General features: G+C 36.9%; 58 protein-coding genes (2 of these 58 running past the window's edge). 20 read left to right on the forward strand and 38 right to left on the reverse strand.

The window, feature by feature from the left end; genetic code table 11:
• Positions 1-1,046: the 3' portion of a tetratricopeptide repeat protein gene (locus KFE94_17370; GenBank protein ID UTW66397.1), read on the forward strand. 646 nt of this gene lie to the left of the window's left edge; only the last 1,046 of its 1,692 coding nucleotides appear in the window; its start codon lies beyond the left edge, outside the window; the stop codon is at positions 1,044-1,046.
• 383 nt (positions 1,047-1,429) lie between these two features.
• Here the strand turns inward: KFE94_17370 and KFE94_17375 are convergent, their stop codons facing one another.
• The gene (locus KFE94_17375; protein ID UTW66398.1) at positions 1,430-2,488 is read right to left on the reverse strand and encodes a hypothetical protein; all 1,059 of its coding nucleotides are present in this window, start codon (positions 2,486-2,488) and stop codon (positions 1,430-1,432) included.
• A 122-nt stretch (positions 2,489-2,610) separates the two neighbouring features.
• Here KFE94_17375 and KFE94_17380 point away from each other — a divergent pair, with 122 nt between their 5' ends.
• Positions 2,611-2,940: a hypothetical protein gene (locus KFE94_17380; protein UTW66399.1), complete on the forward strand. Its 330-nt coding sequence runs from the start codon at positions 2,611-2,613 to the stop codon at positions 2,938-2,940.
• Between the two features lie 3 nt (positions 2,941-2,943).
• Here the strand turns inward: KFE94_17380 and KFE94_17385 are convergent, their stop codons facing one another.
• On the reverse strand, positions 2,944-3,120 hold the full coding sequence (locus tag KFE94_17385; GenBank protein UTW66400.1) for a hypothetical protein: 177 nt from the start codon (positions 3,118-3,120) through the stop codon (positions 2,944-2,946).
• Positions 3,121-3,320: 200 nt separating this feature from the next.
• Here KFE94_17385 and KFE94_17390 point away from each other — a divergent pair, with 200 nt between their 5' ends.
• Positions 3,321-4,268, forward strand: a complete 948-nt coding sequence (locus tag KFE94_17390; protein UTW66401.1) for a hypothetical protein — start codon at positions 3,321-3,323, stop codon at positions 4,266-4,268.
• A gap of 49 nt (positions 4,269-4,317) precedes the next feature.
• On the opposite strand, the gene KFE94_17395 is transcribed toward KFE94_17390, so the two are convergent.
• Together KFE94_17395 and KFE94_17400 are read right to left on the reverse strand one after the other, a co-directional pair.
• Positions 4,318-4,890 carry a TetR/AcrR family transcriptional regulator gene (locus KFE94_17395; protein UTW68308.1) on the reverse strand — a complete coding sequence of 191 codons (573 nt, stop codon included), beginning with the start codon at positions 4,888-4,890 and terminating at the stop codon, positions 4,318-4,320.
• Between the two features lie 717 nt (positions 4,891-5,607).
• Positions 5,608-6,555, reverse strand: a complete 948-nt coding sequence (locus KFE94_17400) for a hypothetical protein (GenBank protein UTW66402.1) — start codon at positions 6,553-6,555, stop codon at positions 5,608-5,610.
• A gap of 138 nt (positions 6,556-6,693) precedes the next feature.
• Between KFE94_17400 and KFE94_17405 the strand changes: the two genes are divergently transcribed.
• A complete protein-coding gene (locus KFE94_17405) occupies positions 6,694-7,035 on the forward strand; it encodes an alkylphosphonate utilization protein (GenBank protein UTW68309.1) in 342 nt (113 codons plus the stop codon).
• 33 nt (positions 7,036-7,068) lie between these two features.
• On the opposite strand, the gene KFE94_17410 is transcribed toward KFE94_17405, so the two are convergent.
• The 3 genes from KFE94_17410 to KFE94_17420 form a co-directional block, all read right to left on the reverse strand.
• Entirely contained in the window at positions 7,069-8,130 is a 1,062-nt protein-coding gene (locus KFE94_17410) for a hypothetical protein (protein ID UTW66403.1), read from the reverse strand.
• Between the two features lie 45 nt (positions 8,131-8,175).
• On the reverse strand, positions 8,176-9,573 hold the full coding sequence (locus KFE94_17415; protein ID UTW66404.1) for a T9SS type A sorting domain-containing protein: 1,398 nt from the start codon (positions 9,571-9,573) through the stop codon (positions 8,176-8,178).
• A 141-nt stretch (positions 9,574-9,714) separates the two neighbouring features.
• Positions 9,715-10,458 (reverse strand): response regulator transcription factor, encoded by a 744-nt coding sequence (locus tag KFE94_17420; GenBank protein ID UTW66405.1) that lies wholly within the window; start codon positions 10,456-10,458, stop codon positions 9,715-9,717.
• A gap of 367 nt (positions 10,459-10,825) precedes the next feature.
• Here KFE94_17420 and KFE94_17425 point away from each other — a divergent pair, with 367 nt between their 5' ends.
• Positions 10,826-12,559: a T9SS type A sorting domain-containing protein gene (locus KFE94_17425; GenBank protein UTW66406.1), complete on the forward strand. Its 1,734-nt coding sequence runs from the start codon at positions 10,826-10,828 to the stop codon at positions 12,557-12,559.
• Positions 12,560-12,628: 69 nt separating this feature from the next.
• Here KFE94_17425 and KFE94_17430 read toward each other — a convergent pair whose 3' ends face one another.
• Genes KFE94_17430 through KFE94_17445 form a run of 4 tightly spaced genes read right to left on the reverse strand, consistent with a single transcriptional unit; the run spans position 12,629 to position 16,198 of the window.
• On the reverse strand, positions 12,629-13,255 hold the full coding sequence (locus tag KFE94_17430; protein UTW66407.1) for a murein L,D-transpeptidase catalytic domain family protein: 627 nt from the start codon (positions 13,253-13,255) through the stop codon (positions 12,629-12,631).
• The gene (locus KFE94_17435) at positions 13,252-14,364 is read right to left on the reverse strand and encodes a hypothetical protein (GenBank protein UTW66408.1); all 1,113 of its coding nucleotides are present in this window, start codon (positions 14,362-14,364) and stop codon (positions 13,252-13,254) included. The genes KFE94_17430 and KFE94_17435 overlap by 4 nt, the downstream gene beginning before the upstream one ends.
• A gap of 18 nt (positions 14,365-14,382) precedes the next feature.
• Positions 14,383-15,030, reverse strand: coding sequence for a hypothetical protein (locus KFE94_17440; GenBank protein UTW66409.1), 648 nt, complete (start codon positions 15,028-15,030; stop codon positions 14,383-14,385).
• A complete protein-coding gene (locus KFE94_17445; GenBank protein UTW66410.1) occupies positions 15,020-16,198 on the reverse strand; it encodes a VWA domain-containing protein in 1,179 nt (392 codons plus the stop codon). The genes KFE94_17440 and KFE94_17445 overlap by 11 nt, the downstream gene beginning before the upstream one ends.
• 207 nt (positions 16,199-16,405) lie before the next feature.
• Here KFE94_17445 and KFE94_17450 point away from each other — a divergent pair, with 207 nt between their 5' ends.
• Together KFE94_17450 and KFE94_17455 are read left to right on the forward strand one after the other, a co-directional pair.
• Entirely contained in the window at positions 16,406-18,364 is a 1,959-nt protein-coding gene (locus KFE94_17450) for a histidine kinase (protein ID UTW66411.1), read from the forward strand.
• Complete coding sequence (locus tag KFE94_17455; GenBank protein UTW66412.1) at positions 18,357-19,106, forward strand: response regulator transcription factor; 750 nt, start codon at positions 18,357-18,359, stop codon at positions 19,104-19,106. Before KFE94_17450 ends, KFE94_17455 begins: the two co-directional genes overlap by 8 nt.
• A gap of 288 nt (positions 19,107-19,394) precedes the next feature.
• Here the strand turns inward: KFE94_17455 and KFE94_17460 are convergent, their stop codons facing one another.
• Positions 19,395-20,024 (reverse strand): outer membrane beta-barrel protein, encoded by a 630-nt coding sequence (locus KFE94_17460; protein UTW66413.1) that lies wholly within the window; start codon positions 20,022-20,024, stop codon positions 19,395-19,397.
• A 397-nt stretch (positions 20,025-20,421) separates the two neighbouring features.
• Between KFE94_17460 and KFE94_17465 the strand changes: the two genes are divergently transcribed.
• Complete coding sequence (locus KFE94_17465; protein ID UTW66414.1) at positions 20,422-22,521, forward strand: endonuclease; 2,100 nt, start codon at positions 20,422-20,424, stop codon at positions 22,519-22,521.
• 74 nt (positions 22,522-22,595) lie between these two features.
• On the opposite strand, the gene KFE94_17470 is transcribed toward KFE94_17465, so the two are convergent.
• The 8 genes from KFE94_17470 to KFE94_17505 all read right to left on the reverse strand — a co-directional run bounded on the left by KFE94_17470 (position 22,596) and on the right by KFE94_17505 (position 27,772).
• Positions 22,596-23,243: a PorT family protein gene (locus KFE94_17470; protein ID UTW66415.1), complete on the reverse strand. Its 648-nt coding sequence runs from the start codon at positions 23,241-23,243 to the stop codon at positions 22,596-22,598.
• Between the two features lie 91 nt (positions 23,244-23,334).
• The gene (locus KFE94_17475; protein UTW66416.1) at positions 23,335-23,904 is read right to left on the reverse strand and encodes a hypothetical protein; all 570 of its coding nucleotides are present in this window, start codon (positions 23,902-23,904) and stop codon (positions 23,335-23,337) included.
• A gap of 1 nt (position 23,905) precedes the next feature.
• Positions 23,906-24,544 carry an outer membrane beta-barrel protein gene (locus tag KFE94_17480; GenBank protein ID UTW66417.1) on the reverse strand — a complete coding sequence of 213 codons (639 nt, stop codon included), beginning with the start codon at positions 24,542-24,544 and terminating at the stop codon, positions 23,906-23,908.
• 12 nt (positions 24,545-24,556) lie between these two features.
• On the reverse strand, positions 24,557-25,201 hold the full coding sequence (locus KFE94_17485) for a PorT family protein (protein ID UTW66418.1): 645 nt from the start codon (positions 25,199-25,201) through the stop codon (positions 24,557-24,559).
• 117 nt (positions 25,202-25,318) lie between these two features.
• The gene (locus KFE94_17490) at positions 25,319-25,906 is read right to left on the reverse strand and encodes an outer membrane beta-barrel protein (protein ID UTW66419.1); all 588 of its coding nucleotides are present in this window, start codon (positions 25,904-25,906) and stop codon (positions 25,319-25,321) included.
• 10 nt (positions 25,907-25,916) lie between these two features.
• On the reverse strand, positions 25,917-26,519 hold the full coding sequence (locus KFE94_17495) for an outer membrane beta-barrel protein (GenBank protein UTW66420.1): 603 nt from the start codon (positions 26,517-26,519) through the stop codon (positions 25,917-25,919).
• A 10-nt stretch (positions 26,520-26,529) separates the two neighbouring features.
• A complete protein-coding gene (locus KFE94_17500) occupies positions 26,530-27,171 on the reverse strand; it encodes an outer membrane beta-barrel protein (GenBank protein UTW66421.1) in 642 nt (213 codons plus the stop codon).
• Between the two features lie 10 nt (positions 27,172-27,181).
• Positions 27,182-27,772 carry an outer membrane beta-barrel protein gene (locus KFE94_17505; GenBank protein UTW66422.1) on the reverse strand — a complete coding sequence of 197 codons (591 nt, stop codon included), beginning with the start codon at positions 27,770-27,772 and terminating at the stop codon, positions 27,182-27,184.
• A gap of 185 nt (positions 27,773-27,957) precedes the next feature.
• On the opposite strand from KFE94_17505, the gene KFE94_17510 reads away from it, so the two are divergent.
• Together KFE94_17510 and KFE94_17515 are read left to right on the forward strand one after the other, a co-directional pair.
• Positions 27,958-29,016 (forward strand): AraC family transcriptional regulator, encoded by a 1,059-nt coding sequence (locus KFE94_17510; GenBank protein UTW66423.1) that lies wholly within the window; start codon positions 27,958-27,960, stop codon positions 29,014-29,016.
• A gap of 105 nt (positions 29,017-29,121) precedes the next feature.
• A complete protein-coding gene (locus KFE94_17515) occupies positions 29,122-29,742 on the forward strand; it encodes a JAB domain-containing protein (protein UTW66424.1) in 621 nt (206 codons plus the stop codon).
• A 23-nt stretch (positions 29,743-29,765) separates the two neighbouring features.
• Here the strand turns inward: KFE94_17515 and KFE94_17520 are convergent, their stop codons facing one another.
• From KFE94_17520 to KFE94_17545, 6 genes are all read right to left on the reverse strand, one after another.
• A complete protein-coding gene (locus tag KFE94_17520) occupies positions 29,766-30,803 on the reverse strand; it encodes a hypothetical protein (GenBank protein ID UTW66425.1) in 1,038 nt (345 codons plus the stop codon).
• A 37-nt stretch (positions 30,804-30,840) separates the two neighbouring features.
• Entirely contained in the window at positions 30,841-32,646 is a 1,806-nt protein-coding gene (locus KFE94_17525) for an ATP-binding protein (GenBank protein UTW66426.1), read from the reverse strand.
• A 35-nt stretch (positions 32,647-32,681) separates the two neighbouring features.
• A complete protein-coding gene (locus tag KFE94_17530) occupies positions 32,682-32,921 on the reverse strand; it encodes a hypothetical protein (GenBank protein ID UTW66427.1) in 240 nt (79 codons plus the stop codon).
• 35 nt (positions 32,922-32,956) lie between these two features.
• Positions 32,957-33,184, reverse strand: a complete 228-nt coding sequence (locus KFE94_17535; GenBank protein UTW66428.1) for a hypothetical protein — start codon at positions 33,182-33,184, stop codon at positions 32,957-32,959.
• Positions 33,185-33,979: 795 nt separating this feature from the next.
• Positions 33,980-35,407: a T9SS type A sorting domain-containing protein gene (locus tag KFE94_17540; GenBank protein UTW66429.1), complete on the reverse strand. Its 1,428-nt coding sequence runs from the start codon at positions 35,405-35,407 to the stop codon at positions 33,980-33,982.
• Positions 35,382-38,144, reverse strand: coding sequence for a T9SS type A sorting domain-containing protein (locus KFE94_17545; GenBank protein UTW66430.1), 2,763 nt, complete (start codon positions 38,142-38,144; stop codon positions 35,382-35,384). The genes KFE94_17540 and KFE94_17545 overlap by 26 nt, the downstream gene beginning before the upstream one ends.
• A 973-nt stretch (positions 38,145-39,117) precedes the next feature.
• Here KFE94_17545 and KFE94_17550 point away from each other — a divergent pair.
• The 7 genes from KFE94_17550 to KFE94_17580 all read left to right on the forward strand — a co-directional run bounded on the left by KFE94_17550 (position 39,118) and on the right by KFE94_17580 (position 43,559).
• Complete coding sequence (locus KFE94_17550) at positions 39,118-39,804, forward strand: DUF2589 domain-containing protein (protein ID UTW66431.1); 687 nt, start codon at positions 39,118-39,120, stop codon at positions 39,802-39,804.
• A 63-nt stretch (positions 39,805-39,867) separates the two neighbouring features.
• Positions 39,868-40,488 carry a DUF2589 domain-containing protein gene (locus tag KFE94_17555; protein UTW66432.1) on the forward strand — a complete coding sequence of 207 codons (621 nt, stop codon included), beginning with the start codon at positions 39,868-39,870 and terminating at the stop codon, positions 40,486-40,488.
• 5 nt (positions 40,489-40,493) lie between these two features.
• Entirely contained in the window at positions 40,494-40,709 is a 216-nt protein-coding gene (locus KFE94_17560; GenBank protein ID UTW66433.1) for a hypothetical protein, read from the forward strand.
• A gap of 71 nt (positions 40,710-40,780) precedes the next feature.
• Positions 40,781-41,329, forward strand: a complete 549-nt coding sequence (locus tag KFE94_17565) for a DUF2589 domain-containing protein (protein ID UTW68310.1) — start codon at positions 40,781-40,783, stop codon at positions 41,327-41,329.
• Positions 41,330-41,334: 5 nt separating this feature from the next.
• Positions 41,335-41,673, forward strand: coding sequence for a hypothetical protein (locus tag KFE94_17570; GenBank protein ID UTW66434.1), 339 nt, complete (start codon positions 41,335-41,337; stop codon positions 41,671-41,673).
• Entirely contained in the window at positions 41,670-42,671 is a 1,002-nt protein-coding gene (locus KFE94_17575; protein UTW66435.1) for a hypothetical protein, read from the forward strand. Before KFE94_17570 ends, KFE94_17575 begins: the two co-directional genes overlap by 4 nt.
• A gap of 21 nt (positions 42,672-42,692) precedes the next feature.
• Positions 42,693-43,559: a hypothetical protein gene (locus KFE94_17580; protein ID UTW66436.1), complete on the forward strand. Its 867-nt coding sequence runs from the start codon at positions 42,693-42,695 to the stop codon at positions 43,557-43,559.
• 71 nt (positions 43,560-43,630) lie between these two features.
• Here KFE94_17580 and KFE94_17585 read toward each other — a convergent pair whose 3' ends face one another.
• Both KFE94_17585 and KFE94_17590 read right to left on the reverse strand, forming a co-directional pair.
• On the reverse strand, positions 43,631-44,101 hold the full coding sequence (locus KFE94_17585) for a GNAT family N-acetyltransferase (GenBank protein ID UTW66437.1): 471 nt from the start codon (positions 44,099-44,101) through the stop codon (positions 43,631-43,633).
• 5 nt (positions 44,102-44,106) lie between these two features.
• Positions 44,107-44,586 carry a MarR family transcriptional regulator gene (locus KFE94_17590; GenBank protein ID UTW66438.1) on the reverse strand — a complete coding sequence of 160 codons (480 nt, stop codon included), beginning with the start codon at positions 44,584-44,586 and terminating at the stop codon, positions 44,107-44,109.
• Positions 44,587-44,766: 180 nt separating this feature from the next.
• Between KFE94_17590 and KFE94_17595 the strand changes: the two genes are divergently transcribed.
• Complete coding sequence (locus KFE94_17595) at positions 44,767-44,952, forward strand: hypothetical protein (GenBank protein ID UTW66439.1); 186 nt, start codon at positions 44,767-44,769, stop codon at positions 44,950-44,952.
• A 331-nt stretch (positions 44,953-45,283) separates the two neighbouring features.
• On the forward strand, positions 45,284-45,478 hold the full coding sequence (locus tag KFE94_17600) for a hypothetical protein (protein ID UTW66440.1): 195 nt from the start codon (positions 45,284-45,286) through the stop codon (positions 45,476-45,478).
• 61 nt (positions 45,479-45,539) lie between these two features.
• Here the strand turns inward: KFE94_17600 and KFE94_17605 are convergent, their stop codons facing one another.
• From KFE94_17605 to KFE94_17650, 10 genes are all read right to left on the reverse strand, one after another.
• Positions 45,540-47,009, reverse strand: coding sequence for a sterol desaturase family protein (locus tag KFE94_17605; GenBank protein UTW66441.1), 1,470 nt, complete (start codon positions 47,007-47,009; stop codon positions 45,540-45,542).
• A gap of 111 nt (positions 47,010-47,120) precedes the next feature.
• The gene (locus tag KFE94_17610) at positions 47,121-47,885 is read right to left on the reverse strand and encodes a response regulator transcription factor (GenBank protein UTW66442.1); all 765 of its coding nucleotides are present in this window, start codon (positions 47,883-47,885) and stop codon (positions 47,121-47,123) included.
• Positions 47,882-48,811, reverse strand: a complete 930-nt coding sequence (locus KFE94_17615) for a DUF3972 domain-containing protein (GenBank protein UTW66443.1) — start codon at positions 48,809-48,811, stop codon at positions 47,882-47,884. Before KFE94_17615 ends, KFE94_17610 begins: the two co-directional genes overlap by 4 nt.
• 107 nt (positions 48,812-48,918) lie before the next feature.
• Complete coding sequence (locus KFE94_17620; GenBank protein ID UTW66444.1) at positions 48,919-49,299, reverse strand: hypothetical protein; 381 nt, start codon at positions 49,297-49,299, stop codon at positions 48,919-48,921.
• 118 nt (positions 49,300-49,417) lie between these two features.
• A complete protein-coding gene (locus tag KFE94_17625; protein UTW66445.1) occupies positions 49,418-50,014 on the reverse strand; it encodes a hypothetical protein in 597 nt (198 codons plus the stop codon).
• A 14-nt stretch (positions 50,015-50,028) separates the two neighbouring features.
• Entirely contained in the window at positions 50,029-50,538 is a 510-nt protein-coding gene (locus KFE94_17630; protein ID UTW66446.1) for a hypothetical protein, read from the reverse strand.
• A gap of 5 nt (positions 50,539-50,543) precedes the next feature.
• On the reverse strand, positions 50,544-51,248 hold the full coding sequence (locus tag KFE94_17635) for a peptide chain release factor H (protein UTW66447.1): 705 nt from the start codon (positions 51,246-51,248) through the stop codon (positions 50,544-50,546).
• 4 nt (positions 51,249-51,252) lie between these two features.
• Positions 51,253-52,665, reverse strand: coding sequence for an RtcB family protein (locus KFE94_17640; protein ID UTW66448.1), 1,413 nt, complete (start codon positions 52,663-52,665; stop codon positions 51,253-51,255).
• Between the two features lie 323 nt (positions 52,666-52,988).
• Positions 52,989-54,272, reverse strand: a complete 1,284-nt coding sequence (locus KFE94_17645; protein UTW66449.1) for a hypothetical protein — start codon at positions 54,270-54,272, stop codon at positions 52,989-52,991.
• A 77-nt stretch (positions 54,273-54,349) separates the two neighbouring features.
• Complete coding sequence (locus KFE94_17650; protein UTW66450.1) at positions 54,350-56,728, reverse strand: TonB-dependent receptor; 2,379 nt, start codon at positions 56,726-56,728, stop codon at positions 54,350-54,352.
• 184 nt (positions 56,729-56,912) lie between these two features.
• Between KFE94_17650 and KFE94_17655 the strand changes: the two genes are divergently transcribed.
• Positions 56,913-57,671, forward strand: partial view of a histidine kinase gene (locus tag KFE94_17655; GenBank protein ID UTW66451.1) — the 5' portion only. Its footprint extends 243 nt past the window's final position; 759 of the gene's 1,002 nt are visible here — the first part of the coding sequence; it begins with the start codon at positions 56,913-56,915; its stop codon lies off the right edge, out of view.

The raw sequence follows: 57,671 nt of genomic DNA on the forward strand, positions 1-57,671 counted from the left end.
AATCGTTAACCATTGCTCATGAAATGAATAACGAATTATTGGCAGGAATTATCTATTCAAATCTCAGCAAAGTATATTCTAACCTTAATGATTTAGATTCGTCATACTACTACCTAAATCAAGCAATGACTATTTTTAAAACCATTCAAAATCATAAGCGTATTGCTCAATCTTATATTCTATTAGCCATTTACTATCAAAAATTACAACAATATGACCTTGCATTTGAAAACGCACAAATTGCATTAGAAATTAGTAAGTCCTATGATTTAGATATTACAATAGCCCACTCTGCACAGTTATTACGAGAGCTATATGAAAAAACTGGCGACATAGAAAATGCTTATAAAAATTCCCAGATTTATCACGATATTAAGGATAGCATAAATTCTCATACTATAGATTCACGTATAGAACAGATCGAAATGAAGTATGCCTTTGAGCACACGCTTTTAGAAAAAGAATCTGAGCAAAAGCATACACGTTTGATTTATATCACCGTTTTCACTATCGTGATCACATTGATGAGTTTAGCCTTGATTATTACGTACTTTAGAAGTAAAATTAGAATAGCCCATTCAATTCAAGAAAAAATCAAACTGGAATCCGAATTGGAAATTAAACACAAAGAGTTAGCAACCAACACTATGCATCTAATTAAAACCAATAAGACATTGAATGAAATCACCACCCATCTAATCGAAGTACTTGACTATGATAACTTACATGACACACAATCGGCTGTCAACACCGTAATCAATGGTATTAAACAAGCTTCCAGATCTAAAGTTTGGAAAGAATTCGAAATACGATTTCAACAAGTGCACAACAATTTTTATGATAACCTATTGACCAGGTTCCCCAAACTAACGGCATTGGACCTTAGACTATGCGCACTACTTCGACTTAATTTGACCACCAAAGAAATATGTGAACTTACCGGTCAAAGAACTTCATCATTAGAAATTGCTCGTTCTCGCTTAAGAAAAAAACTGGGTATTACTGACCGAAGTATAAATTTAGTGGTATTTCTTTCTGCATTCTAAAGGACTTACTCATTTTTTAAAACAAAAAGCACTTACAACTAAATTGCTGTAAGTGCCTTTAAAATACCTATCTAATTAATGATGCTTAATAATGTTTAGGGCATTAATGCACCAATTAGTTAGATAACCACATTATCTCAATTTTAGTTTAAGTGAGCGTACATAAAACTAAAAACTCACTACAAAAATCGCTTTAACACTTTATACATTTGATTTAAAACGCCTTAAAACAACCTTAACGAATCTGTAAAATCCCCATACTCCAACTATACTTTAAGCTCAAATAATGAATCACACGCGTACAGTTTAATTAAACACTTCAAAAATCTAATGTTTTCATTAAACAAATACACCTTCTAAGCTGATAGGTAAGTTCTCAAACACTACTTCTTTCGAATCGTATAAAACTCCGTGTTATTTAAACCATAACCAATATAGTCCTCAGGGAAATGATATCGAACTATGGATATATCGGAAAACAACTTTGAATGCGCCCAATGACTCCCTTCATCAACGGTTTGAGCTCCTGTACTCCCTATAAATTCCAACAATCCACCATTAGATGTATCATAAGTCCGCTCTATAGCTATCCACTCCATATCATTTGCGCAGTGAAACATATCCAACGTGTTCAATGGCATAGAGGTAATTTCCCAATGCAAACCACCATCTTCAGTTTTGTAAAAACTACTACCACCATCCATAAAACCCAATAGGTTGCCATAGAAATGCATGCTTCTTACATAACTCCATGGAATATGTGGTTTGACAACCGTTTTCCATGTAACTCCCATATCATCACTTCTGTAAAGCTCTTGATTTTCACCAGGAACAAAAACCAGTTCACCAGTCGTATAAAATTTATCATCATAATTTTTCACATCCAGATTCATCAATGTCCAACTCTTACCTCCATCAGTAGTTCGCCCCATATGAAAGCTACGCGCCCCCATCTGGTAAGGCGTACGAATAATTGCTAATCCATTCATTTCATCAAAAAAATGCAATGATTTAATGCTTTCATACTGAGAAAAAAAGCTTTTCACCCATGTACGACCACCGTTTATTGTCTTAAGTAAAACCGCACCTTTATCACAATCATCATCTAAACACCCGTGCATGGCATCTCCGGATGCAAAGCCAATATTGGGGTCAATAAAATTCACAGAAAAGAGATGTAGAGTTGTTCCGGAGTTTTGCTTTTGCCAAATCTGTCCAGCATTCGAGGTTTTATAGATTTCTCCATTATACCCAACAATAAACCCTGTACTGGAATTCACAAAAAATAAATCCCGGTGGTTAATCGTCAAATTATGGATTCGTTTGGTAACTGTCCAGTTCTCTAAAATTTCAATTTTAGAAGCTGAATTTGTTGTCTCCTTTTCGCAGCTACTCCAGAACAAAGAAGTTGCGATAATTGCTAAGGTGAAGTATCTTTTCATAGTATCTAACCTGGTTATTTAAACTTAGGACGTGGTAAATATAGGTGATATCCTCTATTCAATAAAATAAATCATGGCATTATCCTTGTGCTTTTCTGCTACAAAATAAAAACATTCATCATATGAAAATATTCATACTCATAATCGGAATTTTAACCCTATCCTTTTCTACCAAAGCCCAGTATATTGGAAAAACGCTGGACATTACTCACAATTACGATCATTCATATATAGAAGCTGAATTCGAACCAAACACTTCCTATATCATGATTTATTGGGGCAACCAAAACGGACTTTTAAAAAATCAGGATCGCAAAAACATGAAGTTTAGATCATATGCCGCTTTCTTTGAATATCTGGAACAGTTTGGATGGATATACATGGAAAGGTTTCCGATTGTTAACTCTAGCGTTGTTAAGATCATTTTTAAGCGTGAACCCCATCAACATTGAGCCTTAGCCCCATTTGATAGAATCTAATTCTGTAGTATTTGATGGTCCGGGTTCAACACCTCTCTTCTTATCTCTTTTAGCGAGACTCATTGAATTCAATTCGTTTGACGATTTCGATTTTAATAGGTTAAAAACACGTGTTTTATTAAAACCAGTACAATTACCTGTTTTTAAATTCAACTGATTTCATTCCTTTTTTCCTTCTCCTTTTATATCTAGTTTCGTCTACATAACAAAAAAACAACCATTGAAAAGCACCTGAGTTAATCACATTATGCCCCTAAGTTTATACTAGCGTACAATCTATCTCGATTTTATGAGTTAAAAAAGTGTTTAACCGATAAAACACCTGGTCAAGTAATTTTTAACTATCTATAATTATGAAAAATCAAGTAGCCATAGCCGCACTTGCGCTCTCCATGCTTGGAGTCAGCTGTCAGAAAGACGAAATGTCTAACCTACAACAAACATCATCAGCATCCACGATGAATAAAACCATCCTGGTATTTGATGACGCCAACGATCTACGAAAAGGACTGGATCAGGCTTACCTTCTACTAGAAAATGATCAAAAAGCTTTAGATCAAATTGCGCAGAAAATGAATTTGTCAAACCTGGATCTAACCCAATCGGAAAGTTACAAAACAGTTCTCCAGTATAATTCGGAATCTCTGGAATATCTGAAAAACAGAACAAAAGAAGGCGTGTTAGCTCATTTTACGTCTGCCCTGGATATTTACAATGAGGCTATTAGATTAACGGATAAAAATCAGCAACAAGCCATGGTGGAAAAGTATTCTACGATTTTAGGTATGGAAGAGTCTGGCTTGGTGGTTTGTAAAATCGGGAATCCAGCCTTAGCAGCCATATCTAACTCAAATGGTCAATATCAAATAGCAGAAAATATTGAATCCGCAATTCCAGTAAGTCGAAGCAACAGAATACTATACTCTGTAAAACAGCACGTATATTATTCTCCGGGATTTAAATTTCTAGTTGCCACTCATTTATATTATGAATACAGTGGATCAGGTATTATTGGGCAATCTTACCATACTTATGTATGGGCAAATAATACCTGGGTGGCATATCCAACATCTGAAACAACATTCAACTCTACATGTTGGTGGTATGGTTCCGGATCTGCGAATTATCTAAGCGGAACACGATATAACGCAAATAATGTATCTCATTCAGTGAGTTACCCCGGGGTTGGTGCTAATACATGGTTTGGATTAGACTCTAATTATAAAATCGTATTAAACGGTTTTACTAGATATGGAAATTTCAATGGGGTAACCAGTACAATTAACCACATTCCAATATAAGTCAAACAATATCTAGATTTAAGAGCGCTCTGTTTCTAGAGCGCTTTTTTTAGACCCTTAGACTATCCCAGGCAGCCTTAAACGCTTCATTTAACATCGATTCTTTCAACTCGCCAAAAACTGCTTTAGATTGCATCAAAAAAGTCAATGGATAAATCATATACGCATACAAAATAGAATCCGGAATCTCCTTGATAATCCCTTCATCCTGTCCTCGTTTCCATAACTCTAAAAGTGGCTGATTATACTTCATGCGATCAGAATTGTATTCTACCTCCACAATATTCGTATGCTCACATTGCCACAAAAAAGCAGCTTCTTTTTCATGTTCCTGATGAAACCTTACTACATATTCCCAAATCATCTGAAAACATTTTTTAATAGGTTGGTTCGATTCATACCCTGAGTAAACAATTTCGGCATATTGGGATTGAACTTCCAGATAAAGTTGATTAACTAAATCCTGCTTATGTTCAAAGTATAAATAAATAGTGGCTGGAGACACCTCCGCAAGCTTCGCAATTTTTGACATCGAAGCTCCTTGAAATCCACCGGAATTTACAAGCAATAAAGTGGCCTCAAAAATCCTGTTTTTCTTATCAATACTTTTCTGTAATTTCAAGGTTCTGGAACCACTATTTTTAACCTTATTCTCCTCCACTTTTTTATTCTATATCGTATTTAAAGCTGAAAATCCACTCTTTTGCTCAACACAAAAATACAAATCTCTCATTAAAAAAGAATGAATATTCACTTTTTAAATCATAATCAAATAACCAAACCAACATGCACAAACGAACAACAAATTATAAAACAAATATTTAAATACATCAAACTAAATTTAATTATAACTTAAAAACACCACTTCAAAAACGATCACCACATGCACAATATCATAAATTCAAGAGCCTATCACATGACTTTCAAAATAATATTTGGCTATTTCCCGTCTGTTTTAAGCCGTATTCGCATCAAATTCACACCTGATTTTACCTAAAGTTTTCTACCTCTAACTTTGGATCGGAAACCTGGTTAAAACAGCTCTCTTTTTGAAGTGTTCTTTGCCATACGAAAAGTGCTATTATTCGCCTCCAATTTGAGCTAAAAACCACCTCGCAGATCTACCTTCTTTTTTGGCTTCTCCCCTACTCTATTTTCAATATCCAGACATCCAAATTCATACTTAAAATACGTGTTTATACGGATACCGAATCTCATAGGATAAACTTTACTTTGTCATGATCATATAATTCTAAGACTCCAAAAAGCATCGTAGGGAAATAGATCAAAATGTATTGTTCAGAAAATCGTTTTCTATTTTCCCGCTTTTTGGATTTAACTATTTGAATGAAGCCTTGAGTTGATTCGCAATGTCTTTTTGCAAATAAATAATCAGCTGTTTTAGTTCGTTCAAATACTTCTCTTGATTTGCGTCAATGGCATAATCGGCACTAGAAGATAGACCCAAAGCGGATCCATCTCTAGAACCTGTTTTAATCAACCCATTGCTCCAATCGTTATTACCATAGATATTCTTATCGTAGGTAATCCAAGCAAACGATCCTTTCGGGTTGACCAAGCTTATTACTGGTGTAATCATCAATCCAGCTGTAGTAGTCAATGAGTTTTTAGACAATCCTGAATTTTGTCCTTCGAATTGTGCGAATCTCACAATATATCCAATACTAATCAAATTAATTTTTTCCTTAGCGGCCAGATTTTGATAAAAAGTCCCTGGAATTTTAAAAGTGGTAAACACATTATTATTCTTTGGACGAAAAATATATTGTTCTTTGATGTCACTCCCACTCATATCAATGGCTGGTGACTTATCATATATATATTGGCCATCGGTTTTTCCAATCATTACGTTCTTTTTATCCGCTTTGCTCAACACATATTTGCTTTGCATAGTAGCATCTCCATTGGTCACATTTAACCCAATCCCCTTCAAATCCGCCACGAAACTTATATACAACTCTTCAATCAAAGCTTGTAGCGCTTCAGGGCTTACTCCTACCAGTGCAGCTTCTGCAAAAACCGATGTTACTCCTTGCTTTTGTATAGTTCCTGCATGAGAGACACCCTTCATCAACGAAGCTTGAGTTAAATAGTAATCGTTAATAAATACAGGGTTGGATTGTAATGATTTTGCTGCTGACCCCGGAATTTTTGTTTTGGCTTTATATTCATCCTCAAAATTTACTTTGCTCCAATCAATTTGAGCTTGTGCTTGAGCTCCCAGACACATCATTAAGATGATGAAGTGTATTCTTATCTTTTTCATATTTAAGCTTTTAATGCTGCTCAAAAATGAAAGCTTTAATCCGCCAGCACAATACGCAGAGTTGCGTATTTATAGAATACTAATTCTCTTTCCAAAATCACTAATATGAGTACATTTGCCCACTTTAAAATCAACATCATGTCAGAAGAATTACCAGCTTGTCCAAAGTGCAACTCAGAATATACTTACCAAATGGATGCTTTGATGGTATGTCCGGAATGTGGTTATGAATGGAATCCTGAAGAATTGGCTGCCGAAGAAGCTGCATCCATCATTAAAGATGCCAATGGAAATCCTTTAGCGGATGGAGATACTGTAATTGTGATTAAAAACTTACCAGTCAAAGGAGCTCCCGGCCCTGTAAAGGCAGGAACTAAGGTGAAGAATATTCGCCTCACTGATGGAGACCACAATATTGCATGTAAAATTGATGGTTTTGGGGCCATGGGGTTAAAATCTGAGTTTGTAAAGAAGGCGTAACCGCCTTCTTACAGAAAGAAACTAACCCTCCTCTTACAATTCAAAACTATATGTCACTAACTCCTGATCTTTTAATACCTCTTCTCTGGATTTCATTTCAAAAGGGCGATTGAGACGGTTATTTGCAAAGTCACAGACTTTCTTTTCAAATACAATCTGGTATTCACCTGATACCCATTTTTCATTAGGAACAAAACCAAAAGTTTGATCTGTTTCGTTCCAGGTATACACCCCATTAATCTGTTTTCCATCACGCGTATAAATCTTTACCCCATCCACAATAGATGAATGATCCATCCCTTCCGAAAATGGAATAATTAAAGTCTTACGTGAATTGGCCTTAGGTTTTTTAATCAAATCAAATAGAACCTTAGGCATTTCATAATCTTCCGCTATAATTGTGAATTGGTGTACATAAGGTTTTGCCATGGCCCTGCCATATACATCTTTCATTTCCGGCAATACCTCAAGTGTATAAGTCTCTCCTATCTGAAATGGAATTTCCATATCAATTCCGCGCTTTACTTTACCTGGATGCACCATTAACACCAAAACCTTTTGGTCTTCCAACCAATAAGACCTTTGACGCCAAACCGTTGGAATTTCCTTTCCTTGTGGATCCAAAATTCTAACGTTTTCGTAACCATTAATATCATGAAGCATCGTATTGGAAAATTGTACATGAAAAAACAATATATTTCTTGGTACTTCTGTAGATGCTGGAAAAACATTTTCTACATAAGCCAATGGTTCATTCGCATTTAATGGTTTAGGTGTCTGATATTTTTGCACTTCAGACTGGTATCTAATCTCGAATTCCAACCCAGCCCCTAAATCGGTTAATGGTTTAAATATAAGATCTCCATCCTTATGAGTGTATTTACCGCTTACGGATACAGGCGCTGGTTTGCCATCCATAACCTGCGTGAATGTCAATTGACTTTCTACGTTTTTTTCAACAGAATCCGATGGCACTTTCCCTTCGTAGATATTTGCTACTCGAATTACGGGTTGTAATGGGTCTGTATCGTCAATTTGAATATGCTGCGCCCAAACCCCAAATGGACACAGTAAAATCAGTATTAAAGCTTTCATTTGAATCAAAAAAGCGCTCCGGAAACATCCGGAACGCTTATACATTTACTTAATAATTAATTGTTGTTGATAAACGCGTTCTTGCGACTGATATATGTTCATCATATATACCCCCTGAGTCAGTTTACTTACATCCACCGGAATTCTATTTCCTTGAATGAATACACGCAAAGCTTCTTTTCCATCAGCGGTATAAACCACCAATTGTCCATTATTTATGGTCGTATTTTCATCTAATTGAATTTGAATAAAATCGCTTGCCGGATTTGGATATACTTTAACACCCGTTAATTGAGGAACTGATTCCACGCTCAATGCTACGCATGAAGCTGACACACCAGTCGTCAATAACTTCATGACGTCATTTTCCAACACCAACAGCTTACAGTCATTCCAATATGCGATTTGATCATAACTGTTCGGATATATTTTAATTTGTTCATCGGTCATCCCTGGACCTGGATTTCCATTAAAATCTCGTAATTCCTCGCTATTGTTATTGAATTTGTTACTTGTAATAGGCGATCCGTCCAAATATTCCTCCCCAATACGAATTAAAACAGGATTGGGATTCCCATAATGCAAGTCAAACAAATAATCCTTTCCATCCTGGTTTTGATACACCACCTTAACCGGAGGCATCGTATTCACGTTAAACTGCTCTCTCACCTGAAGCACACCTCCAATTCCTGTAATATCACTTGTTTTAAGAGAAAATCCAGGCGCACACACCGTTACTCCTAACAAACGACTTTCTCCATTTACATTGGCAAATGCGGCACGTTCTAATGGGGCATCGGTAAAATAGTTTCCACCCCAATTTGTCTTAAACATGGATGTTGCTCGATTTGTTGTAGATGAATTATGTTCAAATGGTGCTGCTACTGTAGCCACCTCTCCGTCAAGCGTCCAGGAACCCGAAGTAATGTATAGCGTATTATCTCCAAAGGTCATATCCTCAACACCATAACCATTTACTCCATTCCAGTCAATCAAACTATAGGTCATACTCGATTGGTCTAACACATTCACTGTAGCACCATCATCCTCAATCTTAATCAAATATGAATTTGTTTGACCTGCATCGATCGCTAAAACATAAATAGCTCGGGTAATTGGGTTTACCTCAAAGTTCTTTATGGTCAAATTCGTTTGACCGGTAGCCCCATTAATCAAATTACTAAAGTTATTTATCTCAGTAACATTATTATCGATCGCATCATTCGGATCATTATCCTCAATATCTATCGCATAGAACTCACTATTGGTCTGATTTGCAGCTACCAGCACCACATCGGTACCATTAGATACGATTTCTATATCGTTGATAATTCCACCAACTGGTAAGGCTCCGGTTGTTGGGTTTTGCAAGAGAGAATTTTGGGCGGTCACCCAGGATACAGAAGCTCCAAGGACTAGTGATAGTAGTACTTCTTTTTTCATAATACATTTTTGTTTACGGTTTACCCTAACCAAACGTATCAGAACTTTTTGGGTTGCTTTACTTAAATTAATTCTTAAATATTTCGCTACACAACTAAATAACAAAATAAAATTACACAAACATACTAGCTCCTGTCAGGTCTATCTTCCTTTTAAATACTCCAATAATTCATGTTTTTTGCGTGTGGAAACCGTTATCGTACTCCCATCTTCCATTAGCAAATACCCTCCGTCACGATTAATATAACTCTTAATCTTGCTTAAATTCAAAACATGTGACTGATGAACACGTTGAAACATTTTTCGTGGTAAAATCTGCTCATATGACTTCAGTGTTTTTGAAGTGAGCATACTTTCCTGATTCACAAAATGAATTCTTGTATAATTCCGCTCCGCTTTTAAACGTATAATACTACCAATAGGAAACAAATGAATTCCATCATTTGATGGGATAGCCACTTTTCGTTCCATCATGTTCACTTTTGAACTCCCTTTCAATTCTTCGATTTGTTGACGTAAAAGCTGATTCTCTTTCCATAGAATTTTCTTTACAACTCGGGATAATTCTTGCTTTAGAATAGGCTTCAACAAAAAGTCCAACCCATTATAAACAAATGCTTTGACAGAGTTCTCAATCCATTCAGAAGTAAAAATCAAATAGGTCTTTTGCGTTAATATTCTTAATAGATTCTCATGAACCTGTTCAACCATATCCGTATCAATAAAGACCATATCCGGCCTTAAATCATGTATCTGAGAAAGGGCTTCAGCAATATCAGAATATTCCCCTAATACTTCAATTTCAGGACAATTAGCGACAAGTTCTTTATAAATAACGGGGATATTTTGTGGGGCAGCATCAACAATAAGGCAGGTGTACTTCATTGACTCAATAGGTTTATAATTCATAGCATAGCACTATCAATGTCTCTACATTGACAACACATTTAAATCACATGGCCTCACTTTATTAACGCTGGATAGGCATTAATGGTTTGAATTAAACACAATATCTACCTGATATACATTTAATTGCACTCAAATATAGCACTTATTTTTATAAAAATCCACACTATATTATTCTCGATAAATCAAACCATTCAAATGAAAAGCGAAACCATACGAATATCAATAACAATCTGAATTACAAAAAGTTATTTTGTAAGTTTCGTCTACAATCACCGATAATAACCTGTTTACCGTTGTCGGTCATTTAATCAATTATTCACTATACAAAATCAATGTTATGAACATGAAAAACAAACCTATTCAATGGCTTTTGACAGCCATACTTGCAACCTCCGGTAGCCTCTTGATGGCACAACCTGTGATTTTAAATCCTCTAGCAACAAGTGAGGATATCTATGTTAGTGGACCTCCAACCACAAATAACACTGGAAACGACATTTGCCATGTTCCTTTTGCCCCACCAAGCAATTTAGTTAACGTCATGGTCTATGAAAACGGACCAAACGTATTCCTAACTCATCAAAATGTAGGTAACAATAGTCCTGGAACGGTGATCACATTAGGTACAATGTTACCCCCTGGAACCATTTTTTTTGATCCGGATGTAGTTTCAGTTGTGTCAGGTGGTACTGGAATTGGAGCTCTTAAAGAATGGATTATTGTTGTATATATCGCTGACACTCCAGGCCCTTCCGCTCCAACCATATTTGCCGAAATGTATAATTGGGGTGGCACGACTTTCTCATTAGTAGGTGGTCCTTATGATTTATCGAATAGCGGTGGAGTTTTGCCTTGTAATTCACCAAATATTGATGCTGACTATTTAGGCAATTATGCCATTGTATGGGAAGAGGATAACGAGATTTTTATGGCGAGCGAAAATGCTTTTGGAACATTCCCAAATCAGCCTTCACACTTTATTAACCATTCTATTTCCTGTTCTCTATCCGGAAACGAAAGAAGCCCTGATGTATGTATTATTCCCGATGGTGGTACGAATTCACTAATCAATGTGACTTTTACAAATACCGCAAATGATATATTATATCTGGAACGTATTTTCACCAATCAAATCCCAGGGCTCCCAGGAACTTATCCGTTTCCTCCGTCAAACTGTGCATCTCCAATGTTTTACGCGCAAAGTTTTGTTTCTTTAGGAACTATTCATGATCCAAGAATTGCCTGTCCTCCATCCACTAGTGGAACTCGTAATATTTTAGATATGACCATCGCATTTCAATTTATATATAGTACGTCCCCTTTTAATTCACATTTAGTTACTGCAACTCATAATTTAATTAACTACCCTCCTGCGGGTAGCATTGTTTATAATAGATTAGATGTTGCCGGATCTTCTTTTCCAGCATATGGTCCCAATTATACCAATCAAAAACCTGCAATTGCATACAAACAGGTTATAGATGAATTTGTGGTCGCATGGGAATTGCAAGATTTATCTACCGGAGCCAATAACGCCTACTCTCCTGTTAACAACAATTTCAATTTAGTAGCTGTAAAATGTACTGATGCTAATATTCCTGTAAACGTTGATATGTCAAGTGTAAACAACGTTACTACATCTAGCAACCAGGCGCGTTCTGTAAGTATAAGTAAAGGAGATATTCCTCCAATGCAATACGGTTTTGTTAAAGACAATAATGTGATTAGATATAATAGTGTCTTTTCCGGATCCAACCTCAAGAAAGAAAACCCAGGAAAAATATGGTTTATAGATTATTCACACTCTACAACAGATGTACCTGATTTTACAACAAATTCAGAAATTAAAATGTACCCGAATCCTGTAGCATTCAATGGAGGCGACATTCATTTGGATTTAAACAATACTACTGTGTCGGAAATTTCAATTATGACCATTGATGGCAAACAAGTATATCATTTGGATATCGAAAACCAATCTACCGTAACTATTCCAAATCAGTTCCCGAAAGGCGCTTATTTTGTTGTGATTAAAAGCGATAATACACAAGAAACTAAAAAACTTATGATCCAGTAATTTTCTGATTCATAAAAGCCAAAATCCCACCCAATAATTGGGTGGGATTTTTTTTAGGGCCAGACTTACTTAATTATAAATCCAAAGTAAAACGGGTACGGTTTCATCTTGTAAAATGGAGTCTAGCAACTTCATTGCTTTATTAGAAACCATGGGGCACCCCAAACTATTTGGGGCGTATTTGGGGTAAATCTCCTGATCTGGTACATGCTCCCAGGAATGAAGAACTATGATTCTTTTATAAGCATTGTTGTTTGTAGATTCTAAACCATGAAGTTTATAATTCACGTGAATTCCCCAATTGCTATATCCCCGTTTCCCTATTTTGTATTTCCCCAAAGAACTACAATAACTTTCAGGTAAATTACTGAATTTAGGCAGCTTATACGCTGTTTCAGGATGAGGTTTTCCGCCACAACTTCCATGGCTACAAAGGGCCTTCATACGGATACTATCCCCTTTGAAATCCCATAAAAACAACCTGTATTTCCCAGAATGCTTACTCATATCTACCAAAATAGCATAACGGATATTCATTTGATTTGCTTCACTATAACTGCGTGCTTGTTGGGCTTTTAATCTTAAGTTGGAGAGATCATTGTTTTGTGTGTAACTACAAAAATTCAAATTCATAAAAAGCAATACACCTACTCCTACTTTAATCACTGCTCCAGGACTATACTTCATATTTATCATTTTTTAAACCATTTAATCAATAATAGAATTGTAGCTATAACTGCGAACACACCTAATCCCCATATATAGCGGCTTTGTATTTCTATCTTTTTAAAAGCATCATTATTTTGTTGGTGAAGCTTCTCTTGTACCCCCTTTAAAGAATCTATTTCACGACTCAATAGTTTTAAAGAATCAATTTTTATGATTTCAGCCATATGAATTGAATCTAAATGATTGGCATAATCATCTATCCCCATTAGCAATATCTCCGGATCAATCTTACTTCTATTCATCATTCGAATAAATGTTGGTGATAATTCGGCCATATTTTGAGCATTAATCCGTGAATTATTAAGCTTACCGATTTTGGTCTTTATTTTTCTTTGAATGTATGCATCGATTTGAAAATCTATCGCATAGGTATATGCAAGCAATGCATTTTCATATGTGCCGACTTGAAAATTAAAATCACCTAGTGACACTAATAAATTTGAGATCACCTGATTGGGTGCCGGTGTAAAAGGGACACGAGTTCTTATTTGGTAACTTATATGATCGTTTATTTTTCTAACCCCATTAGAGCTATGGTTGTAATCTACTCTAGCCACTAATTTCGAAACATCCAGTATGCGATGCGTTTTTAGCCAGCCGGGAGACTTTTTCTCCTTTAATTTGGCTTTTAATATTTCTATATGCACCCATTCGCTCCCAAAATGAGAATCCTTATTTAATTCGTATCCTAACGAAATATATTTCAGTGCACTATCTAACTCTCCAATTAACTCATAAGAAGTCCCAATATTGGCTATAATATTATACTCGTTAGGGTGCTGTTGATACAACGGCAAAAGAATCTGTAATGCAGAATCTGCTTGTCCCAGTTTCATTAAATTCACCGAAATATCGGACCAGACTTTATGATCTTCGGGATGACTGATTGACTCAGCTTTTAACTTTAGCAACTTTTCATTAATAAAAACAGTATCAAACTGTTTCATCCCATCAGTTAAATAAAAATATCGCGTAAATATTCTTTTACCTGATAAGGAATAACCATACTCATTCCCACACCCAAAGGCCATTTGAAACATGGAAATTCCTACTACTAAAACCAATATTTTTTTCATATTCTCTTTATTATTCAATCAATACACACGTGTACCTAAAAGCCAGGTCTTTAACATCATTGTATTGGGTAAGAATGTTCCCACAACATACACTTGAGAAGATTGAAACGCTTCTGATTCATCCAGCTTCTCGCGTACCACTGCCCCACTGATATAATCAGAATGGACAAAGAATGCTTCTTCGTTTTGTACTACTACAAATCCCACATGATAATCCAGTCCAACAATAAAAATGCTATTCTGCAATCCCTGGAATTGAGCTATTACCCGATCATAGCCTTGATATCTAACTGTATTATTTTCGCCACATACAGACTTCACTATTATTGCCGCAGCTTGTTGTGCCAGCTTATATCTATTCAATTGAAAACCTACATGTTTTAGTGTGGTACTCACAAAATATCCGCAGGCAATTTCTCCTTTTCCCGGTGTATTCGAAATCCCGTTGAAATCCCAGGGAGTTCCGTACCAGGCTGGAAACACACTATCTACCAGTGTTTGATACATGATTTGATTATATAAATTGGAATCTGTTAAAGTCCAATTACTTCTATGTTGCTTCATGTTATGCAAAACCTGAGTATAGTGCGGCCTTTGAGCATAACCAACGCCAAAAACACCTAAAAGACATACCGTAAACAGATAGAGATTCATCCTATTTTTCAAAGTAGAATGATTTGGATTCTGCTTGAGATACAATGGCTTGCACCATCACATCTTCGAGTTGAGAAGTTGTACTGGATACATCCTTTAACTTTTCGTTAGCCACATACACTTTTCGTTTTTTACTTAAAGCTGTGATTTCAGACTGAATACGATTTCTTTCAGCTTTAAGCTTTTGGATATATGCCAACTTCTCCTCATTAGTCATGGTGCGCATTTCAGGTGGTAACATTTTAATTTTTTGAATATCAAAATCTTTACGATCGGAAGCATCTACTAAATCCCAGCTTCCATTTTTGTACACCTTCCCTCCTTTAGAGATATAGCGTTTAGCAGCATTTGCAGAACCCAATGAACTCGCATTGGCATCTTCACGAATTTGTTTTTCCTTTTTAGTCGCGCCATAGGTTCCGTAAGGAATATACGTATCGTTTAACTTCACATTTAACTGTGATAATTCCTGATCATATGGAGATTCAATATGTTTGATTTGGTCATTATGGTCAATATTCATGTATTTTCCTAAAGCAATGTCTGCCCCATCTTTCCAGAATGTACGCACTCCCGTATTATAATTCCCGCAAAAGATGGTATTGACGATCACATCCTGATCTACTGCTTTTTGACATGCTTTTCTGAAGTCTACCAGCCCCTGTGTAAACTCTTCATTCCCGGCAATAAAAACCATATGTAAATCCTCGTTACTATCTGTCCATTCTAAATGATCCAAAGCATCCTGAATCACAGTACCACAATATTCTGAACCTCCATTGGTATGCAATGCAAAAAGCTGTTCCGAGATTTCATCCAATTCAGTAGTAAACCCACTAATTTGTTGCACATAACCATTCATGACGTTCAAACCATCATTTCCGTATTGATACAGAGCCAATTCAATTTCCGGATCATTTCCATCCGTATCTTTTGCTAAAGCCAACTGATTTACAATCTGCCACAATTGATTTTTAGTCTGCTCAATTAAACCGTTCATACTTCCTGAAGTATCCAATAAAATGGCCAACTGAATCTTACGCGTTCGTTTTACATTCGTTTCTACTGTTTCATTTTGAGGCGGATCTAATGGGTTGATTCTGTTTTCTGTTTGAGGCGCCTGACAAGCCATAAGCCCCATCAACGTTCCATAACCTATGGTGTGAATTGCATTTTTCATTTCGAGTCGTTTTTAAATGATTACCACTCAAAAGTGAGTTGAAAAAAAATCGAAAAAAATACAGATTGAGTGAACCGACCGTTTGATTTAGGGAACGAACCACAAGCTTTAGTTTAGCATCTAAAAAAGCTCTATTTCGCTATATTTTATAGTCATTACAGAGATTTATGGTTTGAGCAACTCATTCAAAAAGGCTACTTTTATCGCATGTTTAGATGGATCATCACCATAGGATTTTGGATACTATTAAGCTTACCTTTAATAGCCGGTGGACCTGGAATGAAAAATTTCCGGGAAGATCAAGAGACCTTAAAAGAATTAAAAGCTCTGGCGCCACAAGTTTCTACAAATCCTGAAGAAAGTATTAAAGTATTAGACGGACAAATTAAACTGGCCATCCGCAATAACTTGTCTCAATCATTAGCTTACGCTTATTTATTAATGGGGAGCGCTTATCGCGAATTACATCAACCGCAACTGGCATTACACTTTTTACAGCTTTCGCAGGAAAACTATGTCAAGCCTATTCAGATTAAACAAAAGGAATTCAAAGGCAAAATCAATTATACGATTCCCTCAGAGTATTACTACGAACTGGGCGAGATTTACACGCAACTAGGGCGTTATTCTGAAGCCAATACAGAGTATGAACGTTTTCAAAAAAACAGTAAAAACCGAACACTCATTACCGCTTCAAATTATGCTTTAGCCCAGAATTATTATGCTTTAGAAGAATTTGAGGAAGCTATTTCTGTATACGAAAAACTACTCGTCATTGAACAACAAGCTCAAAATGACATTCAAATTCGCATGTGTTATTCTGCACTAGCAGCATGTTATATTTCTATGGGAAAAACAGACCAGGGCCTACTCTATTATAAGAAATCGGTTCAGGGCGTCTCACAAACCAGTAGTTTGGATAATAATGGTAACTACTCGCAAATAGCCGAAAACAAAGAAATTGTTACCAAAGCTTTAAGAAAGCAAAACAAACTGGAAGAGGAACTTCAGGTGAGAAATGATAACCTAAGTATTACCAATGATAATCTGGAATACTTGAGGTTAGCCCAAACCTATTTAAAGGCGCAAAATATTACCAAAACTGAATCTTCATTAGACCAGTACTTTGAAAATATCTCCTACAATATCATTGATATGAACGAAATTCAGGTCATCAAAGACATGGCGCTGATTCTCAAATCTCAAAACCGCGATAACAAAGCATTTGATTACCTCATTCACTATGAAGAATTATCTGATACCATTCAAAATCGCTTGTTACAAATTGAACAAAACTCCCAACAAGTAGGTTCATCAGGATATCAGAACTATCTACAGTTAGAAATCCTTCAAAAAGACAAAGAGATTTCTGAAAACACCATTCAACTCCTTATGCGTGAGAGTGAATTAAATGAAAAGAATTTACAATTTCAAAAAACGATCATCTGGTTACTGGCTATAGGCATTACGCTCATCATCATTGCATTAGTCTACATTGTACGCGTTTCTAAACAACGAAGAATTGCGAATCAACAACTGGCTTTGCGTTCTTTACGTACCCAGATGAACCCCCATTTTATCTTTAATGCTTTAAACTCAGTAAATAGCTTTATTTCTATGAGTGACGAACGCGCTGCTAACAAATTCTTATCTGAATTCTCCACTTTGATGCGTACGGTAATGGAAAACTCCGAACATGAGTTTATTTCCTTAACCAAAGAACTGGAAATCTTAAAGATTTATCTGGATCTGGAACATTTTAGATTTCAAAACAAATTCGATTATCAATTGAATATCGATCCCCAATTAGATACTGATGAATTGGTGATCCCTCCTATGATTATTCAGCCATATATTGAAAATGCAATATGGCATGGCTTGCGTTATAAAGAAGACAAAGGTACTTTAAAAGTTGCAGTGAATTCTCAAAACTCAGCTATTAGAATCATTGTTGAGGATGATGGAATTGGACGAAATAAAAGTCAGGAAATCAAAACCAAAAACCAACGTAAAAGCAATAGTACCGCACTAAAAAACATCAAACAACGTGTAGAGTTATTTAATGATTTACACCGCATTCAAGTACAGGTAAACATTGCGGATTTGCACCAGGATGGTTCAGGAACCGTTGTTACTTTAATTATTCCACAACCGAATTATGAATAAACTCAAAGCACTCATTATAGAAGATGAAGAAGCCAGTAGAATTACGCTTCGAAATTATTTAGGGAAATACTGTCCTTCGGTAGAATTGTTGGGTGAAGCCGGTAATGTGGAAGATGCTTACAAGCTAATCCTGAAACATCAACCTCAGGTGATCTTTCTAGATGTGGAAATGCCCTATGGTAACGCTTTTGACTTATTGGAAAAGTTTGATCGTCTGGATTTTGAAGTCATATTTGTGACCGCTTTTAGCAAATATGCATTGGAAGCGCTGAATCTAAGTGCCAGCAACTATTTATTAAAACCTGTAAACATTGACCAACTGGTAGAAGCTGTAGATAAAGTACAGCAACATGTAAATGACCACGAAGCCATTAAAACTTCCAATATCCTTTTGGAAAATCTGGCCATTGAAAACAAACAACTTAAAAAGATGGTGCTCCCTATGTTGGATGGTTTTGAAGTGGTTACGCTTAAAGACATCATATGGTGTGCAGCCAATGATAATCTAACAGATTTACATCTTACGGATGGTTCTAAACGCACTGTATGCCGTACTTTAAAGTTTTATGAAGGTGTTTTAACCGATTATGATTTTATCCGTATTCACAAATCTCATATGATCAATCTAAACTATGTCAAACTCTACCGTAAAGGTAAAGGAGGTGAGATCACTCTCGAAAATGGCACTACACTCAAGCTCTCTCCTACCCGTAAAAATGAGTTTTTAGAACGATTTGTTTAGGTGTGATGCTTTTGTCCATATAACAACACTTAAAATGTAGTTCTTCGAACTTCAGTAAGATTAGAACTTCTTTATGGCAATTGAATCATATCATTAAAAAACAAAAAACCGGATATAGTAAACTACATCCGGCTAGCCTTTCACCCGTTGGCTATTATTATTTTTAACATTATTAAAACGTACGCCACCAAAAATGGTTGCCGTTGTAAATGAATATATTACCATAAAAAAAGCGAATACTTTACATATTCGCTTTTTTAGAAATTTCTTTTTTCGTTTCAACAACGTCTATAATGCACCAAAACGATAATTTAATCCTAATAACACTTGTGAATTGGTACCGTATATATTCGACCAATCCCCAAAGTAATATGCAGCTACCCTTCCTTCAAGTGAAACGGCTATACTCTTGGTTAACGGATAAGATCCTCCCAATCCGGCAATTAATGATCCATCATATCTATTTTGATCGTAAGTATATTCAACCACAGAACTTGAATTATATGTGGTTGTACTTTTTCCATTATAAAACATCATAAGTTGAGCGCCAACACTTCCAAATACCTTTGCCTTTTGTCCAAAAGTCCATTTAGCCATTACCGGAATCGTTACAAAATTACTGTTACCAGAAGTTACGGCTACGAGCCAACAATTCCCTCCAGAACTACAAGCCTGAATTTCATTATAGTTAAATCCATAGCTATAGAATATAGCACTATAATTTAAAGAAAATCTCTTCATTAAATTATGTTGAAATGTAATACCATAAGCCGCTTTGTTTTGATAAGTGGCTACTGCATTTTCTCCAGGGTTAATAATATTAATACCTCCCAAAACTCCGACTTCAAACTTATGATCCTGAGCATAGGTAAAAATGGTGGTCAATGATATGACCGATAGCATAAATAGATTTTTCATGGGTGAAAATTTAATGTTAAATATCAGCAATTTAATTGTTTATCATATGCGCTCCAAATATTATTGAGCCTATTAAGAATTATGCAAGTGTCATAAAGCTTTTCTAGTTTCCGATTACCATCAGAATAGAAAGCTATAATATGTCAACTCGCTACTCTTACCATTCCTAATTTTAAAATTGACATATTATAGAAATTCTTCGAGCTATTGCGAGACTAGAACTTCTTTATGGCAATTGAATCATTTTCATAAAGTCAACTTATCTTTTTATATAAGTTGACTCTGTTTATTAACAAATTGATTGTTACTAACTTAAATATCACATCACTTTGAGTTAATATCCACTCCATAATTTTAAGTCTCAAAATTTTATGAACTATACTAATAAATCCATCTTATGAAAAAGTCAGACTTTTTTACACTAACAAAATGCACACTGATTGCATTCACTTTGCTATTGAGTAACCTTGCCTTTGCTCAAATCCCTTCAGGATATTACAACTCTGCAAACGGTTTAACCGGAAATGCGCTGAAATCTGCTTTAAACGACATTATTGACGGCCACACCGAATACCCTTACAGTAGTTCAGGAACAGATGTTTGGGACATTTTAAAAATAGCCGACCGTGATCCGAATAATGCCAATAATGTGATCGGACTATACTCTGGTTTTTCGATGAATGCCGCTGCCGAATATGATGGCGGTGCGGGCTGGAACCGTGAACACGTTTGGGCCAAGTCCAGAGGTGACTTTGGTACATCCAAAGGTGCCGGAACTGATTTGCACCATTTAAGAGCGGCCGATGTGTCTACCAATTCAGCCAGAAACAACCGTAATTTTGATGAAGCACCTACCCAATATGTGGATGGTTCAGGAAATTACAGCGGTACGACAGATTCTTATACCAGTTCTACCGACTGGGTTTGGGAACCACGTGATGAAATTAAAGGTGATGTAGCCCGAATGATTTTTTACATGACGGTACGTTATGAAGGTGAAAACGGAGAAGTTGATCTGGAATTGACCGATAACCTACTTTCCAGCACTGATAAAACTCCTTTTCATGGAAAAGCATCTGTATTGGTACAATGGCACCTGGATGATCCGGTAAGCAGCGAAGAAATCGCAAGAAACAATGTGATCTACGGTTATCAGGGAAATCGTAACCCTTTTATTGACCATCCGGAATATGTATGCGAAATCTACGGGTCTTACTGCTCAGGTAGTGGGAACGGAAATGGTAATGGCGGAGGAAATGGCAGTGACCTTTTTATCTCCGAATACATTGAAGGTTCTTCTTACAACAAAGGTTTGGAGGTTGCCAATACCACAGGTTCTTCGGTTGATTTATCGAGCTATTCACTCAAAAAACAAACCAACGGTTCCGGAAGCTGGGGTTCTGAATACACTTTAAGCGGTACTTTAAACAACAACGATGTTTTTGTGATTGTTCATAGTTCTTCCAGCTCTACTATGAAAGCTGTAGCTGATGTGCAAACCAGTTCTGGTATTGTTACATTTAACGGAAACGATCCAATTGGCTTGTTTAAAAATGGTGTGTTGATTGACATTATTGGCACGTATAATGGTGGCTCCTCTCACTTTGCACAAAACACTACGCTGGTTAGAAAAGAAACCGTAAGTGGACCAAATACCACGCACACCACAACTGAGTGGGACAATCACGCTTCTAATACCTTTACCTATTTAGGTGCGCACACTTCTACTTCCGGTGGATCAGGATCAGGTTCTGGAAGTTCTGAAATTTATATTTCTGAATACATTGAGGGATCTTCTTATAACAAAGGTTTAGAGATTGCAAATACAACGGGCTCTTCGGTTGATTTATCCAGCTATTCATTAAAGAAACAAACCAATGGTTCGGGAAGCTGGAGTTCTGAATATACCTTAAGCGGCACTCTAAACACCGGAGACGTTTTTGTAATTGTACACAGTTCTTCCAGTTCAACTATGAAAGCTGTAGCAGACGTACAAACCAGTTCGGGAATTGTATCATTTAATGGAAACGATCCGATTGGTTTATTTAAAAACGGAGTCTTGATTGATATCGTTGGAACTTACAATGGTGGATCCAGCAATTTTGCAAAAGATGTGACACTGGTACGTAATGTTACGGAACCAAATACAACTTACACCACTGCAGAGTGGGATAGTCACTCATCCAATACATTCACCTATTTGGGTATTTCAGGAACCGGACAATTTAAAGCGGCATTGACTTCTACTCCATCATTTGATGCCATTCCTGAACTTCAGGTATATCCCAACCCGGTTGAGGATGTATTGACCATTTCAAGCTCTGAGAACGAAGTGGAATCTGTAATGTTTTATGATGTAACCGGAAAAGTTGTTTTCGCTAGCCGTCCAATGCAAAATACCGCGCAAATAGATGTTTCTTCTTTTGAAAAAGGATTCTATGTGGTTCGCATTTATGCCAATGCAAAATACACTACTCAGAAATTAACGATTCTGTAATCTCACCCCACAAAAAAAGCCCCATGAAACAAACTTCATGGGGCTTTTTTATTTAACGTTATATCTTTAAAATCTTACTCTTTCCCAAAACCATACTTTAAGCTGATCAACCATTGCCCATTTAATTCATACTGATCAAAATCAAAGTCATACCAATAGTACTGCGCTATTCTAGCTTCGGTGGAGATGGTGTATTTATCGGTTAAGTCATAGGAAACACCTACTCCTGAAGTAATTGCATTTCCAAACCAAACGTAATTCTTAATCGTTACATCCGATGACCGCATATCATCTAAACGATCATAGTAGCTGTATTGAAGGCCTAATTTTAAAAGCATTCCAACATCCACAGACCAATGAAATTTTTTTTGACCAAAAGTCCACTTTGCCAATACAGGTGCCAAAATTGATTTTTCAATATAAGTTTTCTCTTTAGGTACCACTCGATCTGGCATATAATACTGTTTGTATATCGTATAATTTATTTTGGACTTGTTAAACATCAGTTTATAATGAATGGAAAATCGCTTCATCATATTATGCTGCATACTCACTCCTGCTGACCAGCCTAGCATATGGTCAGGTGTAACTCTTTCAAAAGAATAAGTACTAAAACGTTGGATATCTCCTCCTCCAACAACTCCAAATTGTAATTTATGATTTTGTGCTTGTGCAAAAATCGACATCAAGACACATGTCAGTGTAATAGTAAAGTATTTCATGGGTATTATTTATTTTAAACGCTCCAATATAGCAAACATCTCATTGTATGTCAACAGTATACAGACCTAATAATATTAATTAAAATCCCTCTCACTTCTTCTGCCCTAAACCATAAGTAACTCCAACAAGAATTTGTGCATTAGTGTCGTATGTATCCGGCTCAAAATAATACCAATAGTAATGCCCCAATCTTCCTTCCATAAATATTTTAGTTTGTTCATTAATACTATAAGTACCTCCTAACCCTATAGTTAGTACATTATAATAGTCAAGCTCATCCTTATAAAACCAAATCAAGTTTTGTAATCCAACATCAGTTGTAAGTTTGAGTTTCTTTTGGCCAAAGGTCCATCTAGCCAATATGGGTATAACTATGCATTTTTTAGATTCAAAAACTACTTCATTCCACCAGCCTGACCAATATTCCAATTTTGATTGGTTATACATAATTTTATAATTCAAAGAAAAACGCTTCTTTAAATTATGCTGAACCGAAAAACCAGCAGACCATCCAAAACCAGTGAATCTATCCCCTTCCATTCGCGCCAAAGCATAATCCGTATCAAATCCTCCAACAACCCCAATTTCGGTTTTATAATTTTGTCCAAAACCCAGGAATGATGCAGCAATTAACCCTATGAGAACAATAATCGATTTCACTTTATTTCTGCTTCAAACTATAACTTACTCCAGCCAAAACCTGTAGTTTATAATCATCCAAATGACGAATATCACTCCAGTATGCTCCTGCTAACCTACTTTCCAAGGAAACTTTTAGCTTATCTGATATAGAATAAGAACAACCGCCTCCAATTAAAAATGCAAAATCAATCTCTCTAGAACTCAGTCCCACATATGAATGATCTTCTTCTGGTTCATGTTCTGCATAATCAACAAACACTTTTGATCGAAAAAAATATTCAGTTTGGATTCCAGCATCCAGCAACACCTTAAATCTTTTACCAAATGACCAACGTGCCATCACCGGAAGTATCAAAAATTGATCATAATTCGTCATATCATAATCCCTTTCCGGAAGCGATCCACAACATCCTCCATTAACCGATCTATGTGACTTCTCTTGCTGAAATATCAGATTCGTATTTAAAGAAAAGTGCTTTTTAATATTCCGTTGAGCAGAGATTCCGGTAGTGAATCCTACTTTAAAAGGGTGTCCATCCCAGTCAACAAAAACTCTTTGATTAATTCCTCCAACAACTCCCAATTCCCATTTATAATCTTGTGCATAAGAAATCGAAAATATCATTAGGACTCCAATAAGTACAGGTATTTTTTTCATGATCATAATATTTTATAAACTATATGAAAGTCCGGTTAATACTTGCCAATTCAATCTATCCGGATCATTAAATTCTCTAAAATACAAGCCAGTAAGTCTTCCTTCTAAAGACACGTTTAACCTCTTTGATATAGAATAAGTACTTCCAATTCCCGAAGAAAACGCAATATCCCATTCGTAATATTTCATTGGTTCTATCAACGGCCCATCACTTACTGAAGATAGTTCTTCGTAAGACTCTTTCTGATTAAATAAATAGGACATCTGTACTCCGGCATCTACAAATAGTTTCAACTTTTGTCCATATGACCAACGTGTCATTACCGGCATCGTTAAATATTGATTTGTTATTCTTCTTTCCAAAGAACCATAACATAGTCCTGACAATTTTCCTCCACATGAATGGTCTATATATTGTTCAACCAAATGCCCTTGCTGATAAATGATGTTAGTATACACCGAGAAATGTTCTTTCCAATTATACTTTACGGACAAACCTACAGTAGGTCCCAATCGAAAAGCCCAATCATTGTATGGTTTATTGGTATAATGCGTTTGATTGATTCCTCCCAAAACTCCCAATTCCCATTTATAATCTTGTGCATAAGAGATCGAAAATATCATTAGGATTCCAATAAGTGCAGGTATTTTTTTCATGGCTAAAAAATAAAGTTTTACTGGGCTAATATAATGGGCAAAACAACTGTTACCAAATAAAATTTCGAATCATTTCAAAAAACGTACTTTCCTTATATTTTACTTGGGTTTCAAGTTTTACTTTGATCCTATTCCATAAGACAAACCTATTAATCCCTGATAACTATAGCCGTTTTGTTTATCAAACTCTCCAATTCGAAATTCAGTTCCCACCGCCATTCTATCGGTAAAATCATAAGAAATTCCAAGTCCACTGGTCAATCCAAGGTTAAGGTTATCAGATACTTTTTCAAATGGCATTTGTAACTGCATCCCTATATCCACCATCCAATGCAGTTTTTGCTGACCAAAAGTCCATTTGGCCAATACCGGAACTACCATAAATTGATCAGTGATCGTTCTTTTCTCCAATAAATCGGTATTGGCATATATAATATCACCCATGGTTTCCGGGTATATGGTTTCGGTTTTTATATCCTCCCGATACATGAATCTATAATGAAGCGAAAAACGTTTCATAAAATTATGTTGTATGCTGATACCGCTCGACCATCCATATTCATAATGATAATTACTTAGTGCGTCTTCCTGAGGTTGAAAATAAGAATCCACACCTCCAATGGCTCCTATCTGGAGTTTATGACTTTGCGCCCCAACGCTTGAAAAGGCTGCAATAACGAATATATATAAGACTATCTTTTTCATCACGTCATTTTTACAATCCATAACTTACCCCTAAAAACAACTGTCCATTGACCCCATCTTCAAATAAGGGGCCTTCATCCAGACTATTGAAGTCCATGACTCTTAGTTCAGTATTTACAGCTATTTTTTCCGAAATATCGTATGACACACCTAGTCCACTGGAAATACCCAAAAGCACATCATTCCGCTTCCTTAAATAACTAAACCCTTTATCATTGGTCCATTTTGCATGATTGATCAGTTGGGTTTGTATACCAACATCTAACATCCAATGCCATTTTCCCTGTCCAAATGTCCACTTGGCCAATACAGGAATCACAATAGACTTTTCTAAAATCTCCCCTCTACCAATGTCGAACACCCCCCACCAGGAAGTGAAGTCTTGCTTAATCCGTTCCTCACGATATAGTACTCTATAGTTTAGCGAAAAATGTTTTTTGAGGTTGTGTTGTATCGAAACCCCAGTTGACCAGGCATATTGAGATTCGTTGTATGATGGTCTCGAAAAATATGAATCCATACCACCTAACACACCTAGTTGGATTTTGTGACTTTGTGCCTCAGCACCTGCAAATGCTACAATAGCGCATATAAGTAATACAGTTTTTTTCATCATTCCATTTTTATAATCCATAACTTACGCCCAACATCAACTGACCATTCAAATCATGTTTGTAAAATTTCAGATCGCTAATAAGATCAAAATCTACTGCTCTAAATTCTCCGGTTACTGATATTCTATCTGTAACATCATACGACATACCTACTCCACTGGAAACACCTAAATACAGCTCACGCCAATTACTGAAACCACTATAAGAATAACCTACAAATGGCTCATGTTGCCATACGTATTCAAAATTCAGCTGTGCCTGAATTCCAATATCTACCATCCAGTGTAATTTTTTCTGCCCGAAAGTCCATTTGGCCAATACGGGAACAATCATCGATTTACTGGTAGACGTTCCTTTACCTATATAATCTTCATGACTCAACCCCGTACCACAGAATGGATATAGATTAAATTTCATTTTCTCTTCGCGATACAACACTCTGTAGTGAAGCGAAAACCGCTGCATTATATTATGCTGTAAGGAAATTCCGGTAGACCAACCATATTCATAGTCCGGGCCATAAGGTTCATGTTTTAATGCTTCAAAATAGGAATCGACTCCACCAAGTACGCCTATTTGCAATTTATGTTCTTGCGCCTGTGTACTCGTAAAGGCTAAAAAAACTAAAATAAGTATGGATAATTTTTTCATGGTTTAGTTTTTAAAGTCCGTAAGTTATTCCAAAAAACAATTGAGAGTTTTCACTATATACATTACCAGTTAGGTTGCTTTCATGAATCACCAACCTGGCTTCCATAGTTCCGGATAATCTATCCGTAAATGCGTATTTAGCTCCTGTACCAAAAACAAGCGCACCTTTATGCCAATGCGCTGGGTTATTCAACACTTCGACAACTCCCCCAACAAACTCAGAATCTAAAATTTCCCTATATCCTCTGGTATATTGCAATCCTGCATCCAGCAAAACCTTTAATTTACTCTGACCAATCATGTATCTGGCAGTGAAAGGAATGGCAAACGATTTCATGGTCATTTTAAAATTACCACTACTATTCTCCGTTTTTACGATCATTTCGTGATATAGAAATTTGGTATTTAAAGCAAACCGCTCTGTCCAGTTAAACTGCGCATTTAATCCGGCCGACCATCCCAATGGATAATGATCAAAGGCTTCATTTTCAACCCAGGAGATATCGCCACCTCCGGTAAGTCCTAATTCAAATTTATGATCTTGTGCTTTAGCTGCTATAGAGATCAATGCCGCAGCAAATAGTATAGAAAGGTATTTCATGGGTGAAATATTTTAAAGTTCGGAATGCCAATGTAATACATAATATCATATAGGTCAAATAAAATATCGGAGCTTTATCTCATCTTATAAAACCACCCCCGTCCGCATAACAACATCTCGGTATTTACGTATCATTGTTTTAGTATTTGATGATGATCCCGGAAAACATATTAATTATCCAGCTCGTGGCAGTCACTATCTGCCTGTTTTTGGGATTACACTATTGTTTTCTCTATACCCAAAACAGACTTTCCAATATCCTGCTGGGTTTTATATTCATTGCATTGGGGTTTTCCATTGCATCCGAAGCTTTGGAGTATTATTTTGATCACCCGGTATACGATATCGTGGCATTAATCTTTAATTCTCCACTGCTATTCGTTACCATCCTGTTGTATTACGCATCCACGGTAACGCAAACCTGGAAAACCAATTGGCCGATTCATAAACGTTTTTTGTTATTGGTATTGGCCGATATTCTACTGGCATTCATCCTATTCATTTTTCAAATAGAGCCACACCCTATCCTATTTGGGCTCTATTTTACGGTGATTGGTGCAATCAACCTATATATGTTGTATTTGATTTTAAAACAGATTGATTTGCACAACAAGCACATTCGCAACTTGTTTTCGAGTATTGAAAACAAACAACTGAACTGGCTGCGATTGCTGGCTGTGATCAATATGGGGTTTATTGTTTTTTGGTGGATGGACGATACACTGGCTGCTTTGATTGGAGACAATCTATTGTCCGGGATTATTTCGGAGCTTTCTATTTACTTTACCGTAATCAATGTGATTTGGATGGGTTATGCGAGCTTACGCCAACCGGTGATATTTGAAACCGAACCGGAGGTATTTTTTACGGAAGAACCCGCAAAGGAAACACAGCAACCTTCATCAGATGATCGGGCTACTTTTAAACGCATCCAAAAACAAATTGAAAACCAGCAATTGTATACCCACCCTACACTTTCGTTAAAATCACTGGCAGATACTTTAGAGATGCGAGATCGTGAACTCTCCCGAATCATTAACCAATGTTACGGGCACAATTTCTATCATTTTATTAATGCCTACCGTGTAGCGCATTTTAAAGAAGCTTTTTCCAACGGTCAAAACCAGCATCTGAGCATCATGGGATTGGCCACCGAAGCCGGATTTAAATCTAAATCGACCTTTTACGCGGCCTTTAAAAAAATGGAAGGCATTACACCCAGGGAGTTTGCCGAGAAAACCTAGCTGGTTTACCCATTCTCACGAGGCTTCTTTTTTATCGTATTTTTTCTATTGCATTCCCTCCCATTATCAAATACTTTTACGCTTTACTATCGTATATTTGATTTTATGAATGTCCGTTTAACACCTGAGCAAAAAATCAAGATTTTGAATGCTGATGATGTATACAAAATCATGCAGCAAATCCTACTGCGCGAAAACAAAATAAGCCGCAATCAAGAGCATTTTTGGGTGGTAGGACTCGATACCAAAAACAAAATTTTGTTTATTGAACTCATTGGACTGGGCACCGTAAACCGGGTAAATGCCAACCCGCCCGATGTGTTTAGAATGGGAATTTACAAACTGGCAGTAAGCATGATTTTGGTACACAACCACCCCAGTGGTGATTTAACACCTTCGCAGGCCGATCTGGATATGACCGATAGAATGCTTAAAGTGGGCCAACTCATTAATATTGAAGTACTGGATCATTTGATTATTTCGGAAAAAGGATTTACCAGCCTCGAAAACACCAATGCCATGCAGCAGCTCCGCACCTCTGGCCTATTTGAAATAGTAGAACGCGAAAAACTCGAAATTCAAAAATGGAAATTGGATATTGAAAAGAATAAAGCGCGTAAAGAGGAAAGATTGAACTTGGCTAAAAAGCTTAAAGCTGAAGGCATGGATGAAAAATTCATCAAGAAAGTGACTGGTTTATTGGTTGGTGATATTAGGGGGATTTAGGGGATACTTATCAATTATATGATTCATACCTGCCTATCCTTCTCTTTAATAATCTCTTCAACTTTGCTTACAAATAGCTCTTGACTCTTTAAATCTTCTGTTTGAGGTATTATAACACTTTCTTCAAAGTTTACTACCTTTTTGAAATTTTCATCGTTATCCATAATTCTATCTATATTCACCGATGTTTCAAAATGATGCTCATAACTCTGATAATAATAGGGTCTAATAGTTTTTACATTAGGTTCATTAAATATTTGATTTAAGATCAATTTATCTGACAATCCACAGGAATGACCAATTATCGAAACTTCTATATCTCCCTTCTCCAAAAAGTCTTTTAGTCTATTTTCTTCATTAGTTCTCTTATAGTTATGCTTCTTTATATTTCTTAAGTACTCCTTATTTCCCAAGCCTAACAACTCCCTAGAATCCTCATTATTAGCTGCATAACCAAATATTATTGGATTTCTATTACTATCTATCTCTCCATGAATTTGAACTAACTGTATTCGATCTGCATTTTTCACATATTTTAAATACTGTTTAATTGAATCGGTATAATTGAAGTTTAATATCATCAAATCACCCTGCTGGACCATGCTATTAAAAAATTCCTTGAATACTGAAATAGGCTTAAATTTCCTCTGTTCTTGTTTAAGGAATTCTGAAAGATATTTTTTAACAATTTCAAAATCTTCATTTAGTTTTTCAGGGTTCTCATACAAAGGATCAATTCTCTTTGATAACTCACCGACAATTAATAATTCTAAAAAATACTGAGTCTCAATATCACACCAGTTATTAGTAATCAATTCATTGGTAATTTTTCTAAAAAAATAATTGTCAGTTCCAAACGGTTCATCTAAACTTCTGGAATATTTCTTCCAATCATCAAAACTCTTATAAACTCTATTAGAATCACTAATTACAAGTAAATCAGGGAACTTTTCTTTATTCTTTAATTCTTCATTAAATAGATAGTTAATAAAATGCCAATAACTTGTTTTTAGCCCATGAGCTAAATCAAATCCATTTCCAATTATTATGAGGTTGTTCATTTTTTTCAATTAATACTTAGCAACATTCGCTTTTAAACTACTGTTGTAATAGTTTAAAAGTTTCAAATACATCTTTTGGGATTAATTCTGGTATATCATCAACTACGTTTTCTAAAATTGATTTTTTCAATCGAAACTCAACATTTCTTTTAATTTTATTTAATTGGGGATATGTATTAATCAATTTATCTTCTAATTGATGTCCATTTTCTAGCAAATACCAATTTGGTATTTCAATACTTCTACCATTTAAATAGGGTACATTATTTAATCCATTGTCCGATGTATCAAATTCATTTTTTAATGAGTCAACAACAAAGTTTACAATCTGTTGCAATTCACTATCAGTTAACGATTTGAAATCAGTATAATTTTGATTATCACTCAAACCTAAATCACTTCTTTTGATAATCTTTTCTCTAAGAAGTAAAGCCGCTATTAAAATAGGGTCGAATAAATATGATTCAATACTATATCTTTTTCCTTCTCCTAATACCTTAACATGATCACTTGATTTATTACTCTTATCATAATCAATAATCCCCCAAACCTGCTTGTTCCCATTGTCTCTAAGAGTTTTTACAATTTTATTAACCTGAGCACATCCTGAAATACCTCCCCCATTTTTATCAATTTTGCTATCTCCTGCCGAAATAAAGCTTAAGGATATATCCTTTTCCAAATTAGGTTTTAATTTCTCATATAAGCTATCATAAAACATTACATCATTCTTACTTTCAACAAAAACTTGCCGTCTATTTTCATAATTAATACTTAAAGAAGGTATTCCTGTAGTCAAAATTTTTAATGCATTATCCTTACTTATTTTCTTTATCCTTGGATTACCAGACCTTTCAATCATAAAAATAGACTCTTCTGGTGCTAATGCTATGGTGGTTGGAGAATGGGTTGTTAAAATAACTTTCGTCCCTTTTTCATATGTGAAAACATTATAAATTACATCAAGAAACTTTTTTATCATAGATGGATGCAAGGAAGAATCAGGTTCATCAAGTAATAAAACCTTTGGGAATTTAGTATTTGAAGTAGAATTATAAATTGCAAAAATGAGTGAGATTATTACCTTTTCACCAGAAGACAAATTTTCTACATCCACCTCAAAAGAGTTTGTTTTATTAATGAGTTTAAACTTAAATGATGATCCTAGATAACTGGATTCAGGTTTTTTTACATAATAATCCAAATCGGCTTTTTCCAATAGTGAATTAACATATTCCCACGGAGGTGCTCCATATAAACTATTGAATTTTTCATCCGACAAATAAGGGTACTTATTGTTTTTTTCTTTTTCATTCCAGAAATGATTCATTTGATTTCTAATAATTTTATTAGAATATCTTTTGAATATCGTAGCGAAATTTTGTAAAAAAACACCTCTATGTTCTGAATTATCATCAAGCGGATAATAATTAAAAAAATCGTCTTGTGTTAATTCATGAATTTCTTTATTAGCATTGTTTACAATCTGTTTAAAAACAGAATATCCATTAATAGAACTTGTAAATGCTTCTTCAATGGCATGCGGGTTTCTTTGTCCAATTTGATTTCTAAAAGTTTGATAATCTCTCCATAAGCGATCAACATGATCGTCTAACATTGAATTATCTACCATACCACTATTACCTGGACTAACCTCATTTCTAAACCACTTTCTATCAATCACATTCCCATTCTCAAGAACTTCGATTTGCCCATTATTAATTGCTTCTAGTAATTGTGTTTTCCCTGCCCCATTTAAACCTGTTAAAACAGTTAGGTTAGGTAAATCAATCTCAAACGGGTCGAATAATTTATTTGAAATTTCTAACTTTAGTTTTATCATTTAATACTATTGTATCTTGATTGTTTTTTTGATAATCACAAACTCACCTTCTCCCTAAAACTCATAGCTACAGGCTCTACAGTATCTAAATGGATTTCCATGGGGCGCTGTTCCATTTCCAAAATCAGTTCTTCGGGTATTTCCAGGGTACCGTTGCTCAAAATCACGGTATAACCGCTGTTTTCGTTACGTTGATGCTTCAAGTATTTACCTATGTTGGGGTTGTGTTCCTGTGCCATATCGAGCACATAAAGTACCATGAGTTTGTTGTGCATTTAATCTATGTTTTTTAATGGTTAGTTTTCATTTATTACCCTTTACACTTACATGCGCGCTTGCCCTGTTTTGTAGCAATGTCTTTGGTCATTTCAGATATGCCAGACTTACATCTTTTCAGTGCACCATGTGTACGAGCAGTGTGGTAAATGGTACTTTTTCCACATACATATACCGTTGTGGAATCTATGATTTGTGTAGCAGGAGTAAAACCTACGGAGAGTAAGGCTAAACCTAAAATGGATAGTAGTTTTATTTGCATGGTAGGTTGTTGTAAAAAAACGCTACAATGTAAAACGTCATTCTAAATTTTGGTATCAGGGTAAATACGTATTTCACTTATGTGGTAACTACGTATATAAATCTTATAACAATCTGATTTTAAACAAGAAATATTAAACTTCAATTTTGAGTAAAAATTGGAATGGAATGGTTTGAAGGAATATTTGAGAGGGTTGATCTGTAAAACGTTTCTTGCCGGATTGAACCACTGCTTTAGAGAATCTTTGTATTCAGAAGTATTTTGCGTTTTAAACCTTAACCCTATGTTTTCTATGTCCTTTTTTTACTTCGTGAGCTCGCAAGCTCGGTTGTTTGCCCCAAAAAAAGAACGACACTTCGATAGGCTCAGCGCAGGAAAAAGGGCACTTTTTGGAATGAATTTTTCCAATCCGCTACGCTTCATGGAAAACCAAAGATTCAAGTCTAAATTCTCTCCAAGGCTTCAAGAATTCTTAACGACTTGAACTTTTATTCTACCCAAAAAGACCGCGAAATATTGTATTCTCAGAGGTTATAATACATTACGGCAAAATAATACTGTTTGAGAATCCGGCCTTAGGAAGTCTTGGTAGAAAGCTTTCTTCAGCCTTGAACTTTTTAAGCACATCTTTTAAGTTTTCATTTGTGCTTTTCCTTCATTCCATTCCGGTTGATTCTTTTGGTCGGACACTGAGCGCTGTGCCCTGAGCGGAGTCGAAGGGGAGCGAAGTATCAAGCCAAAAAGAATAGAATAATTTTCAGAATGGTTGGTCAAAGTAATTCGAGGTCTACATCATTACTCCTTCACAAAAGAAAACACATAATTCTTATTCTTTGTGATCAATTCTCCAAAGTACATGCCCTGAGAAAGTTGGGATAAATCCAATTGTAGTTTTTGGTTGGCTACATATTGAGAACGCTGGAACATCAACTGCCCCACCTGATTGTATACTTGTATTTCTACTTCTTGATTTTGTAATTCTGGCAGCATTAAATAAATAGACTCACGTACGGGATTGGGATACCCCACCAATTGTTTCTTTTCGGCTTCCAGTGTTTTAATCCCCACCGATATTGATCCACAGGTATCGGCAAAATCATCTCCAATAAAACGTGCAATTTTAACAATACTGTCTCCGTCAATAACATTAAAATTTCCACTCACATATAAAGTATCTCTATAGTGCGTCATCCCCGAAATCACTCCATTAAAGCTTGAACCACACCCACACCATTCATGCCCATCCCAACGGGCAACAGAACTAGCGGGAATCCCACCTGGAGTTTCAAACCGTCCTGCTACATATAAATAACCATTATGGACTTCCATAACTCGAATAGTCTCAGAACCAGGTGCCAATCCCCAGCCGAAACCACCACCCACTGTTTTCCAGTTTTGTCCATCCCATCGGGCTATCATGTTTTCTTTGCTATGATTGGTTTGATAAAACATCCCTCCAATATATAAATCGCCTTTATATTCGATCATATCATTGATTCCACCCAGATTTGACACATCGGTAATCCCACTATCACAATCCGACCAGTTTTGTCCATTCCACATCATCATACCATTCATCAAACTACCCGAAACGTAACTCCCTGTTCCTCCCACATACAAATTACCTTGATATGACGTCATGGCAAAAATGCCATCTCCAGTATAGGTCACATCCGTTATGTTTTGAAACTCAGTAAACGTTGTGTCTCCGTCCCATTCCACAAGTTGCGCATTCTTTTTTAGTGGATGAAAATAACTATAACCCAGAGCTAATAAATAATGGTTTTTATAAGGCAAAATCTTATAAACCGCATGATTGGTATTCGTATAGTTATAGATCCATTGGTTGTTTTTGTAGATGGCTATACCAAAATCGCCTACCACGATCATGGAATCATGAGAAAACAGCACATCATTAATGGTCGTCACACCCATAAGATTCAGATCATGTGGGGCTAAAATTTCTACACCATTTTCAGGGGTCCATTTTAAAATAGACGAAGACGACACACCATTCACCTGAGTTAAATAATCTGTTCCTCCTAAAACCAATTTGTCTTGCACAGAATCGACCGATAAATGATTGAAATAGGCCAAACCAATATTACCAATGCCCAAACCTTCCCACTTTTGTGCCCAGGCATTAGGCACAAAAAGCAAGAAACTGATACCGCATAGCGATATCAGTTTGAATAGTTTATTGTTTAATAAATGAGTACACATAGCTCTTTGCGTTTGGATCGTTTTTCACTTCTATTTTCATAAAATACACTCCACCCTTTAGTGAGGTAATATCCAGATGCAGACGATTTCCTTCGGTAAAAGTAGCTTTTCGTTGCATTTCCTGCCCCAGATTGTTGTAAATAATCAATTGCACCTGGGTAGATGGACTAAAGGGCATTTGCACATGAATGGTATTTAGAGCCGGATTGGGATAGCCCTGTAAATATTCCAGCTTACCGTTTTGCGTCAACTCCTCTAAGAAGAGTGCTAAATTGGAAACATTTACCTTGGCGATATAACCATCATTTACACGGGTATTGCTTAAAATCGATCCTTGCTGATCGTCATAATACGCTCCTGCCCAGGACTGATGACGCGGGGTATTTAAACTTTTGGTATCGCCACCAAAATAAATCCACTCTGCATTAAACACGGTCAAAGCTTCTGCATATTCATCTCCCTGATCGTTGGTACATCCAGCGCATCCACCGCCATAATAAGTAGCCCACAATCTGCTATTCTGATCATCAAACATCAACAGGATATTATCCGAACCTGATCCGCCTTCGGTAATGTGTTGGTTATTGGATTGGTAATATACCCCTCCCGGATCGCTCGTACTCATATTGGCCGGACTTGAAGCACTCGGTAAAGAATTAGCGGTGATGTAAACATTGTCTGCTTTGTCGGACACACAATTGACATATCCGTAATAAGCCTCTTGCCCACTACCTCCATAACAGGTAGACCACTGCAAAACACCAGCATCGCTAAACTGGGTAATTAAAACATCACGCATACCTTGATTAGAAGCCAGATAGGCATTTACTGATGTGGCACATTTGGGAATATTTCCGTTTAAATTGGTGGTACATGTACCAGAATTGTCTGTGGTCGATTCGGTATATCCCACCACTGTGATTCCATTGCCATTGGTGGCGATATCGGAAAACTGATCATCGCCATCGCCTCCATAAAAAGTAGACCATACCAACTGGCGCTGCTCATCAAACCGGGCCAGAAAACCATCGGCTGCGTTGGTAGATGCCGTGGCTCCCAATACCGATTGGAAATATGCCCCACCTTGAGGATTGGCCAAAGGAAAACTCCCGCTAGTATTGGCACTAGCGGGAGAACTGTATGAGCCTGTGGTTTGGGAGGTGCTGGTTTTTCCTGCAATGTAGATATCGTTTTTATGGGTGACACTATTATACTGATACGCGATGGCATAGGCACGATCATTTTGATGTCCGCCTAAAAACGTACTCCATTCTAATTCCATTGTTTGCAGTGGTTTCGCGCTAAATTGTGCTACAAAAGCTTCTTTGCCACCCTGATTGGTATTTTGATAAAAGCTGGAACCCAAACTATTGCACATGGGCATTCCCGCAGTACCACTACAATTTCCGGTATTGGTAGATGAGGTCACCCCACAGATATACAGTTCTTCGGTAGAGGCTTGCATATCCATAATATACTCCGAGCCATTTCCACCGAAATAGGTTACCCATCTTTTGTGTCCCAATTGAGCATCAAATTTCATCAACAATCCATCCAAGCCCTGCTGTTTGATTTGATTAAACGTGGACGTGTTTTGTCCATGTTCCAGATGGTCGCTAAGCGTATATCCTCCTATGTAAATGTTGCCTACTCCGTCAGGTACGACCTGATAGGCAATCGCCATTCCGTTATCATCTTTAGTCCCGCCAATATATGTTGCGAAAACCCTTTTTTCATATGAATAGAATTTAGAAATCATTATGTTAAACGTCAGATTATTAGGGTTATCAACTCCTTTCTTGGCTGGAAAAGACCCTCCACCACCTTTTACATTGGTTAACGTATAAAAATTCCCATCCGGGTCGGTATCAAAATCTTTGTTTTCGTCTATGCCTTCTCCTCCATAATAGGTTCCCCAATATGGTGGTATATTAGAGCCGCCAGCGGCTACTTGTCCGGGTCCGCCCATTTCAATAATCAATGGGAGGTCGGCATTGTACGATCCTGTAGTAATCGCCACAATGCCGTTCCCATCATGTACCCACAGTGGTGTCCAGTTCACTAAAATCGGTTGTCCATTACTCACCTGGTATGCATAGGCTTGTCTGAATTTTAGTTCCCACGAACTGAGCAAAAACTCCATATCACCGTTGGTACGTTCCACTATGTTCTCTTGTCCGGTAAACTTCAGTAAAATATCATCGGGATCTGCATCCGGGTATACAATAAAACGGGCTTTCATCCCCGATACATTACTGGTAAACTCCACATCGATATTTGGATAGGCATCTTCATACACGAGGCGTTCGTAGCCATGTACTTCCTCTATTCCATCGGCACAATGCGGGAGATAGTAGTTTAAATGTTCTTCTTTTTGGTTTCTGGGAATTGGATTATCAGCTGCTTCGCTGGTGTTTATTGAAGCAGTTCCATGATAAAACTCCATATCGATCCGTAAACTGGTATCGGGGTGAATCGAATCGAGTCTTAAAGTGGTAAAGCTGATTTTGTTGTTCTGAAAATAGTATGATGGCGAAGTCATTTCTGTATAAAACAGCACTTCGGGGTGCAAATGCCCATCATCATCGGCTATTTGCCCTTTGTTGGGATAGTAATAATGAGCCGGACTTACCGGGTCATTACTCAAAAATGGAATTTCGGTTTCTTGTGCGACTAACAACACGCTAAAGAGCGCTGCGAAACCTAAAGTAAATGCTTTGGTTAAAAATGTTTTCATTTTAATTTATATGTGGTTTATAAGAAAATTAAGTGGGATAGGTGTTTCGTGTTTAGCCCAAGTTAAGTGAACCCTGAAATGCATATGTACCCCATTGGAATCATATTTTTGGATGATCAATTTTGTTATTAAATTTTTCCTTTTGCACACACAAAGAAACATATGTTTCATTTTATAAACAAGTTTATATTTCATTTATTCAATTCTGTATCAGGGTAAATGGGTATTTAATTTATATGGAAAGCGTGATTATCATTTGGGTTTACTGATTAATAAATTGCTTCAAAAAAATTTGATTTAGTTTATGATCCCGGTCTTTTGATTGGAGACTTGGACTCCCCTTCGACTTACTTCGACAAGCTCAGCACAAGACACTCTCGAAGCAGTATCTCATAAAGCCACTTGTAAAGCATTCCAGATTCTATAGCTCGAATTAAGTCATGAAAGTGATTCCTATTATTTGAGAGTCTTTTTGGGCAGTGGTAATGTTCTATGCTTAAAATTTCCGCAGGAAATTTAAAAGCAATCACGGTAGTGATTCGCTTATCGATATTTCCAAAAAGAGCCCTTTTTCCTGCGCTGAGCCTATCGAAGTGTCGTTCTTTTTTTGGAGCAAGCAACCGAGCTTGCGAGCTCACGAAGTAAAAAAAGGACATAGAGAAAATAAGCGTTTTAATATGACCAGGTACTCTGGAAGTTAGAGTATTCTTTTTGACAAGTCTCGTAACTCCAATAAACAAGCTCGGAGCAAAGTTCTATATCCGTGATCAAAAAGTGTACAGTTTGTTTCTCGATTAATCATCCGCACAACTACCAAGACTCAGATAACCAAACCATTACCCCTACAACTAGTATAAATCACGCCCCTTCAAAACAGGTAAAATTACCCGTTTTATCCGCTTTCGGATTCGGTAGTTTTGGGACGTAGATTCGCGAAACCTACTATTAATTAATAACTTAAAAACGTCAAATTATGGCAGACACAGACAGAGAATTAGTCTCGATGGCCCAGCAGTTTTCTGGGTTACCGATGGACTCCTTGATTGGAGCTCCGTTGAATGCAGCGGCTAAGGGTAATGCTTCCATGGCTTTGACACAGACAAGTTTCTTATTGGACACATGCTTTAACAAAACCACCAGTTCAGGTTCTGGATCTGGTTCAGGGGCCAGTGTAAGCTATACACCAATTATGATTGAAATGTCTTTGTCAAGACCTGTGATTGTACAGCCCGACAGCGGTTCTGGTTCAGGAACGGGATCTGGAAGTGGTGTTACATTCAACAATGTAACTACCCAATTTAACCTTCCATTGTTAACCATTATCCCTATTAACTCTTTAGGGGTAGATAACGTAGATGTTACGTTTGAAATGGAAGTTAAATCCAGCTTCTCAGAAGACACCAACAAAACAATTTCTAACAGTACACATGCGCAGGCTAGCTTTGAAGCTAAAATGGGCTGGGGACCTTTCTCCGCTACTGTAAAAGGAAGTGCTAGTTACGATCACAAAGATTCTGAAACACACAGCACGCACTACCAAAAAAGTAACTCTGCAAAATACACGGTAAACGTGCATGCAGGTCAACTTCCGGTGCCTAAAGGGGTGAATACCATTATTGAAGCATTCACTAATGCCATTCAACCTATTAAGGTCAATTAATCAACATGCTTATTTAAACGGGTGGATCTTGATCCGCTCGTTTTTAATCAAATTTAAAAAACCATGAATCCAAAGAATATACGGCCATTTAATCCCACGTTTACAAAATCGCACCATATCGAAAAGATCATTAGTGCGCCTTTGGAGGCTGCCGCTCATGCCAATGCAATGATGCAACGTGAGCAAACCACATATATGATGGAAACCGGGTTTAACGAAAATAATGGGCGCTACGAGCCAATTATGATCGAAATGTTACTGGTACAGCAAGTATTGGATCAGGATGCTCAAAATGGCTCTGCCGCACCTCAAATGAAAACCATAGAAACCACATTCAACTTACCAATTCTAACAATTATACCGATTAACTCCCTGGCAGTAGATCAGGTGAATGTGCAGTTTGAAATGGAAATCCACCAGGAGATTACGCAAAACAATAATAACGCGACATCATCCGGAATTCCTCAGACAGATAAAACACAGTTAAAAGGTAAAATCAGTTATGATTCAAAAGAGTATGTACCGAATACAACCCGGAGAAGGCAAAACTCATCGTCTCTTAAGGTAGAAGTCAATGCCGCTCCACTCCCACTACCGGTAGGGGTTAACATCATTTTAGATCTCTATCAAAAAGCCATCCGTCCGGTAGAATTAAACAATAAGAATAATACACAACAAAATTAAAAACCATGCAATTCAATATCCATATTCCTTGTCCAGTGTGTCAAACACAAATCCCGGCAGATTCTAACTTATTACTGACCGGAACCCAGTTTTCATGTCCAACCTGCAATGCAGCTATCGGACTATCTCCAAAAAGTGCTCCTGTAGTGGAACGTGCCATGAACGATTTTGAAGAACTCCGTAAAGAAGTTGGAAACTTAAAAGATAACGCTTTAGACTAGTTGGTATGATTAGCTTTAAATCATTTGTGAGCGCCATTCATGATGCGATTCTATCGGCCAACGAGCAATTGATGGATAAGAACATCGGTTTGCTCGATAAGTATTTTATTGATCCATACGGTCCTACAGATGTTCAGGGTAGTTTGGATGATGCTTTAAGAGTATCACAAAACATCTCAAACAAAAAAGGCTCGGTGACCAATGAAGACTTACAACGTGCTTCTGAAGTTTTTTCAAAAGCCAAAGACGCTTTATCCGGAAATGCCAATAGTACTTCCAATCCCAAAGCTTCGGGGGTATTATCTCCCAAAACCGTGGCAATGGAATATCCAAGGGAAACCGCTAATGGCATGGAATCCGTTGAGGTTCAGGTTCCCCTACTCACATTGGCTCCTTTATCTATGTCTCAAATTGAAAAAGCCACATTAATTGCGGATTTTGAACTGGAAATCATCAATGATGAGGTGCAAATCAGTTTTGTAGATGAAAAGCGTAGAAGACGTAGAGATCATGCAACACGTGGCAGTTTGGAAATCACTATTTCTCCGCAGGAACCATCAGACGGATTAAAGTTATTGATCGAAGGTTATGAAAAAGCGCTCAAAAGCCAAATTCCATAGACTTCATGAGGAAACCAGGTAAATATGAACCATATCGTTCTTCGGGGGCGCTTAAAACAAGAGAGGCCGAACGAAGAACCAAATGGTTTACATATGATCCTTATACCAAAGAAAAAGTGAATGCCAAAGATCTGGGCTCATACATTCCGAAAACTCCTCCTGTAGTACCTAAGGAACCTATGGGCATGGCGTTTCAACCAGAAACATTCAAACCACAAGAGAAACCAAAGCCATTAATTATAAATGCTTTACTAAGGTTATTTCAACCATTTTTCAAAAAGATTTCATTTGGTATATCCAACGCCACACAGTCATTATTAAATAAATTTAAACGTCATAAGTGAGTAGACTCGAAGTAAAATTCAGACGAGACGAACAAGCCGAAACCAATCGTCTGATTCGAAAAATATGGAAATGGGTGGTCATTTTTGTCCTCCTTAATATTTTGGTGATTGTATTACATGCATGGTACATCAGTAAACTACATGACCCTTTCAGTCATTTATTTCATGATCAAATGCCTGCGGATACGATCACTAAAGATAGCGTCCCATTCGATTACAATCACACCCCCTATTATTATCTGGGGCACTCCTATCATGCAGATACAATCAAGGACACGACCTCTTTCCGAGATCATTATAATTTCTATAAACAAATCATCCCCGATAGTAATCAAAATGGGATTCAGGGCTACTATGGAATTGATGTATCCATGTGGCAAAATAGTATTGACTGGGCACAAGTTCAGGCGGATACTGCTCCGCATCCTTTACTGTTTTTTATCATTAAAGCCACACAAGGCGCTTCTATAATAGATCCATATTTCAAGCACAACTGGCAGGAAGCTCCAACAAAAAAGAATGTGGTTGGTGCTTACCATTTTTATGATTACAATGATAGTCCTATTGCTCAGGCGGAGAATTTTATCAAAACTGTGGATTTAAAATCGGGCAACCTACGTCCTATTATTGATATTGAGCTGGCGTGTGCTTCATGCTTAAAACCTGGTATTCCCAAGCGCAAGATGATTCAGAATTTAAGAACGTTTATCGATCGTATTGAATCCCATTATCAGATTCAGCCCATTTTATACACCTATTCCTCATTTTATGTGGAATACCTCAAACCACACTTTAACAACTACACATTTTGGATGGCGCAGTACGACATAAATCCTCCGATGGGCATGCACATCATTGAAAACGATACCATGCCTCTGGCACCGCCCCATGTGGCTATGTGGCAATTTACCTGTAAAGGCCGCATTAAGGGAATCACCGGACATGTAGATTTAAGTTTTGTTCCCGCTTATGAATTCAACGATTTAAGAATGCCGTAAATCGTATTAAACAACTTGAATATGAAAATATTAGACTTTCAAAACAACGGATTAGGTGACGTGATACTGGGCTGCTGGATCATAGAAAGCGCTCAACGCGTAAATGAGATGGTTTATGTCAACCCCAGAAATCATCGCGCCATCACAGAAATGTTGAATATGCCGGAGGAAAACATTACTTACGAATCCGGAGGGAACTGGACTCAATTACCGGATAGTGGATTTAATCACGAATTGCAAAGAGCGCATGAAGTCAGTCTCAACCGATTTCAGTTTTGGACGCATAGTATTGGTTTAGAAGGCCTCACTCCTGTTCGTCCGCAATTTACCGCAGATGAACATGCCAAAAACTGGGCACAAGACGAATGGAATAAAGTCTGCAACAAAGACGCTCCTAAAATCATTATTCTCCCTGAAGCCACACGTGTCACCCGCTCCTGGCCCATGATTTACTGGCTGGATTTAGCTCAAAAACTTAAAAACGATTACAATGTATGTGTGATGGCTTTAAACTCTCAAGTGGCCCGTAGATTTGATGTATATCATTTCTGGGGAATGCCATTGAACAACTTTGCAGCTATGGTAGACCAGGCTGATTTGGTAATCAGTGCAGATTCCGGTGGCGCGCATTTGGCTGCTACCCTAAAAACCCCGGTTATTGCACTTCAAGGCCCTACCATCGGTCATGTGGTATTTGGACACGATGAATATGCCCACCCTATGCATGTTTCAAAAGAACAGGTTCCATGCGTGGCATGTAATTTCTCAGAATCTCATGGTTACACTCCAATCTGCAATGATGGCTGCCAGGCCTTATACTTGCTAAGCCCTCTGGAAGTGATGAATAAAGTAAAGGAATTGGTACCGAAGGGTGTGGAGGTAAGTTAGTTGCCTTTAGGCGTACTCTTCGGCTTACTTCTACAAGCTCAGCACAAGACGCTCAGTGTCCGCTATAACGATTAGACATACAACTCCATTCGAATATTGCAGCGTTCATACGGTGTATCTTCCGGAACCGGGATTTCTTTAAAACCCACTTTATGGTATAACGTGATAGCTGGGGTCAAAACCGTATTAGAATCTAAGAATAGCTTCTCCCATCCACTTTGTCCGGCAAAATGAATGCAGTTATACATCAGCTTTTGACCAATTCTTAACCCCTGATACCTTTCGGTTACCGCCATTTTAGATAATTCATAAACGCCTTCTCCTCTTTGAATCAGAGCCACAGTTCCTACAACTTCTTCTCCCAATAACGCAAAGAATATATACCCTCCGGCATCCAAAATATATTTCTGAGGTTGTGTCAATACCTCTCTATCATAATCCTCTATATAAAAATACTTCTCTAACCACTCGAAGTTGAGTTGTGTAAAATCATGGGTATATCTCGCATCAAATGGTACGATGCGCACTTTTGATTGATTCATAAAACTTATGATTTTAATTCTTTTAATGTTCGTTGTTTAAAATTGCTTTGGGCAAATCGATTTTCCATTTCAGTGATAAATAGCAACGGATCCAGGCCTTGTAAAGCCTTTTCGATCCCTAACTCACCTGCATCCCAGATCTTTTCGTATTTGGGCAGCATTTTCTCTGCACGGTCCGATAAATCCAATAATCTCTTACGAGAGTCTTCCGGGTCTTTTTCAGAAACCAGATATCCCGCATTGAGCATTTTATTCGTTATCGTAATCACCGAAGGATGTGCCATCATTACACACTCTGCAATCTGCGTCACGGTCATAGCCCCTCGTGATTGCAGGAGTTTAAATACGACAAACCAGTTGGGTTCAATGTCCACATCCAATTCGCTATATAAGCGTCTCCCCTCGTGCATGAGTGTATCGCTGATGCGCTTAAGTCGCATCGTAAATCCCAGATACCCCAGCTCTTTCACAAAATCGTTTTCCATAATACGTAGTTAACTACGCAAATATACAAAAACGTAGTCTACTACATAATTAATTCCAGAAAACGCTCAGATTTTCCATCCATTGGAATTATCGACACACACTAAAAACATAACCCATTGATTTATAGTTCAAATTGATTTTGGTACGTGGATTGAAATGCTCAGATCAAATAGATAACGATGGATTCTACACAAGCACATCTGAAAGAAGAACTCCTCCGGGAAATATCAGATTCTAATATGTCCTTTCAGCGAAAAGTAAAGGTTTTAAAGTTAATGGATCAGGCATTTAGAAATCACCTGGGCGTGTTCTTCCTTTCGGATGACGAATTAGAAAATAATGATATGTTGATTCGCTCTATGTAAAGATTATTTTGTGTCGTGGAGAAACGGAGTGGTTGCTTCATCCCCAACCACTTCGTTTATATTCACAAAAAAAGCTTCATCCCAGGTATTAGAATGAAGCTTCTCAGATATAGTAAAGTAGGCGATGATTAGCTTGTGTATGAACGGATAGTTACTTTACACAACAAGTTTACTAAGCTCCTCTTAACTCCCCTAGCGTAAAAACACCTGCTTTCAATATGCGTGGTTTTTACCTGAAAAAAACTTCCAAATTCACACAATAAATTAATTTGACTTTGTCTGACAATACGTTTTATTCATTGAGCGTTACCTTTCCTTAAAACATAAACTCATGAATAAAGTCCTCTATTTCACCCTCATGGCGTGGAGCCTAATGCTATACTCCTGCACAAAAACAGATCAAAAAAGATGTACGGTTAAAGATGCCTCCGGGCAATCGCTTTACGAAGTCACCGGACAACAAAATTGTCAGGATCAAATCGATACTTCAGTTGGAGAGTATTGTGATTGTGATACGCAAAACTAAGGCACCATCCATGTCAAAGCTCGCATTGTTTCAATGCGAGCTTTTTTATTACTTTTTTTACTTACAAAACGGAAATCATTCCGGTTTCTAAATTCAGCAAATATGTATTCCCATTGCTAAAACTAATTTGCGCCTCTTTATCATTAATAAATACCACCATTCCACTGTAACTCTCAGAAATATCCGAATCTACTTTAATATCAAAACCGGATTGCCCTCCAGTTATATAATAAGTGGATTTGTCAATTTGTAAATCACTAAATTGCATCTGGTAAGACACTTTTAATGTTTGGCCAGAGCTTTTAGAAAATCGCTCACCGGTATATGAATAAGCACCGCTGTAATACTCAATCGTTAATGAATCTTCCATTCCGGTCACCGTAAAAAACGCATCTACATCCTGATACGAACTAAAATAGACCGCATCTATTGTTTGGCTGGCTTTCACTTGATAATGTACCATTTCATAGTCCCCACAAATCTTGGCATAATCTTCATCATAGGTATATTCGGAAGTGACATGTCCATAAATCGAAGTATAATGCGCAGTTCCAGAGTCACTCCATTGTTCATTACAATTTACACCTGAATCAATTTCGTGACTCACCGCATATACACTAGAAGCCATTCCATAAGTATTATAAGCCAATGATGTTGCCACAATTTCTGCGGCTTCAGCTTCAGAGATTCCTGTTGGCTCTGGTTCCGGTTGACTACACGCACCTACTCCTATTCCTACAAATACCAGGATCCAAATACTTAAATGAGAAGTTCTCTTTCCCAACTGTTTGATATAATCCAGGAGTGGCTTAAAAATGATCATAAACGGATTGTGTCCGATAAACCCTGTCGTCACCCCATACTTTACCTGCTCTACCTCTGGTATATAGGTTCCAAAAACACGGTCCCAGATAATCAACATCCCTCCGTAATTTTTATCCAAATACTCCGGGTTCGATCCATGATGCACTCTATGAGCTGAGGGTGTATTGAAGAATATTCCTTCCAGAATACCCAATTTACCAATGGTCTCGGTATGTAGTAAAAACTGATAGATTAAACTTATCGCCAGACTTCCTACAATAAACTGAGGTGAAAAACCCAGTAAAACCAAAGGAATGTAAAACAACACACTGGTAAACTTTCCCAACCAGTTCAGTCGACCTGCTGCAGATAAGTTAAACCACATACTAGAATGGTGTGTATGATGTATAGCCCATAATACAGGTATTTCATGACTCAGTCTATGATACCAGTAGTATACCAATTCCACAATCAGGAATGTGATCAAAAATGTATATCCGGTTTTAGGAATGGTAAAGATTTTATAGGGTTCCACCCATTGAAATAAAAACATTCCCCAGGCTAATGAAACTGGTTTTAAGAGACGACCCACCACGATGATGAAGAAATTGGAAAGTGTGTCTTTTAGGTTGTAATTCTTTTTATGTTTAAACCACGACCAGATCACTTCCAATAGAATAAGTAAAATGAATATCAGTGATAATACTTTGGCATATTTCGCTTCCATAATTGTATAATTAATTGTTTGATGGAACGAAATTACCTTGCTATAAAGGGCTAAACGGGGATTTTGAAGTGAACTGACCGAATCGATAGATTAACTGACCAGAACCGGTAATTAACTCATTTCATTCATCCAGCGCTTTAATTCTCTGGACTTTGCCTTACTCATGATAATACGTTCTTCCAGTTCGGGTTTTACATTCAATATGAGCTTCCCCTGGAAATACACTTGCATATTTTCAATGGCAGATCGCTGTACAATAAGCTGTCTTGTAGCTCTAAAAAACTCACTGGGGTTCACCTCTGCTTCTATTTCATCCAGTTTCTTGTCCAGAATATATCCTTTTTGATCAAACGTATATGCTTTTACGATACTGGCTTCCAGCAAAAAGTAAGCGACATCATTGACATTTAGAGGTATCAATTTATCACGTTGTTGCACCAAATACGTTTTTTTAAACACACGTTTCGAAGGCATTAAGTCCAGAATCATATCACGTAACTTTTGTGAAGCATCTTCCTGGTTGCGTATATCTTCATACTTATCTAACGCTTGCGCAACAGATTCTACATCCAATGGCTTCAGTAAATAATCTATGCTATGCACCTTAAATGCCTGAATCGCATATTGATCATACGCTGTAGTAAATATGATGGGAATTTTAACCTCTACCTGCTCGAAGATTTCAAATGAAATTCCATCGGCTAAATGAATATCCATAAAAACCAATTCACACTGAGGATCAGATCGAAAATAATCCACTGCATCTTTCACATTATCAATCACATCTTCTACCTCCATATCTACCGACTGCTTACCCAATAAATACTTTAAGTTATCATATGCAGATAACTCATCTTCAATTATTAACACCTTCATATTATTGGTAGTTTTACAATAAAATTATGTGCATCATTCACGATTTCTATTTCCGTATTTTTCAATAACTGATAACGCAAATTTAAATTAGATAAGCCCTTCTCCATACTTTCGACATACCCTGTTCTTAATTGGATTTTATTCTGTACGATTAAGAAATTTCCATCATAACGAATTTCAATTTTAAGTGGGTGTCTTTTAGATATTTCATTATGCTTCACTGCGTTTTCAACGAGTAACTGTAGCGCCAATGACGGGATTTTTATAGTTCCCAAATCTTCGGGAATCTCCATTAACACCTCAAAATTCTCCTGATAGCGCTGTTGCATCAGATAAATATAGCTTTTTAAAAACTTCATCTCTTCCTGTAAAGACACCAGATCCTCATCCGCACTATGTAGAATATAACGATATAGAAATGACAGTTTTTGTATAAACTTCTCCGCGGACCCCTGATCTTTCCGAACCAATAAACTCAATGAATTCAAAGAATTAAACAAAAAATGTGGATTCATTTGATTCTTTAACGCGGTCAGCTCATTTTGCAATCCTTGTTGTTTTAACCGCTCCTTTTCTATTGCATCCTTTTTAGATTGATGATTTAAATGGATCGTATAACTTACTACAAGAAGCATAATCAAAATGAGTAAATACACAAAGGCATCAAAACGTGGACTGATCACGGTATGAAACTCTATAAAATGATCTACCACTCTATAAATCAACCTCCAGACAATAAAAACGCCAAAGCTTAAAAATACTTTGGTTAAGATGTTTTTATTTGACCACAAGGAGGTATTGAGCCATAAAATCAGATAACTGAACAGAAATACGGAGATACATCTAAAAATAACGTCAGCCCAGGACATCTCTAACATTCCAAAATCCTGAATGGGATTATTCAGAATAAATACAATCCGCGGCATGTTAATCAAGATTGAAAAACATAACGCAATGAACAGAAGCAACTTATTTTTTATCATCATACAAAAAAGGCTCGGAAACCGAGCCTTAAAGTTAATATTATACTACGTTAATTTCGCTGTGCTTTCGCGCGTGACTTAAATTCTTCACGCATTTCAGCCTGTGCTTCTTTGTACACTTTATACTGATCCTTAGTTAGTAAAGCTTTCATTTCTTTGTCTTTATTGCCTTGAATAGTTTTCAGTGTTTTATATTTCTCATATCTGGATTTAGATGTATCATCTCGCAAAACCTTCATCTGTTTTGCATATTTAATCGTAATTTCTTCGAATTTAGGCTTTTGGTCTTCATTTAAATCCAGCTTCTGAAAATATTGCTCAATTCTCGCTTTCGTTTCATCACTAACTTCTCTTTGTGTTTCCTGTGCACATGCTGTTGTTCCCAGCATTAGCGTAAATAATACGCCCAACATCAATTTTAATGTATTCATTTCAATGTATTTATGATTTGAACACAAAAGTATTTCGAGCACACACCGTGTACCGGCTATTAATCATTCAACTCGCCAAATCTCGATATGAACTAACCAAATCACAATATGAATTGATTTACACGAATACACGCACTCCACCAGAGTTTAATAATTCCTGAAACTCCGGTGGGCCTTGCGTAATGTTATTTTTAAAATTGTTTAATTCATCTATGGTTTTATCTGACATTAAATCAATCATTTGATCAATAACCTCTCCTGAAATCATATATGGGAAATCATGATACATAAAATGTTGGCCATCGCATTGACCATAGATTTGGAACTCTCCACCTTCTACCGGTTTGTTTCCGGTTACAATACAGTTTTCCAGCCACTTTTCTACTTCCAGGGTTTCTTTTAACTGCTTACGTCTTTCATCAAAGTCCGTATGCTTTGAAAAATAAGCTTCAATATTGTTCCTTGATGAAACGGATAATTCCTCATGCATATCCTGTACACAGTCCATACACATCGCATATTCGAATATAGTGGTTCGCGAGTCAAACCCCACATAACTTTTAAATGCCTTTTCTATGAGGTATAACGTCCCTTCTTCCAATAAATAACGATCACACTTTATACAGTTAGTAAACAGCCCTCCTGTATCGTATGATCTAAATATGGGTGGAATGGATGTGACATGTAATGGTAGGATCCAGTCGTTTTCTTCCATGGTTAAAATCTTATTTAATTAATCCAATTATAAGGTTGTGAATTCGTTATTTTTCTACGAATTCTAGTTATATCATCTTCTATATCTTCAATTACCCCATTGTTAAAAGCATGATCTTTAGCTTGCTCTAATAAATCAAGAGCTCGTGTAAACAAACGTTGATGCTCATTTAAAAATGCTTCTAAACGCAACAATTCCAAAGGATTGCTTCCTCTGATATCGCGGGTGAATTGAATCAAATTTTCAGCTTTTTCATACTCTCTAAAAGTAATCAATAGTTTCGCATAGGTGCAATTTACTTTATAGTTTGTTGGATTGATTGAAATAGCCATTTGGAAGTATTCTTCCGCTTTTGCGCTTTCATCCAAATACTCCATAAACAAGCGTCCCATCAAATACAACGCCCCTACATGTTCAGGATCGTAACTTAAAGCGTAGTTTAAGTTTTCAATCGATTCTTCTAAATTGTACGGATAATCGTCTATTGCTTTTAAATAGTATTGATCTGCCAATGTAATTGCCATGATTCTTAATCTTTAAAATTCAACTTTTTAAGCTCCAGTTTATGTTTTTGCCTTTTGGATTTATAACTCTTAGACTGATAGGTAGATTTAAAATCTGCTCCATTAAAAACACGTACCGGATTTCCTCTTTGTAGCTCATTGTGGTTTTGCCAGGTGGATTGAATCGTTGCTTTCTTGTCTTCCAATTCACGAATCTTAAGAAGTTGAATGAGCCTTTCTTTAGCCAACTTCTTATTTTGATGTTGTGATCTGCTCTCTGAAACTTTCACGAACACCCCTGTAGGTATGTGAGTGGCACGTATTGCGCTACTCACCTTATTGACATGTTGCCCTCCCGGACCACCTGATCGCATGGCTTCATATTTGATCTCACGATCTGAAATCGTAAAGGAAGTCGTGCTTAGATCCAATTCATTTACTGCAATAAACCAGTTCTTACGTTTATGGTATTTTCGAAAGGTACTTTGTCCGATCCATTGTATTGTTCCTATCCAGTTTTTACCGAATTCCCTGAGCGCGTCTTCCGCTCCGTCCACCTGAATGGCTACAGAATTCAACGTGGTATTCTCCACACCTTTCACCTGATGTAAAACACTATATGTAAAACCATTAAAAGCTACTTCCTTAATAAACAGTTTAAGTACTTTAGCCACTACCCAGCTACATTCTGCAGGACCTCTTCCTGCTGTGATTTGAAATATCTTATTCATTGTTCTAATCTTTATTCATACGCACAATTTGCGGGTAAAACTTCCCTTCTACTTGCACGAGTTCACTTTGATATGGCATTATTGCCTCTAAATCTTTGTACACCATTGGTGCTTCATCTACACCTCCACCAATCAATGTTACACGTTCCTGTTTCAATCTCTTTTTGAGATCACTTCTGGTAAAACACTCTTTGGCTTTTCGTCTGCTATATCTACGTCCAGCTCCATGTGAGGCTGAGTTTAAGGCATCGGCATTTCCTTTACCTGATACAATGTATCCCGGAGCAGTCATAGATGATGGAATAATTCCCCATTCACCACTTTTAGCCGGAGTTGCACCTTTACGGTGGACAATGAATTCCTCACCATTGGATTGTATTTCTTTCCATGCAAAATTGTGATGGTTTTCAATCCTCGTAAATGGCTTCAATCCTAATGATTTGGACATTTTCTGATGAATTACATCATGACATGCTTGGGCATAATCTCCTGCCAGATTCATGGCAATCCAATATTCCATACCCGCTTCAGTATTTAAATCCAACCAGGCCAGGTGTTTTGCTGACTTAGGCAAAATGCAGGTATCCATAGCGACTTGTGTATAGTAACTTGCAATCGCTGCACCCAAACCTCTGGAGCCTGAATGCGCTAATACACCAACGTAATTGCCTTCAGGCAGGCCCATGTTATTGGACTCGGATAACTCTACTGCTCCTACCTCAACAAAATGATTTCCAGAACCTGAAGTACCCAATTGCCTCATCGCTTTTCCGTGATATTGTCTTAAAAGTTCAATTTCATGGAACTCATTCCGATCCAATACTTCATGATCGTCCAATTGATTTTGAATGGTACCAATCCCAAAGTGTGTTTGTTCTTGTAACGCATTTTTGATTTTATGCTTATTTCCTGCGATATAATTGGCCGGAACATCATAAATGGTTAAAGACATCCGACAACCAATATCCAGCCCCACACCATATGGAATTACTTCATTCTGGGTAGCCAACACCCCTCCTATAGGTAATCCATAACCTACATGTGCATCTGGCATCAAAGCACCATGTTCTGCAACAGGTAACTTCATGACCTGATCCATTTGTTTCATGGTATTTTGATCTATAAACTTCTGTCCATAAACCCGATAAGGTTTAGATTCTTTATTCAGTTCAAACACCTTATAATCTAACTCATCTTCTTCTACATCAGTTAAATGCTCAGCTAACTTTGAAAAAATATGATGTTCCAGATATTCATTTGGATTTGATAATACATGTTCTAATATTTCTAGTTTTTCTGTTTTTGATAAAAATTTAAAGTCTTTGTGCCTGATCGCTTTTAGAGCCAGACTCTTTGCGACATCAGATACAAAGTCTAATGGCTTTAGATCTCTGATCTTAAGTTTTGATGTGCCCATGGCATTCAAATATTTTGTGCAGGTCTATTCCGAAGATCATTAAATCTCCAGATATAAATCCATAACACGGTTATTGAGCCTGATTAGACTCTTAAAAAAATAAAATGTAAAATGATTCGAAGGGTTGAGATAACCTGATCGAATGAATCAGGAGATATTGAAGCCAGATTCTAAATCTAAGCCTTCCCGATTACTTTGGTTGTATGTTGAATAAAGTACATCATAACTTGGTCCTCCCTGATCATTAAATTCTACAAAGAGCTACTGGCCGCAAAACTAACTGCGAATTCATAAAATCAAAATAATTTTTATAAAAAATATTTTTAAAGCGCTCTTACCCAGCCCTGAGTCCAGTCATTATCAGGTGAAACCGCTCCTATATATTCAGTAGGATCAAACCATGGATACAGCTCCCTAGGGTTTCTTGCTCCATCTTTTTCTATTCCGATATATCCATTCAATGATACCGGATCGGATGAATTGGTAGGGTCATTTTTGAATTTATCACAATTTTTCCAATTGGTTTGAAAGTTAAATACGCGATTGTTCTTCACTTTTAACGCGGTTAGGTTCATATGATAAGTCGTTAACGAATCATTTACTTCAATACCATTACTTCTTGTATCAACACCAGGGCCTTTTACCAACATATTTGTAAATACACCTTTTGTTCCAGCTCGTAATTTAACACCTGTTGTCGTCCCGTAAACTCTTTCTTTAATAATCATGGTTACGTTAGAGATCATTGGACTTGAATATGGCTCTAAATCATGTTCATTTCCATTGTTATCTCCCTCAAATCCACGATCTGAACCTTCATCTCCCTGAACTACGACCAAATGTTGTGCTCTACCTTGCCACCCAAAGGTCCAGTCAAACCCATCATCTCGCGCACCGGATGATATCGCGTATTTTATATGTGCAGTTCCGCCAAAAAATTCAAAACCGTCATCGCTACATTTATAAGCTTGTAAATGATGTAAATTGGTACCTTTACCTACACCATTAAAGGTAAATCCATTCAGTTCTCCGGTGCACCACTTCCCGGCATACTCCACTCTTACATAACATAACTCTCCTGAATTATCATTTACATCAGTTCCACCAAACTCACCGGTACCACATTCTCCATAAGCTATAAGTCCATTATTGATTGGTGCTGATCCATTGATGACCAAACCACCCCATAATCCCGATTCAGGGTTTTCAACCGGAGATGTAAACACAATTGGCTTTTCAGGAGTTCCACATGCGTAAATTTTAGCTCCACGCTGAACCGACAAAAATGCACTTCCCTTTGGGTTTCCGTATATATGCGTTCCTGGTTCAATAGTCAAAATACTCCCGGATTCCACATAAACTGCTTCATCCAGCATCCAGTTATATCCCGAGGTCATTGTAAAATCCGTATTGATTCTTCCGGTAATCACATTGTAATATTTCCCATCAACAAGCTTTTGATCTGTACAAAATGAACTCGTACCACATGTCGTGGAAAAATTACAACTTCCATCATCTTTTCGAGCTTGAATGTCATAGTTATTCGCCAATGGATCTGTACATCCTCTTCGCTCACATCCTGAAGTTATAATCAGAATTATACTCAAAAAAATTACCAATCGATGCATCGGCCAAAGGTAACAGGCAAATTTTGAATACAGATTAAACTAAAGTTAAATTGCTCCTAAAACATTTTTTGACCTGAGAATTCCATCGCTTCTCCTTTTCCAAATGCATAGCTAATTCCTAGTGTTACTCTACGCCCCACTCTCTGACGTTCGTAGTAACGATCAAAATCCGGAACTTGTGTCCATTCAATTCTTCTATTGGAATTAAACAGATCATTTAAAGTTAAATGTAATACGAATTTCCCTTTGTGAATCTTCTTTTTCATTCCTAAATCCATCACGGTACGCGCTCTTGTGACGCTTTGTACATCTTCATAATCTGAGCGATAACGAATTCTCACTTCAGCTTCTATCTGACGTGGTAGTTTAAATTTAGAAGTCCATCTACCCGACCAGAAAAAACTAGAGAAATCAAAGTTTACATCTTCAAACACTCCCGTTCTCTGATAATGACTGAAATACGCATTGATCATAATGGTCATCCAACCTATAGACTCCACCTTTCCATTAAACTCAATTCCATTGGTGTAGCTGTTCCCTACGTTTTCATAGGTCGTTACAATCAAATCATCAATGGTCTTATTTACCTGAGTCACCACATTTGATGTACTTCTATGGAAAAGTGAAGTGTTTAATGAAGTTTTATTCCAGATTTTAAGCGAGGTCACTTCTACAGCATGTGTGTATTCAGAAAGCAAATCCGGATTTCCGGTTCTGATACTGTACATATCACGGTATGAGAAAAATGGATTCACGTCCCATAGGTCTGGCCTATTGATTCTTCTGGAATATCCTGCTTGTAAACTAAAACTCTTTGAAAACTTATATGTCGTATGGGCACTTGGAAAAAAGTCCGTGTAATCTTGCGTATTTCTTTCGTTGGTATTTTCCAAAACCGTTTGAATATTGGTATGTTCAACTCTACCTCCTAGTTTTATCCCCAATTTATTGATCTCCTGATCATAAGTTACATAACCCGCATAAACACTTTGGTTGTAGTCAAATTTGTTGGAGAAATTAATATCATTGATCCAGGTTTCATTTTCCCAGGAATAAAATGCATAATCATTTACCAGTTGATTCAACTCATACTTCAATCCGGTTTCAATCATCGATTTATCTGATAAAGGATGTGAATAGTCAGTTCGCGCAGTATAACGCATTTGGTAAAAGTCAGTAGTTGTACGTTGTTTTAAATCATTCTCACTTCCTGCAATAACTTGATTTACAAAATCTGAGGATTGATCTTTTCCAAAAAAGGAACTTACCATATCAATTGAGAACTTTCTCTTTTTATGAGACTCAAATGATTTCTCATATGTCAATTCATACTCCATTTTGGGATTCACAGCTTCGGTTAAATCTGTTCTGGAAATCTGAGAGAGTAATAAATCCGGTGACTGAATCGTATTGTAACTCATATCCGCATTTTCATCTTCGATTTCATAACCTAAACGCCCGGATATTGTAATCACATTCAAAGGATTGATATAATAATCCATTCCCAAAATCAGATTATAAAACTGCTCATTCTTCTCTCCGGCTCCTTGCGTATACAGTGTTCTTGGGATACTGTCTTTGTATAAAGTCTCACCTGAATACCGGGAAAGAAATCTTCTGTAACCTACTCCAACTTGCGTAAATAAGTTCAATTTCTCTGTTCTATGATTTAAGCTAAATCCTAAACTATGATTGTGTGGTACTCCAACATTCAAACTCACTGCCCCGTTGGTACCTTTCTTTTCTGTTTTCTTTAAAATGATATTGATAATTCCGGAAGTTCCCTCTGCATCATATTTAGCCGATGGATTCGTAATAATCTCCACTTGTTCGATCATATCTGCCGTAATGGTACCCAATGAGTTACCATCCGTTAACACGGATGGTTTCCCATTGATAAGAATCAATACCCCTTGATCGCCCCTTAAACTTACTGCCCCTTCAATATTCACATCAACCGAAGGCACATTATTCAACACATCTAAAGCGGTCCCGCCAGCACTTATTAAATCCTGACCTACATTAAACACACGTTTATCTGTCTTAAACACCGTTTGTGATTTCTCAGCCACCACAGTCATTTCTCCCAATTCATTTTGATTTTGCATCAACTTGATCGCCCCTAATCTCACCTTGCCTTGTTGAATCGCAAAATCTGTAATTGTTTTAGATTGAAAACCAATAAAATCAACCTTCACATAAAATTGATTCTTTTGGGTAAACATCTTGAATGTCCCTGTGGAGTCAGATATTGTTCCAGTGATCAAACTACTATCGTTTGCATCAAATAACATGATCGTAGCATATTCGACCGGGAGACTTGAAGTGTGTTCGATGATTTTACCGGAAACTTCAATCCCGGAAGCATTTGGCCCCTGTGCTTGTATTATGCTACTCATCAAAACAGTCCATGCGAGTACGAATATCTTCTTCATGTTATTTTTTCATTTGCAAGCAAAAAAACGGTGAATTAACTACTTTATAAAAAAAATTCTATGAACGACATTCCTTTATAGACAAACTGTATTTTTAAACTGTATGATGTCGTTTATCCTAATCTTTTGGTTGTTGGACGATCATTATTCAAAAATCATTAAAAATCAATTTCTTTTGCACTACATGTCAAAATGGTTTCAGAGATATAAAAAGGAAATTCTTTACTGGAGTGTATTGATCATTTTGTTGTTTCTATTTGTAGGTTATGACAAAAAGCATCCACAAATCAGATGGTCTGATCTGGCGTTTATTCTCAATTACTTTGGTGCCTCACTCATCGTTAATTATGTATTAATTCCTCGTTTTTTATATCAAAAAAAATACACCCAATTTTGGATTTATGCGCTATTGATACTCATCAACGTTGCGGTGGTTGAGGAATTCGTTTTAGAGCAGATTTTCTATCCTGATACACGTGCACAATATTTTAATGCATTTCTCACCTTTGTGGATGTTACACCTCCCATGATGTTGTTTGTTGGATTTAAATTCGCCCTGGATGCTTTTGATAAACAAAGTAGGATCGAAAAATTACATCGCATTGCGACTGAAAATGAGCTCCAATTTTTAACCGCACAAATCAATCCGCATTTTTTATTTAATAACCTCAACAATATTTATGCACATGCGTTAGAGAATTCTCCTGAAACACCACAAATCGTATTACAACTATCAACGATTTTAAGATATATGCTGTATGATTGTCGACAGGATTTTGTATTTCTGAAAGATGAATCTTCTCATTTAGAAGAGTTTATTAACCTCTATCGAATCCAACATAAAGATGCACGAATCGATTTTAAATCTGAAAACGTTTTATCACATCAAAAAATAGCTCCGCTGATTCTAATTGTTTTTGTTGAAAATGCTTTTAAACATTCC

It is taken from the genome of bacterium SCSIO 12643, from assembly GCA_024398135.1.
In the GTDB taxonomy this organism is placed as follows: domain Bacteria; phylum Bacteroidota; class Bacteroidia; order Flavobacteriales_G; family Salibacteraceae; genus CAJXZP01.

Coding starts and splice junctions, on each gene's coding strand:
- KFE94_17375 (UTW66398.1), bottom strand. CDS start 2,488: ATGAAAAGATACTTCACCTTAGCAATTATCGCAACTTCTTTGTTCTGG.
- KFE94_17380 (UTW66399.1), top strand. CDS start 2,611: ATGAAAATATTCATACTCATAATCGGAATTTTAACCCTATCCTTTTCT.
- KFE94_17390 (UTW66401.1), top strand. CDS start 3,321: ATGAAAAATCAAGTAGCCATAGCCGCACTTGCGCTCTCCATGCTTGGA.
- KFE94_17400 (UTW66402.1), bottom strand. CDS start 6,555: ATGAAAAAGATAAGAATACACTTCATCATCTTAATGATGTGTCTGGGA.
- KFE94_17405 (UTW68309.1), top strand. CDS start 6,694: ATGTCAGAAGAATTACCAGCTTGTCCAAAGTGCAACTCAGAATATACT.
- KFE94_17410 (UTW66403.1), bottom strand. CDS start 8,130: ATGAAAGCTTTAATACTGATTTTACTGTGTCCATTTGGGGTTTGGGCG.
- KFE94_17415 (UTW66404.1), bottom strand. CDS start 9,573: ATGAAAAAAGAAGTACTACTATCACTAGTCCTTGGAGCTTCTGTATCC.
- KFE94_17420 (UTW66405.1), bottom strand. CDS start 10,458: ATGAAGTACACCTGCCTTATTGTTGATGCTGCCCCACAAAATATCCCC.
- KFE94_17425 (UTW66406.1), top strand. CDS start 10,826: ATGAAAAACAAACCTATTCAATGGCTTTTGACAGCCATACTTGCAACC.
- KFE94_17430 (UTW66407.1), bottom strand. CDS start 13,255: ATGATAAATATGAAGTATAGTCCTGGAGCAGTGATTAAAGTAGGAGTA.
- KFE94_17435 (UTW66408.1), bottom strand. CDS start 14,364: ATGAAAAAAATATTGGTTTTAGTAGTAGGAATTTCCATGTTTCAAATG.
- KFE94_17445 (UTW66410.1), bottom strand. CDS start 16,198: ATGAAAAATGCAATTCACACCATAGGTTATGGAACGTTGATGGGGCTT.
- KFE94_17450 (UTW66411.1), top strand. CDS start 16,406: ATGTTTAGATGGATCATCACCATAGGATTTTGGATACTATTAAGCTTA.
- KFE94_17455 (UTW66412.1), top strand. CDS start 18,357: ATGAATAAACTCAAAGCACTCATTATAGAAGATGAAGAAGCCAGTAGA.
- KFE94_17460 (UTW66413.1), bottom strand. CDS start 20,024: ATGAAAAATCTATTTATGCTATCGGTCATATCATTGACCACCATTTTT.
- KFE94_17465 (UTW66414.1), top strand. CDS start 20,422: ATGAAAAAGTCAGACTTTTTTACACTAACAAAATGCACACTGATTGCA.
- KFE94_17470 (UTW66415.1), bottom strand. CDS start 23,243: ATGAAATACTTTACTATTACACTGACATGTGTCTTGATGTCGATTTTT.
- KFE94_17480 (UTW66417.1), bottom strand. CDS start 24,544: ATGAAAAAAATACCTGTACTTATTGGAGTCCTAATGATATTTTCGATT.
- KFE94_17485 (UTW66418.1), bottom strand. CDS start 25,201: ATGAAAAAAATACCTGCACTTATTGGAATCCTAATGATATTTTCGATC.
- KFE94_17490 (UTW66419.1), bottom strand. CDS start 25,906: ATGAAAAAGATAGTCTTATATATATTCGTTATTGCAGCCTTTTCAAGC.
- KFE94_17495 (UTW66420.1), bottom strand. CDS start 26,519: ATGAAAAAAACTGTATTACTTATATGCGCTATTGTAGCATTTGCAGGT.
- KFE94_17500 (UTW66421.1), bottom strand. CDS start 27,171: ATGAAAAAATTATCCATACTTATTTTAGTTTTTTTAGCCTTTACGAGT.
- KFE94_17505 (UTW66422.1), bottom strand. CDS start 27,772: ATGAAATACCTTTCTATACTATTTGCTGCGGCATTGATCTCTATAGCA.
- KFE94_17515 (UTW66424.1), top strand. CDS start 29,122: ATGAATGTCCGTTTAACACCTGAGCAAAAAATCAAGATTTTGAATGCT.
- KFE94_17520 (UTW66425.1), bottom strand. CDS start 30,803: ATGAACAACCTCATAATAATTGGAAATGGATTTGATTTAGCTCATGGG.
- KFE94_17525 (UTW66426.1), bottom strand. CDS start 32,646: ATGATAAAACTAAAGTTAGAAATTTCAAATAAATTATTCGACCCGTTT.
- KFE94_17530 (UTW66427.1), bottom strand. CDS start 32,921: ATGCACAACAAACTCATGGTACTTTATGTGCTCGATATGGCACAGGAA.
- KFE94_17535 (UTW66428.1), bottom strand. CDS start 33,184: ATGCAAATAAAACTACTATCCATTTTAGGTTTAGCCTTACTCTCCGTA.
- KFE94_17540 (UTW66429.1), bottom strand. CDS start 35,407: ATGTGTACTCATTTATTAAACAATAAACTATTCAAACTGATATCGCTA.
- KFE94_17545 (UTW66430.1), bottom strand. CDS start 38,144: ATGAAAACATTTTTAACCAAAGCATTTACTTTAGGTTTCGCAGCGCTC.
- KFE94_17550 (UTW66431.1), top strand. CDS start 39,118: ATGGCAGACACAGACAGAGAATTAGTCTCGATGGCCCAGCAGTTTTCT.
- KFE94_17555 (UTW66432.1), top strand. CDS start 39,868: ATGAATCCAAAGAATATACGGCCATTTAATCCCACGTTTACAAAATCG.
- KFE94_17560 (UTW66433.1), top strand. CDS start 40,494: ATGCAATTCAATATCCATATTCCTTGTCCAGTGTGTCAAACACAAATC.
- KFE94_17565 (UTW68310.1), top strand. CDS start 40,781: ATGGATAAGAACATCGGTTTGCTCGATAAGTATTTTATTGATCCATAC.
- KFE94_17570 (UTW66434.1), top strand. CDS start 41,335: ATGAGGAAACCAGGTAAATATGAACCATATCGTTCTTCGGGGGCGCTT.
- KFE94_17580 (UTW66436.1), top strand. CDS start 42,693: ATGAAAATATTAGACTTTCAAAACAACGGATTAGGTGACGTGATACTG.
- KFE94_17585 (UTW66437.1), bottom strand. CDS start 44,101: ATGAATCAATCAAAAGTGCGCATCGTACCATTTGATGCGAGATATACC.
- KFE94_17590 (UTW66438.1), bottom strand. CDS start 44,586: ATGGAAAACGATTTTGTGAAAGAGCTGGGGTATCTGGGATTTACGATG.
- KFE94_17595 (UTW66439.1), top strand. CDS start 44,767: ATGGATTCTACACAAGCACATCTGAAAGAAGAACTCCTCCGGGAAATA.
- KFE94_17600 (UTW66440.1), top strand. CDS start 45,284: ATGAATAAAGTCCTCTATTTCACCCTCATGGCGTGGAGCCTAATGCTA.
- KFE94_17605 (UTW66441.1), bottom strand. CDS start 47,009: ATGGAAGCGAAATATGCCAAAGTATTATCACTGATATTCATTTTACTT.
- KFE94_17610 (UTW66442.1), bottom strand. CDS start 47,885: ATGAAGGTGTTAATAATTGAAGATGAGTTATCTGCATATGATAACTTA.
- KFE94_17615 (UTW66443.1), bottom strand. CDS start 48,811: ATGCCGCGGATTGTATTTATTCTGAATAATCCCATTCAGGATTTTGGA.
- KFE94_17620 (UTW66444.1), bottom strand. CDS start 49,299: ATGAATACATTAAAATTGATGTTGGGCGTATTATTTACGCTAATGCTG.
- KFE94_17625 (UTW66445.1), bottom strand. CDS start 50,014: ATGGAAGAAAACGACTGGATCCTACCATTACATGTCACATCCATTCCA.
- KFE94_17630 (UTW66446.1), bottom strand. CDS start 50,538: ATGGCAATTACATTGGCAGATCAATACTATTTAAAAGCAATAGACGAT.
- KFE94_17635 (UTW66447.1), bottom strand. CDS start 51,248: ATGAATAAGATATTTCAAATCACAGCAGGAAGAGGTCCTGCAGAATGT.
- KFE94_17640 (UTW66448.1), bottom strand. CDS start 52,665: ATGGGCACATCAAAACTTAAGATCAGAGATCTAAAGCCATTAGACTTT.
- KFE94_17650 (UTW66450.1), bottom strand. CDS start 56,728: ATGAAGAAGATATTCGTACTCGCATGGACTGTTTTGATGAGTAGCATA.